Annotated in this window: 56 protein-coding genes (2 of these 56 only partly in view); 28 read left to right on the forward strand and 28 right to left on the reverse strand. The window is 70.7% G+C overall.

The window, feature by feature from the left end; genetic code table 11:
* Nucleotides 1-153 carry the beginning of a L,D-transpeptidase gene (locus tag ACZ4UU_RS19535; RefSeq protein WP_468041299.1) on the reverse strand. 1,098 nt of this gene lie to the left of the window's left edge, so the window shows 153 of its 1,251 coding nt (coding positions 1-153); the start codon lies at nt 151-153; the stop codon falls past the left edge of the window.
* A 221-nt stretch (nt 154-374) separates the two neighbouring features.
* Entirely contained in the window at nt 375-728 is a 354-nt protein-coding gene (locus ACZ4UU_RS19540; protein WP_468041300.1) for a hypothetical protein, read from the reverse strand.
* Between the two features lie 151 nt (nt 729-879).
* Here ACZ4UU_RS19540 and ACZ4UU_RS19545 point away from each other — a divergent pair, with 151 nt between their 5' ends.
* On the forward strand, nt 880-1,173 hold the full coding sequence (locus tag ACZ4UU_RS19545) for a hypothetical protein (RefSeq protein WP_471905076.1): 294 nt from the start codon (nt 880-882) through the stop codon (nt 1,171-1,173).
* A gap of 42 nt (nt 1,174-1,215) precedes the next feature.
* Nucleotides 1,216-1,974 (forward strand): hypothetical protein, encoded by a 759-nt coding sequence (locus tag ACZ4UU_RS19550; RefSeq protein WP_468041302.1) that lies wholly within the window; start codon nt 1,216-1,218, stop codon nt 1,972-1,974.
* A gap of 54 nt (nt 1,975-2,028) precedes the next feature.
* Here ACZ4UU_RS19550 and hutH read toward each other — a convergent pair whose 3' ends face one another.
* The 3 genes from hutH to ACZ4UU_RS19565 all read right to left on the reverse strand — a co-directional run bounded on the left by hutH (nt 2,029) and on the right by ACZ4UU_RS19565 (nt 5,792).
* Nucleotides 2,029-3,567 carry a histidine ammonia-lyase gene (gene hutH, locus ACZ4UU_RS19555; protein WP_471905077.1) on the reverse strand — a complete coding sequence of 513 codons (1,539 nt, stop codon included), beginning with the start codon at nt 3,565-3,567 and terminating at the stop codon, nt 2,029-2,031.
* 175 nt (nt 3,568-3,742) lie between these two features.
* The gene (locus ACZ4UU_RS19560) at nt 3,743-4,888 is read right to left on the reverse strand and encodes a GGDEF domain-containing protein (protein ID WP_468041304.1); all 1,146 of its coding nucleotides are present in this window, start codon (nt 4,886-4,888) and stop codon (nt 3,743-3,745) included.
* A 103-nt stretch (nt 4,889-4,991) separates the two neighbouring features.
* Nucleotides 4,992-5,792, reverse strand: coding sequence for an enoyl-CoA hydratase/isomerase family protein (locus ACZ4UU_RS19565; RefSeq protein WP_468041305.1), 801 nt, complete (start codon nt 5,790-5,792; stop codon nt 4,992-4,994).
* Between the two features lie 215 nt (nt 5,793-6,007).
* On the opposite strand from ACZ4UU_RS19565, the gene ACZ4UU_RS19570 reads away from it, so the two are divergent.
* Nucleotides 6,008-6,622 carry a hypothetical protein gene (locus ACZ4UU_RS19570; protein ID WP_468041307.1) on the forward strand — a complete coding sequence of 205 codons (615 nt, stop codon included), beginning with the start codon at nt 6,008-6,010 and terminating at the stop codon, nt 6,620-6,622.
* A gap of 123 nt (nt 6,623-6,745) precedes the next feature.
* On the opposite strand, the gene ACZ4UU_RS19575 is transcribed toward ACZ4UU_RS19570, so the two are convergent.
* Entirely contained in the window at nt 6,746-7,876 is a 1,131-nt protein-coding gene (locus ACZ4UU_RS19575) for an adenylate/guanylate cyclase domain-containing protein (RefSeq protein ID WP_468041309.1), read from the reverse strand.
* A gap of 113 nt (nt 7,877-7,989) precedes the next feature.
* Entirely contained in the window at nt 7,990-8,850 is an 861-nt protein-coding gene (locus tag ACZ4UU_RS19580) for a biotin--[acetyl-CoA-carboxylase] ligase (protein WP_468041310.1), read from the reverse strand.
* A 110-nt stretch (nt 8,851-8,960) separates the two neighbouring features.
* On the opposite strand from ACZ4UU_RS19580, the gene ACZ4UU_RS19585 reads away from it, so the two are divergent.
* Nucleotides 8,961-10,574, forward strand: a complete 1,614-nt coding sequence (locus ACZ4UU_RS19585; RefSeq protein ID WP_468041312.1) for an acyl-CoA carboxylase subunit beta — start codon at nt 8,961-8,963, stop codon at nt 10,572-10,574.
* Nucleotides 10,575-10,590: 16 nt separating this feature from the next.
* Nucleotides 10,591-10,800, forward strand: coding sequence for an acyl-CoA carboxylase epsilon subunit (locus ACZ4UU_RS19590; protein ID WP_468041314.1), 210 nt, complete (start codon nt 10,591-10,593; stop codon nt 10,798-10,800).
* Here the strand turns inward: ACZ4UU_RS19590 and ACZ4UU_RS19595 are convergent.
* Nucleotides 10,797-11,942 (reverse strand): SGNH/GDSL hydrolase family protein, encoded by a 1,146-nt coding sequence (locus tag ACZ4UU_RS19595; protein ID WP_468041316.1) that lies wholly within the window; start codon nt 11,940-11,942, stop codon nt 10,797-10,799. The genes ACZ4UU_RS19590 and ACZ4UU_RS19595 overlap by 4 nt on opposite strands.
* Before the next feature lie 119 nt (nt 11,943-12,061).
* Here ACZ4UU_RS19595 and mmpB point away from each other — a divergent pair, with 119 nt between their 5' ends.
* Nucleotides 12,062-12,190: a morphogenic membrane protein MmpB gene (mmpB, locus tag ACZ4UU_RS19600; protein ID WP_093747104.1), complete on the forward strand. Its 129-nt coding sequence runs from the start codon at nt 12,062-12,064 to the stop codon at nt 12,188-12,190.
* 31 nt (nt 12,191-12,221) lie between these two features.
* The gene (locus ACZ4UU_RS19605; RefSeq protein WP_468041318.1) at nt 12,222-12,842 is read left to right on the forward strand and encodes a Maf family protein; all 621 of its coding nucleotides are present in this window, start codon (nt 12,222-12,224) and stop codon (nt 12,840-12,842) included.
* Here ACZ4UU_RS19605 and ACZ4UU_RS19610 read toward each other — a convergent pair.
* Nucleotides 12,811-13,332, reverse strand: a complete 522-nt coding sequence (locus ACZ4UU_RS19610) for a hypothetical protein (protein WP_468041320.1) — start codon at nt 13,330-13,332, stop codon at nt 12,811-12,813. The genes ACZ4UU_RS19605 and ACZ4UU_RS19610 overlap by 32 nt on opposite strands.
* Nucleotides 13,333-13,692: 360 nt before the next feature.
* Between ACZ4UU_RS19610 and ACZ4UU_RS19615 the strand changes: the two genes are divergently transcribed.
* The gene (locus ACZ4UU_RS19615; RefSeq protein WP_468041321.1) at nt 13,693-15,465 is read left to right on the forward strand and encodes an acetyl/propionyl/methylcrotonyl-CoA carboxylase subunit alpha; all 1,773 of its coding nucleotides are present in this window, start codon (nt 13,693-13,695) and stop codon (nt 15,463-15,465) included.
* A 105-nt stretch (nt 15,466-15,570) separates the two neighbouring features.
* Nucleotides 15,571-16,119 (forward strand): TetR/AcrR family transcriptional regulator, encoded by a 549-nt coding sequence (locus ACZ4UU_RS19620; protein ID WP_471905078.1) that lies wholly within the window; start codon nt 15,571-15,573, stop codon nt 16,117-16,119.
* Nucleotides 16,120-16,198: 79 nt separating this feature from the next.
* Here the strand turns inward: ACZ4UU_RS19620 and ACZ4UU_RS19625 are convergent, their stop codons facing one another.
* Both ACZ4UU_RS19625 and ACZ4UU_RS19630 read right to left on the reverse strand, forming a co-directional pair.
* On the reverse strand, nt 16,199-17,140 hold the full coding sequence (locus ACZ4UU_RS19625; RefSeq protein ID WP_468041322.1) for a DeoR/GlpR family DNA-binding transcription regulator: 942 nt from the start codon (nt 17,138-17,140) through the stop codon (nt 16,199-16,201).
* 166 nt (nt 17,141-17,306) lie between these two features.
* Complete coding sequence (locus tag ACZ4UU_RS19630) at nt 17,307-18,770, reverse strand: NAD(P)H-quinone dehydrogenase (RefSeq protein WP_468041323.1); 1,464 nt, start codon at nt 18,768-18,770, stop codon at nt 17,307-17,309.
* An 81-nt stretch (nt 18,771-18,851) separates the two neighbouring features.
* Here ACZ4UU_RS19630 and ACZ4UU_RS19635 point away from each other — a divergent pair, with 81 nt between their 5' ends.
* The 4 genes from ACZ4UU_RS19635 to ACZ4UU_RS19650 all read left to right on the forward strand — a co-directional run bounded on the left by ACZ4UU_RS19635 (nt 18,852) and on the right by ACZ4UU_RS19650 (nt 23,802).
* Entirely contained in the window at nt 18,852-19,289 is a 438-nt protein-coding gene (locus tag ACZ4UU_RS19635; protein WP_468041325.1) for a gamma-glutamylcyclotransferase family protein, read from the forward strand.
* 343 nt (nt 19,290-19,632) lie between these two features.
* Nucleotides 19,633-20,457 carry a purine-nucleoside phosphorylase gene (locus tag ACZ4UU_RS19640; protein WP_468041326.1) on the forward strand — a complete coding sequence of 275 codons (825 nt, stop codon included), beginning with the start codon at nt 19,633-19,635 and terminating at the stop codon, nt 20,455-20,457.
* Nucleotides 20,458-20,795: 338 nt separating this feature from the next.
* Nucleotides 20,796-22,427: a phospho-sugar mutase gene (locus tag ACZ4UU_RS19645; RefSeq protein WP_468041327.1), complete on the forward strand. Its 1,632-nt coding sequence runs from the start codon at nt 20,796-20,798 to the stop codon at nt 22,425-22,427.
* Nucleotides 22,428-22,617: 190 nt separating this feature from the next.
* The gene (locus ACZ4UU_RS19650; RefSeq protein WP_468041329.1) at nt 22,618-23,802 is read left to right on the forward strand and encodes a hypothetical protein; all 1,185 of its coding nucleotides are present in this window, start codon (nt 22,618-22,620) and stop codon (nt 23,800-23,802) included.
* 41 nt (nt 23,803-23,843) lie between these two features.
* On the opposite strand, the gene ACZ4UU_RS19655 is transcribed toward ACZ4UU_RS19650, so the two are convergent.
* Nucleotides 23,844-24,524 carry a PH domain-containing protein gene (locus tag ACZ4UU_RS19655; RefSeq protein WP_468041330.1) on the reverse strand — a complete coding sequence of 227 codons (681 nt, stop codon included), beginning with the start codon at nt 24,522-24,524 and terminating at the stop codon, nt 23,844-23,846.
* Between the two features lie 303 nt (nt 24,525-24,827).
* Here ACZ4UU_RS19655 and deoC point away from each other — a divergent pair, with 303 nt between their 5' ends.
* From deoC to ACZ4UU_RS19675, 4 genes are all read left to right on the forward strand, one after another.
* A complete protein-coding gene (gene deoC / locus ACZ4UU_RS19660; protein ID WP_471905079.1) occupies nt 24,828-25,790 on the forward strand; it encodes a deoxyribose-phosphate aldolase in 963 nt (320 codons plus the stop codon).
* 5 nt (nt 25,791-25,795) lie between these two features.
* Nucleotides 25,796-27,232: an aldehyde dehydrogenase family protein gene (locus ACZ4UU_RS19665; RefSeq protein WP_468041332.1), complete on the forward strand. Its 1,437-nt coding sequence runs from the start codon at nt 25,796-25,798 to the stop codon at nt 27,230-27,232.
* The gene (locus ACZ4UU_RS19670) at nt 27,225-28,139 is read left to right on the forward strand and encodes an aldehyde dehydrogenase family protein (RefSeq protein ID WP_468041333.1); all 915 of its coding nucleotides are present in this window, start codon (nt 27,225-27,227) and stop codon (nt 28,137-28,139) included. The genes ACZ4UU_RS19665 and ACZ4UU_RS19670 overlap by 8 nt, the downstream gene beginning before the upstream one ends.
* Nucleotides 28,140-28,290: 151 nt before the next feature.
* Complete coding sequence (locus ACZ4UU_RS19675; protein WP_468041335.1) at nt 28,291-28,926, forward strand: uridine kinase family protein; 636 nt, start codon at nt 28,291-28,293, stop codon at nt 28,924-28,926.
* A 331-nt stretch (nt 28,927-29,257) separates the two neighbouring features.
* Here ACZ4UU_RS19675 and ACZ4UU_RS19680 read toward each other — a convergent pair whose 3' ends face one another.
* Nucleotides 29,258-30,028 carry a SigE family RNA polymerase sigma factor gene (locus ACZ4UU_RS19680; RefSeq protein ID WP_468041336.1) on the reverse strand — a complete coding sequence of 257 codons (771 nt, stop codon included), beginning with the start codon at nt 30,026-30,028 and terminating at the stop codon, nt 29,258-29,260.
* A 276-nt stretch (nt 30,029-30,304) separates the two neighbouring features.
* On the opposite strand from ACZ4UU_RS19680, the gene afsQ1 reads away from it, so the two are divergent.
* The 5 genes from afsQ1 (at nt 30,305) to ACZ4UU_RS19705 (ending at nt 34,173) form a co-directional block, all read left to right on the forward strand.
* A complete protein-coding gene (afsQ1, locus tag ACZ4UU_RS19685; RefSeq protein ID WP_062722075.1) occupies nt 30,305-30,982 on the forward strand; it encodes a two-component system response regulator AfsQ1 in 678 nt (225 codons plus the stop codon).
* Complete coding sequence (locus ACZ4UU_RS19690; protein WP_468041338.1) at nt 30,979-32,541, forward strand: ATP-binding protein; 1,563 nt, start codon at nt 30,979-30,981, stop codon at nt 32,539-32,541. Before afsQ1 ends, ACZ4UU_RS19690 begins: the two co-directional genes overlap by 4 nt.
* Nucleotides 32,541-33,146, forward strand: coding sequence for a hypothetical protein (locus tag ACZ4UU_RS19695; RefSeq protein ID WP_468041340.1), 606 nt, complete (start codon nt 32,541-32,543; stop codon nt 33,144-33,146). The genes ACZ4UU_RS19690 and ACZ4UU_RS19695 overlap by 1 nt, the downstream gene beginning before the upstream one ends.
* Nucleotides 33,147-33,307: 161 nt before the next feature.
* Nucleotides 33,308-33,859 (forward strand): VanZ family protein, encoded by a 552-nt coding sequence (locus ACZ4UU_RS19700; RefSeq protein ID WP_468041341.1) that lies wholly within the window; start codon nt 33,308-33,310, stop codon nt 33,857-33,859.
* 107 nt (nt 33,860-33,966) lie between these two features.
* Nucleotides 33,967-34,173, forward strand: a complete 207-nt coding sequence (locus tag ACZ4UU_RS19705; RefSeq protein WP_468041342.1) for a PspC domain-containing protein — start codon at nt 33,967-33,969, stop codon at nt 34,171-34,173.
* A 57-nt stretch (nt 34,174-34,230) separates the two neighbouring features.
* On the opposite strand, the gene ACZ4UU_RS19710 is transcribed toward ACZ4UU_RS19705, so the two are convergent.
* Nucleotides 34,231-35,505 (reverse strand): MFS transporter, encoded by a 1,275-nt coding sequence (locus ACZ4UU_RS19710; protein ID WP_468041344.1) that lies wholly within the window; start codon nt 35,503-35,505, stop codon nt 34,231-34,233.
* A 63-nt stretch (nt 35,506-35,568) separates the two neighbouring features.
* On the opposite strand from ACZ4UU_RS19710, the gene ACZ4UU_RS19715 reads away from it, so the two are divergent.
* A complete protein-coding gene (locus ACZ4UU_RS19715) occupies nt 35,569-36,519 on the forward strand; it encodes a LysR family transcriptional regulator (RefSeq protein WP_468041346.1) in 951 nt (316 codons plus the stop codon).
* 97 nt (nt 36,520-36,616) lie between these two features.
* Here ACZ4UU_RS19715 and ACZ4UU_RS19720 read toward each other — a convergent pair whose 3' ends face one another.
* Nucleotides 36,617-37,378, reverse strand: a complete 762-nt coding sequence (locus ACZ4UU_RS19720; protein ID WP_468041347.1) for an alpha/beta hydrolase — start codon at nt 37,376-37,378, stop codon at nt 36,617-36,619.
* Between the two features lie 197 nt (nt 37,379-37,575).
* On the opposite strand from ACZ4UU_RS19720, the gene ACZ4UU_RS19725 reads away from it, so the two are divergent.
* The 3 genes from ACZ4UU_RS19725 (at nt 37,576) to ACZ4UU_RS19735 (ending at nt 40,491) form a co-directional block, all read left to right on the forward strand.
* Nucleotides 37,576-38,739: an adenosine deaminase gene (locus tag ACZ4UU_RS19725; RefSeq protein WP_468041348.1), complete on the forward strand. Its 1,164-nt coding sequence runs from the start codon at nt 37,576-37,578 to the stop codon at nt 38,737-38,739.
* 138 nt (nt 38,740-38,877) lie between these two features.
* Nucleotides 38,878-39,276, forward strand: coding sequence for an ATP-binding protein (locus ACZ4UU_RS19730; RefSeq protein ID WP_468041349.1), 399 nt, complete (start codon nt 38,878-38,880; stop codon nt 39,274-39,276).
* A gap of 198 nt (nt 39,277-39,474) precedes the next feature.
* Entirely contained in the window at nt 39,475-40,491 is a 1,017-nt protein-coding gene (locus ACZ4UU_RS19735) for a sigma-70 family RNA polymerase sigma factor (RefSeq protein WP_468041350.1), read from the forward strand.
* Here the strand turns inward: ACZ4UU_RS19735 and ACZ4UU_RS19740 are convergent.
* On the reverse strand, nt 40,375-40,761 hold the full coding sequence (locus ACZ4UU_RS19740) for an STAS domain-containing protein (protein WP_468041352.1): 387 nt from the start codon (nt 40,759-40,761) through the stop codon (nt 40,375-40,377). The genes ACZ4UU_RS19735 and ACZ4UU_RS19740 overlap by 117 nt on opposite strands.
* Between ACZ4UU_RS19740 and ACZ4UU_RS19745 the strand changes: the two genes are divergently transcribed.
* On the forward strand, nt 40,718-40,873 hold the full coding sequence (locus ACZ4UU_RS19745) for a hypothetical protein (RefSeq protein WP_471905102.1): 156 nt from the start codon (nt 40,718-40,720) through the stop codon (nt 40,871-40,873). The genes ACZ4UU_RS19740 and ACZ4UU_RS19745 overlap by 44 nt on opposite strands.
* 6 nt (nt 40,874-40,879) lie before the next feature.
* Here the strand turns inward: ACZ4UU_RS19745 and ACZ4UU_RS19750 are convergent, their stop codons facing one another.
* The 9 genes from ACZ4UU_RS19750 to ACZ4UU_RS19790 form a co-directional block, all read right to left on the reverse strand.
* A complete protein-coding gene (locus ACZ4UU_RS19750; RefSeq protein WP_468041353.1) occupies nt 40,880-41,467 on the reverse strand; it encodes a Uma2 family endonuclease in 588 nt (195 codons plus the stop codon).
* Nucleotides 41,468-41,561: 94 nt separating this feature from the next.
* Nucleotides 41,562-42,839 (reverse strand): thymidine phosphorylase, encoded by a 1,278-nt coding sequence (locus tag ACZ4UU_RS19755; RefSeq protein ID WP_471905080.1) that lies wholly within the window; start codon nt 42,837-42,839, stop codon nt 41,562-41,564.
* A gap of 92 nt (nt 42,840-42,931) precedes the next feature.
* Complete coding sequence (locus tag ACZ4UU_RS19760) at nt 42,932-43,339, reverse strand: cytidine deaminase (protein WP_468041354.1); 408 nt, start codon at nt 43,337-43,339, stop codon at nt 42,932-42,934.
* Nucleotides 43,336-44,610, reverse strand: a complete 1,275-nt coding sequence (locus ACZ4UU_RS19765; RefSeq protein WP_468041356.1) for an ABC transporter permease — start codon at nt 44,608-44,610, stop codon at nt 43,336-43,338. Before ACZ4UU_RS19765 ends, ACZ4UU_RS19760 begins: the two co-directional genes overlap by 4 nt.
* Nucleotides 44,607-45,731 (reverse strand): ABC transporter permease, encoded by a 1,125-nt coding sequence (locus ACZ4UU_RS19770; protein WP_468041357.1) that lies wholly within the window; start codon nt 45,729-45,731, stop codon nt 44,607-44,609. Before ACZ4UU_RS19770 ends, ACZ4UU_RS19765 begins: the two co-directional genes overlap by 4 nt.
* A complete protein-coding gene (locus ACZ4UU_RS19775) occupies nt 45,731-47,317 on the reverse strand; it encodes an ABC transporter ATP-binding protein (RefSeq protein WP_468041358.1) in 1,587 nt (528 codons plus the stop codon). Before ACZ4UU_RS19775 ends, ACZ4UU_RS19770 begins: the two co-directional genes overlap by 1 nt.
* 222 nt (nt 47,318-47,539) lie before the next feature.
* Complete coding sequence (locus tag ACZ4UU_RS19780) at nt 47,540-48,592, reverse strand: BMP family lipoprotein (RefSeq protein ID WP_468041360.1); 1,053 nt, start codon at nt 48,590-48,592, stop codon at nt 47,540-47,542.
* Nucleotides 48,593-48,986: 394 nt separating this feature from the next.
* Entirely contained in the window at nt 48,987-50,042 is a 1,056-nt protein-coding gene (locus ACZ4UU_RS19785; protein WP_468041361.1) for a BMP family lipoprotein, read from the reverse strand.
* 404 nt (nt 50,043-50,446) lie between these two features.
* The gene (locus ACZ4UU_RS19790) at nt 50,447-51,682 is read right to left on the reverse strand and encodes a M20 family metallopeptidase (RefSeq protein ID WP_468041362.1); all 1,236 of its coding nucleotides are present in this window, start codon (nt 51,680-51,682) and stop codon (nt 50,447-50,449) included.
* A 240-nt stretch (nt 51,683-51,922) separates the two neighbouring features.
* Between ACZ4UU_RS19790 and ACZ4UU_RS19795 the strand changes: the two genes are divergently transcribed.
* Nucleotides 51,923-52,588, forward strand: a complete 666-nt coding sequence (locus ACZ4UU_RS19795) for a class I SAM-dependent DNA methyltransferase (RefSeq protein ID WP_468041364.1) — start codon at nt 51,923-51,925, stop codon at nt 52,586-52,588.
* On the opposite strand, the gene ACZ4UU_RS19800 is transcribed toward ACZ4UU_RS19795, so the two are convergent.
* From ACZ4UU_RS19800 to ACZ4UU_RS19810, 3 genes are all read right to left on the reverse strand, one after another.
* A complete protein-coding gene (locus tag ACZ4UU_RS19800) occupies nt 52,585-53,655 on the reverse strand; it encodes a hypothetical protein (RefSeq protein WP_471905081.1) in 1,071 nt (356 codons plus the stop codon). The genes ACZ4UU_RS19795 and ACZ4UU_RS19800 overlap by 4 nt on opposite strands.
* Nucleotides 53,656-53,779: 124 nt before the next feature.
* A complete protein-coding gene (locus ACZ4UU_RS19805; RefSeq protein ID WP_468041365.1) occupies nt 53,780-54,718 on the reverse strand; it encodes an N-acetylneuraminate synthase family protein in 939 nt (312 codons plus the stop codon).
* 13 nt (nt 54,719-54,731) lie between these two features.
* A protein-coding gene (locus ACZ4UU_RS19810; RefSeq protein WP_468041367.1) for a cytidylyltransferase domain-containing protein crosses the window boundary here: on the reverse strand, nt 54,732-55,166 show its 3' portion. It continues 870 nt past the right edge of the window; 435 of the gene's 1,305 nt are visible here — the last part of the coding sequence; its start codon lies off the right edge, out of view; it ends in the stop codon at nt 54,732-54,734.

Here is a 55,166-nt window from a genome sequence, read left to right on the forward strand (position 1 = left end):
GGCCGCCGCCTCGTCGACCTTGGACTGCGAGCTGTCGCCGCCGTCGCCGCCGGAGGCGTTGTCGTCGCCGCCGGAGCAGGCCGAGAGCACCAGGACACCGCCGAGCAGTGCGGACGCGACCGTGAGGCCCTTGCGCCGCTTACTGTTCGTCATCACACGCTTCTCCATTGTTCCCGAATCCCCAAAACGCCCGAGAGTCCCCGTCAAGAATCTTCAACGCTACGACCGGTTCGTCCCGTTCCACATCCCATGTACGTGTGGGGCACACCACGCCTGTCGAGGCCGGTGGTGCGGGTGTCGGTCAGTGCTCCCCATGAGACGACGGAACCCCGGGCGGCGGTTGCCGCCCGGGGTCACGATTTCCCCAAGAAGCCTCAGCCGGCCCGCCCGGCCCCTTCGCCGTCGAAGTCCTCGTCCACATCATCCTCGTCGAGGTCCCACTCGGGCGAATCCGGGTCGTACTCGACGTGCTCGCTGGACCAGGAGGCCTGTGCGAGGTCGACCCCGGGCACCTCGCTGACCAGGTCGAACGGATCGACCAGATAGGCGAGGGCCTCCGCAGTGTCTTCCGTCACAGCGGCTTCGGCGTGGGTCCGCTCGTCGGCCGGCACGGTCGTGTCGTCGGCGATCCGCCGCAGCGCGGCCTTGGTGACGGCGTCCCGGTCGTCCACTTCGAGGACGAGTTCCACGCGAAGCCGTACAAAACGTGAGGTTTCTGGAGTACTCATGCCCGGAGCGTACGGCGCTTTTCTCCCGTGACTTTCCCGTGACCCGCGACTTTCACTAACATCGCCCCACACGGCCAATTCGCCAGCACCACAAGGGGATCGATATTCCGTGTCCGCCGCTCACCGATCGTCGTCCACCGCACGCCGATCGCTGCTGACCGCCACCGCCGCGGGAGCCCTGCTGGGCGCCCTGTGGTTCGTGCCCTCCGCGAACGCGACGGGCGACGATCCGGGCAGAGCGGAGCCTTCGACGGCCCCCACGTCCCAGGTCACCCAGCAGGCGCGGGCCACGTCCGAGAGCGCGGACACCACGGCGAACGGCACCCGGCTCGCCGACACCGGCAGCTTCGACACCACGCCGTACATCGTCGGCGGGACCGTCTCCCTCGCGCTGGGCGCGGGCTTCGTCGCGTATTCGGTTCGCCGGGAACGTCTCGGTTTTTAAATCAACTTGACGCTCCCTTCACCCGGGCTTCATAGTCCGCCCATGAAGAGATCATCGGGCGTGCGTGTAGCCGCCACGGTTGCCGTGAGCGTGCTGTCGCTCGCCCTTGTCACGGGTTGCGGGGGTGACTCCGGCGGTTCCGACGCGAAGGCGCTCTCGGCCGCGGAGCTGAAGAAGTCGATCATCGCGCAGGGCGATGTCGACGGTTACAAGGTGGACGCCTCCGGCAAGCGGCTGCCGAAGTCCAAGGACCAGGTCAAGAGCAGCGAGGCGAAGTGCCAACCGCTCGCCTACGCGATGGGCGGTCTGGCGCCGGGTGACGCGGCCTCGAGCACGGCCGTGGTGACCACGGAGGAGAAGAAGCCCACCGACAGTGCCTCCAAGTCGCTGGAGGACCTGAGCGAGGGCGAGTTCGAGGACTCGCTCACCGACGCGATGAGCATCGACGTGACGGTCGTGGGCCTGTCGTCGTACGACGGGTCCGGCGCCGAGGAGACCTTCAAGTCCGTGGCGGACGCGGTGGAGAGCTGCCCCGGCGGCTTCCCCGTCGTCATGCAGGGCACCGACCAGAAGCTCACCAAGATCACTTCGGAGAAGGGATCCGGCACCGGTGACGAGTCGGTGGCGTTCGCCGCGGTGAGCGACGACGACGGCGATGTGAGCACCACGCACGTCGAGGTGGTGCGACACGGCAGCACCATCGCCACGTACTACACGATCAACCTCGGTCTGATGATGACCGACAAGGCGTACGACGTCCCGGCCGCTCTCATCGACGCGCAGGCCGCCAAGCTGAAGTAACCCGTTCCGACCGCACCGGGGCCCTGTCGACCGTACGACAGGGCCCCTCTCGCGTCACTGGAGCGGCCCGGTGACCTTCTCCGCCGCGGCGACCAACTCTCCGCCGCGCACGAACGCGTCGGCCGCCGCGAGGTCGGGCGCCAGGAACCGGTCCGGACCGGCGCCCTGGACCCCGGCGGCCCGTACGGCGTCGAGGACGGCCTGCGAGGCCGGCGCGGGGGCGAGCCCTTCCCGCAGTTCGATGGCCCGGGTGGCGGCGTACAGCTCCACGGCGAGCACACGGGTGAGGTTGTCCACGGCGGTACGGAGCTTGCGCGCGGCCGACCAGCCCATGGAGACGTGGTCCTCCTGCATGGCGGAGGACGGAATGGAGTCGGCGGAGGCGGGCACGGCCAGCCGCTTCAACTCGCTGACCAGGGCGGCCTGCGTGTACTGGGCGATCATCAGCCCCGAGTCGACGCCCGCGTCGTCGGCGAGGAACGGCGGCAGCCCGTGGCTGCGGTTCTTGTCCAGCAGCCGGTCGGTGCGCCGCTCGGCGATGGAGGCGAGGTCGGCGACGGCGATGGCGAGGAAGTCGAGGACGTAGGCGACGGGCGCCCCGTGGAAGTTCCCGTTGGACTCGACGCGCCCGTCGGGCAGAACGACGGGATTGTCGACGGCCGACGCCAGCTCCCGCTCGGCGACCAGCCGAGCGTGCGCCAAGGTGTCCCGCCCGGCCCCGGCGACCTGTGGGGCACACCGCACCGAGTACGCGTCCTGCACGCGCGGCGCGTCGTCCTGATGGTGCCCGGTCAGTCCCGAACCCTTCAGCACGGCCAGCATGTTGGCGGCGGAGGCGCCCTGCCCCGGGTGCGGCCGGATGGCGTGCAGCTCGGGCGCGAGCACCTTGTCGGTACCGAGGAGCGCTTCAAGGCTCAGCGCGGCGGTGACGTCGGCGGACTTGTAGAGAAGGTCAAGATCGGCGAGGGCCATGACGAGCATCCCGAGCATGCCGTCGGTGCCGTTGAGAAGGGCGAGCCCTTCCTTCTCACGCAGCTCGACGGGCGCGATTCCGTGCGCGGCGAGCAGCTCCCCGGCGGGCCGTACGGTGCCGTCCGGCCCCTCGGCGTCCCCCTCCCCCATCAGCGTGAGGGCGCAGTGCGACAGGGGGGCGAGGTCACCGGAGCAGCCCAGCGAGCCGTACTCGTGGACGACGGGAGTGATACCGGCGTTGAGGATGTCGGCCATGGTCTGCGCGACCTCGGGCCGCACGCCGGTGTGCCCCGAGCAGACGGTCTTGAGCCGCAGGAACATCAGCGCCCGCACGACCTCCCGCTCCACGCGCGGCCCCATCCCGGCGGCGTGCGAACGAACGATGTTGCGCTGCAGCTGGGCCCGCAGCTCCTGGCTGATGTGCCGGGTCGCCAGGGCCCCGAAACCGGTGGAGACGCCGTAGACGGGGTCCGGCTTGGCCGCCAGCGCCTCCACGATCTCGCGGGCCGCGGTGAGCGCCGCGACGGCCTCCGGCGAGAGCTCGATCCTTGCGCCGCCGCGCGCCACGGCGAGAACGTCGGACGCGGTGACCCCGGACGTCCCCACCACCACAGAGTGCATATCCATATTCAGGAGCGTACGCAGTGAAGACGAAGATGTCACTAGTGGGTGGGCGGTACGACCCTTACCGTTTCGGCTGCGGCGCCGTCGTGGCCTGGTAGCGCAGTTCCCCGCGCCCCTTTCCGGGGGCTTCGCCCCAGGGACGGGACGGGTAGGGGCGGCGGGGGCGAGGAACTCACGGCAGCCGGCCCCGGAAGCGGCGCCGTTCCGCGCTCCCCTCCCCGAAGGGCTCGTCGGCAAGGCGCACGACAGGGTCGTCCGGCCCCTCCCGCCCCGCCACCACAGGCCGCCCGGCCCGTACCGCCTTGGCCCGGTACTGCGCGGCATCAGCCAACCGGAACAACCGCCGCGCGGACCGCACGACCCCGATCGCGTCCTCGGTGGAAGCGACCCCACAGGCCACCCCCTCCCCCAACTCCAACTCCCCCGCCCGCCGGCACAGTTGATCCGCGGCCTTCACCACCTCATCCGCGGCCGGCCCGACAGCCAGCAGGCAGAACTCGTCACCCCCGAGCCGCGCGGCCAGCGCCCCCGGCAACATGGCCCCGCACACCGAAAGCACCGACCCGAACCGCTCCAACAGCCGGTCCCCGACCGCATGCCCCTGGGTGTCGTTGACCCGCTTGAGCCCATTGAGGTCACAGACGACAAGGCTGACCACGACCCCCTCACCGCGATGCCGCTCGATCGCCTCCTCCAACCGCACATCGACGGCCCGCCGATTCGCCAGCCCGGTCAGCGCATCGGTGAAGGCCAACCGCCGGGCCTCCTCCAGCCGCTCACTCTGCGCGAGCCCCGCCGCCACCACGGAGGCGAGCACGGTGGCGAAATCGGCGTCCCCCCGATCGAAGACGGGCGCACCGGCCGGACGGGCGACATACAGCTCCCCCCAGGCCCGCCCGTTCAGCACGAGCGGGGCGACCACACAGCACCCCCGCCCACGCCGCCGAAGAGCGGCGACCCGCTGATGGCAGTACCCGGGATGCCCGCTCGCGGGCCCCTCGGCCGTCTCCACCCAGGCGTTGGGCTCACCCCCGGCGGCCCACCGCTCGTGCAGGAACTCGGCGATCTCCGGGAACTGATGCACCGGATAGGCCTCGTCCCCCGGGAACTCCTCCTCGCCCTCCGCGCGGTCCCCCACGTTCACGAGCACCCGCAACCGCCCGAGCTCCCGCTCCCACACCGACAGCGCGGCGAAACTCCCGCCCAACGCCCGACACGCCCCGAGCGCCGCCGCCCGCCAGGACTCACGCGGGGTGTGCGCCGCCGCCATCCCCTGCGCCAACGCCACCACGGCCGCGAGCCGTCTGTCCTCACCCATCACTCCAGGTTAGGGAGTTTTACCCCGATTTGGGACGTTGGTGTGGCGAACGGGGAGGTCACCGGCGCACAGACACGGCATCCGGCGCCGCGACAGCGCGCACTCACTCACCCGGCCACTGCGGCTTCCGCTTCTCGTTGAACGCCGCGACCCCCTCCGCCCGGTCCCCGGAGAACGCCGTGGCCCGCCAGGCCGAGTCCTCGACCTCCAGGCCGGCCCGCAGATCCAGCCCGTGCCCGAGCCGCAGCGCCCGCTTGGCGTTGCGCAACCCCACGGGCGAGTTCGCGGCGATCCGCGCCCCCAGCGCCAACGCCTCCTCCCGGTCGCGCCCCGCCTCGACCAGCTCGTCGACCAGCCCCAGCTCCCGCGCCTCCACGGCCTCGACCCGCCGCGCCGTGAAGATCAGCTCGGCCGCCCGGGCCGCCCCCACCCGCCGCGGCAGCAGCTGCGTCCCCCCACCGCCCGGAATCACCCCGACCGACACCTCGGGCAGCCCCACCACGGCCGTACGGTCCGCCACGATCACATCGCACGACAGCGCCAGCTCGAAGCCACCCCCCAACGCGAATCCGTGCACCGCCGCGATCGTCGGCACCGGCAGCTCCAGCACCCCCGTGTAGGCCCCTCGCGCCACGGGCCGCTGCCGCACCAGATCGGCGTCACTGAAAGAGTTCCGCTCCTTCAGATCCGCCCCGACACAGAACGCCCGCTCATGGGTCGAGGTCAGCACCACCACCCGTACGTCACGGTCCGCGCCCAGCGCCGCACACGCCCCCGCGATCGAACGGGCCATGTCCGTCGACACGGCGTTCATGGCCTTGGGCCGGTCGAGGGCGAGTTCCGCGACATGCCCCTCCCCGTGCCGCCGCACCAGCACGAACTCCCCGTACCGCTCCTCGCTCATGACACCCTCCGATTAACGCGGGTTAACAACACTCGCCCCGATCATCGCAGCCGGGCCCCTCCGGGGAAAGAGCCGCCATGCGCGATCCCCGAGTCGAGCTCCGACACCCCGTTCGAGTGACATCCCGCCCAACTCCCGCCCTACCGCCGACGCCAGCGCATAACGTGCGCGAGCCACGGCGCATCGGGGGCGCGAGCGGGCGGGGAGGGGCTGGGATGAGCGGGACGACGGAAACAGCGACGCGAACGACGGAAGCGGGGACGGCCGGTGAGGACGGCCAGACCGGTGCCCGCCTCTTCGGCCCCCGCGGTCGTCACCGCCGCCCCCGCCCCCGCAAGGTCCTCCTGGCAGCCGGCGGCCTCGCCCTGGCGGCCGGCGCCCTGAGCCTCGTACGCCTGACGCCCGAGGCGGAGGTGGCGGGCCTGGGCGCAACGGAGACCGAGCCGACCTCGGACTCCGTCACCAGCGCAGACACGGTTACGCCCACGGACACGGACACGGACCGCTCGGCAAACGCCGCCGCCACAGTCCCGACGTCGAGCCCGTCCGCAACCTCCGCCATGGGCGGCCTGAACACGACACCGACATCGACGACGATCGTCGTACCGACGACCAACCCCCCGCCACGCCCCGTCACGACGCCGACCGCCACCCCGACCGCGCCCCGCCCACCAGCACCGACCGACCAGGCACCCCGGCCGACCCCCACCCCACCCCCCAGCCGACCGACGACAAACCCCCCGACCCCCCAGCCGGATCACCCCGCCGAGGACTCAGTCTGCGTACCGATCATCGGCCTGTGCGTGGACCGCGTAACGAACGACGACTGAAAAACCCGAGCACAGCAACGCCCTGAAGGGGCGCGGGGCTGTATCAATGTGCGGCTCCGCCGCGCGGGCGCGACAAGCCACAACGCACCCGCACCCGAAAGAACAGCGCAACCCCAACGGCGCTCACTCGCCCCCGGCGGCAGCCCTCCGCGTCAACAGCCAAGGCTCCACCACACCAAGCCCTCGCACCGGCCGCTGCCACATCGGCTGCAACGCGAACCGATAGACCGGCGCCTCCTCCCCCTCCTTCTCGGCGGCAGCCGCGGCCTCCGCCGCCTCGGCCTCCGACGCCGGCGCCTCACCCGTTCGGATGAGTTCCGCGGCGAACGCGCTGTCGACGAGCACGGCGTCCCGCGGAGCTATCGACGTCAACCGGGAGGCGAGATTCACCGTCGTACCGAACACGTCGCCCATTCGAGTGGTCACCGTGCCGAACGCGATGCCGACCCGCAGCTCGGGCATCGTCTCGTCGCCCGCCATCGTCTCGATGAGCCGTAGGGCGATCTCCGCGGCGACGCCCGCGTCGTCGGCCGCGTACAGGACCTCGTCGCCGAGCGTCTTGATCAGCCGACCGCCGCGCGCGGCCACCAGATCCGCCGCCGTGGTCTCGAAGGCCTCGACGAGTTCGCCGAGTTCCTCCTCCTCCATGCGGCGGGTCAGCCGGGTGAAGCCGACGAGGTCGGCGAAGCCGACGGCCAGGCGCCGGTCGACCATCTCCTCGTCGTCGGCGGCCTGGATGACCCGGCCGGCCGAGGCGGCGAGCTGGCGGCGCCAGACGTAGACGAGGAACTCCTCCAGCTCGGGCAGGAGCAGCTCGATGATCGGATACGTCACCTCGGTCCGGGTCATCCCCGGCTCCGGGGGCTCGGTCAGGCCTTCCAGGAAGGAGTCGATCTGCCACTCGGCCAGCCGGGCGGTGGTCTGCCCGGTGGACCGCGCCACCTGCACGGCCATGGCCTCGCTGAGCAGCCCCGCCTCGACGAGACCGGCGAGGCGCCGCAGCGCCAGTACGTCGGCCTCGGTCAGCGCCTTGGCCTGACCGATGTCGGCGAAGCCCATGGCCCGCCAGAAGCGGGACGCCAGCTCCATGGAGACACCGGCGCTGCGGGCCGCCTGAAACGGGGTGTAGCGCCGCTCGGCGCCGAGGATGAGGCCTTCGAGGCGCAGGGCGAGCGGATCCTCGCCGGGGTCGGCGGCGTGGGGGTCCACCCGGCCGTCCGCGCCCGTGCCGGAGCCCGAATCGTCGACGGTCACGCCTGCTGCCCTTCCGATCTGCCGCGGTCAGTAATCGACCGGCCTTCACTTTACGGCAGGTGTGGGCCAGCTCACTCCGGAAGGCCGGGGAGCCGAGCTCGCACCAACCGAACTCACGCCAACCGCAAGTGCACGATGTCCCCCGCACCCACGGGCTCCTGCACGCCCTCCCCGGTGGCCAGCACCAGCCGTCCGTCGCCGTCGATCGCGACGGCCTCGCCGGTGATCGACCGGTTTCCCGGCAGCTCGGCCCGCACCTCCCTCCCCAGCGTCGCGCAGCCCGCCGCGTACGTCTCCTGGAGCTCGCTCACCACCGGGTCGCCGGCGGCGGCCCGCCAGCGTCCGTACCACTCCTCCAGCGAGCGCAGGATGCCCCGCAGCAGGGGATCGCGGTCGGTGCTGACGGCGCCGGCGAGGGCCAGCGAGCCCGCCTGGGGCACCGGCAACTCGTCCTCACGCAGGGTGACGTTGATGCCGACGCCGACGACCACGCCCGCGTTGCCGGCGCGCTCCGCCAGGATGCCGCCGGCCTTGCGTTCCTGGCCGCCGACGGTCACCAGCAGGTCGTTCGGCCACTTGAGTGCCGTGTCGACGCCCGCGGCCCGGGACAGCCCCGTCGCCACGGCGACGCCCGTGAGCAGCGGTACCCAGCCCCAGCGGGCCGCCGGGACCTCGGCCGGGTTCAGCAGCACGGAGAAGAACAGCCCGGAGCGGGCCGGCGCCGTCCACTGGCGGTCCAGGCGGCCCTTGCCTGCCGTCTGCTCCTCGGCGACGAGGACGGCACCCTCGGCCGCCTTGCCCTCGGTCGCCAGGGCCACCAGGTCGGTGTTGGTGGAGCCGGTGCGCTGCACGACCTCCACCTCGCGCCACAGCCCGCCCTCGCGCACGAGCCCGCGCCGCAGCGCGGCGGCGTTCAGCGGCGGACGGTCCAGGTCGGACCAACGGCTGTCGTCTGATGCATCTCGCGGCGTCATGCAAGCCACCCTAGGTGTGTGAAACGCCGCACTGCTGATTCGTGGGCCCCCCACTACTCTACGGATGAGTAACCGTCCCCCCTTTTGAGCAGGCAGGGAGCGCCATCCCGATGTCCGAGCCGGAAGAGCGTCACGAGATCCAAGGGATCGACATCCACACCACCGCGGGCAAGCTCGCGGATCTCCAGCGCCGTATCGAGGAAGCGACGCACGCCGGCTCCGCTCGCGCCGTCGAAAAGCAGCACGCCAAGGGCAAGTTGACGGCCCGTGAGCGCATCGAGCTCCTCCTCGACGAGGACTCCTTCGTCGAGCTCGACGAGTTCGCCCGGCACCGCTCCACCAACTTCGGCCTGGAGAAGAACCGGCCGTACGGCGACGGCGTCGTCACCGGGTACGGCACGGTGGACGGCCGGCCCGTGGCCGTGTTCTCGCAGGACTTCACCGTGTTCGGCGGTGCGCTGGGCGAGGTCTACGGACAGAAGATCGTCAAGGTGATGGACTTCGCGCTGAAGACCGGCTGCCCGGTCATCGGGATCAACGACTCCGGCGGCGCCCGTATCCAGGAGGGTGTGGCCTCGCTGGGCGCGTACGGCGAGATCTTCCGCCGCAACACCCACGCGTCCGGTGTCATCCCGCAGATCAGCCTGGTCGTCGGCCCCTGTGCGGGCGGTGCGGTGTACTCGCCCGCCATCACCGACTTCACGGTCATGGTCGACCAGACCTCGCACATGTTCATCACCGGCCCGGACGTCATCAAGACGGTCACCGGCGAGGACGTCGGCTTCGAGGAGCTGGGCGGCGCCCGCACCCACAACTCGGCCTCCGGCGTGGCCCACCACATGGCGGGCGACGAGAAGGACGCCATCGAGTACGTCAAGCAGCTGCTTTCGTACCTGCCGTCCAACAACCTCTCCGAAGCTCCGGCGTTCCCGGAGGAGGCGGACCTGTCCATCACGGACGAGGACCGCGAGCTGGACCGAATCGTGCCGGACAGCGCGAACCAGCCGTACGACATGCACACGGTGATCGAACACGTCCTGGACGACGCCGAGTTCTTCGAGACGCAGCCGCTGTTCGCGCCGAACATCCTCACCGGCTTCGGTCGGGTCGAGGGCCGCCCGGTCGGGATCGTCGCCAACCAGCCGATGCAGTTCGCCGGCTGCCTCGACATCCAGGCCAGCGAGAAGGCCGCCCGCTTCGTGCGCACCTGCGACGCCTTCAACGTCCCGGTCATCACCTTCGTCGACGTCCCCGGCTTCCTCCCGGGCGTCGACCAGGAGCACGACGGCATCATCCGCCGCGGCGCCAAGCTGATCTACGCCTACGCCGAGGCGACGGTCCCGCTCATCACGATCATCACCCGCAAGGCGTTCGGCGGTGCCTACGACGTCATGGGCTCCAAGCACCTGGGCGCCGACCTCAACCTCGCCTGGCCCACCGCCCAGATCGCCGTCATGGGCGCCCAGGGCGCGGTCAACATCCTGCACCGCCGCACCATCGCCGAGGCGGAGGCGAACGGGGAGGACCTGGAGGCGGTGCGCGCCCGGCTGATCCAGGAGTACGAGGACACGCTCCTCAACCCCTACATCGCGGCCGAGCGCGGCTACATCGACTCGGTGATCATGCCGTCCGACACCCGCCGCCATGTCGTGCGCGGTCTGCGTCAGCTGGGTACGAAGCGGGAATCCCTGCCTCCGAAGAAGCACGGCAACATCCCCCTCTAGGCCTGCTGGAGCCGTCATGAACATCAAGGTCCTACGGGGCAACCCGACACCGGAGGAGCTGGCCGCCGCACTGGCGGTGGTCCGCGCACGCGCCGCGGCGGCAGCAGCCACGCCGCCCGGCGCGCCCAAGCCGCGGGACGGGTGGTCGGACCCGTCCCGCATCGCAACACACCGGCTGCCGCAGCCTGGGCCGACGACATGGGCCCGCACTTACTGGCCGAGCTAGCGGGCCCGCAGCCACAAACGGCGAGCCACGACCTCGGCCATCACTCCGTACCCCACATCATTGGGGTGCAGGTGATCGCCGAGGTCGTATGCCATCCGCAGCCGATCCGGGTCCCCCGGATCGGCCAGCGCCCGCCCGAGATCCACCACCGCGTCGTACTCCCCCGAGCAGCGAATCCACTCGTTCAGCTCGTGACTCACCTTGGCCGCCCGCTCACCCCAGTGGTCCGACCCCCCGAACGGCAGCAGAGTCGCTCCGACGACCCTCAGCCCCGCCGCCCTGCCCTGCCGTATCAACTCCCGGTGCCCGGCGATGAGTTCCCCCGCCTCCACCACCGGCGCCGGCTTGTACGTCGGCTGCTCGTCCGTCTCGCTGAAGCCGATGTCGTTCAGCCCGAGGAGCACGACGAGCGTGTCCACGCCGGGCCGGTCGAGGACGTCCCGGCGCAGTCGGCGGACGCCGCCGTCCCCGTACCAGGCGGAGTCGTTGAGCAGCAGGTTCCCCCCGATCCCCGCGTTCAGCACGGGCCGCCCCGTGCGCTCGGCGAGCGCGTCCGACCAGCGCCGGTTCGCGCCCACCGTGGACCCGAACCGGTCCGTGATCGAGTCACCGAAGAGCGCGACGGCGTCCGTGCGCCCGGCGTCGACCTCGACCGCCGACAGGAAGTACCAGGACTCCGTCGCCGCGTCGAAGCCCTCACCGCCCGTGTCCGCCGACAGATCGCCCTCGCCCCGATAGCTGGTCGAGAAGGCCTGGGCGTGGAAGGTGGCGGGCCCGGTGGCGGCGTCGAAGTACAGGGTGACGGTCACCGAATCCCCCGCGGCGACGGCGAGGGGGACGTCATCGCTGACCAGCTCCCCGCGCGCAGGTATGGCGGCGCTGCCCGCGCCCCCGAAGGTGAGCCGCACGAGCGACCCCGGCGCCACCCCGGCCCCCGCGGCCGTACGCCCCACGCTCGCGGCCGCGACCCGGACGGGCGAGGCTCCGTAGGCGTGGGTCAGCCGCACCCGCAGCCGGTCACCTCCCGCCGACAGCCGTACGACCTGCCGCAGTGACTGGCGCCAGAAGCCCTCGCGGGACCAGTTGGGCGTGAAGCCCTCGCTGGGCAGCTGAGGTGACGCGATCCAGGAAGCGGTGAACACGGCACATCCTCCAAACGAAACCAGGGACCCTTTAACTAATGGAACAGTAGCACCGTTTAGAGGAAGTTGAGTATGCGTACTCAGGCGCCGCCACGGCCCCCCGACCGACGATGGAAGGCATGCTGTGGTCCGACCCCGAGAACGAGCCGCCCAAGGAACTGCGCGACATGCAGGAGATGTTGCGGCGGCTGGGCGTTCTCATGGCGCTGGCCATGGTGCTCACGATGATCGTGCTCGGGCTGAGATGAACCCGGGCGGGCACGCCGATACGCTGACCGCATGACTGATCAGCCCCGCCGCCGCCTCGTCCTGGCCTCCCAGTCCCCCGCCCGGCTCAATCTGCTGCGCCAGGCCGGACTGGATCCCGAGGTCATCGTGAGCGGCGTCGACGAGGACGCCGTCACCGCACCCACCCCCGCCGAGCTGGCGCTGGCCCTGGCCGAGGCGAAGGCCTCCGTGGTGGCGGCGAAGCCGGAGGTCAAGGGCGCGATCGTGATCGGCTGCGACTCGGTCCTCGAACTGGACGGCCAGGCCCTGGGCAAGCCGGCCGACGCCGAGGAGGCCACGGCGCGCTGGAAGTCGATGCGCGGCCGGGCGGGCACGCTCCAGACCGGTCACTGCGTCTACGACACCGTGACCGGCCGGTACACCTCCGCCACCGCCTCCACGGTCGTCCGCTTCGGCGAGCCGACCGACGAGGAGATCGCCGCGTACGTCGCCTCAGGCGAGCCTCTCTACGTCGCCGGGGCGTTCACCCTGGACGGCCGCTCGGCCCCGTTCATCGACGGCATCGACGGCGACCACGGCAATGTGATCGGCATCAGCCTGCCACTGGTGCGACGACTGCTGGGGCAACTGGGCATCGGCATCACGGAGTTGTGGGCGCCGGCGGAGGACTGACCGGGGGCCCGCCCGCCGGGGAATCGCCCGCCGGGGCCCCGCTCCCGCCCGCGCCCCCGTCGGGGGCGGTGTCGGTGGGCTCGGCGGAGCCGGGCGCGGCCTGGGCGTCGTACGTCATGAGCAGCAGCACGATCAGACCGAGCACGACGACCATGAACAGGAACGCCGTCCAGCCCACCAGCCCCCAGGCGAACGCGCCCAGCAGCGCGTGCACCACGGCCGCGCTGATCAGCAGGATGCGGCCGAAGCCGGCCGGGGCGCGGTCGCGCACGGCCACGAGCAGGGCGACCAGGCCGCACAGCGCGAAGTAGGCGCCGAAGACGACCCCGCCGATCTTCGAGGACAGCGACATCACGTCCGGGTCGAGGCCCGCCAGGGACATGTCCTGACGGTCGACGACGACACCGAGGAACCACTGAAGCGCCGCGACACCGAGCCCCTCGACGAAGAGCACGACCGCCACCACCCACGCCACCGGCCTGCGCACCACCGGTCCCCACCTGCTTCCGAGCGCTCTGTTACTCCAAGTACGGACGAGACATCGCGAACGCTACTAACGGGTAAACCCCGGGACAAGGGTTCGGGCGCCGGCAAAGAATCATTGGGCCATTCGTAGGGATTCCACAAAGAAACCGAGTGGCCCGCAGCACGTGATGACAGAGACCTTGACCACAGCGGAGGGCTAGGGTTTTCCGGGAGAGACCTGCGTGCCGGGGCGCGACATGGGATTTCGCAGGTCGAACGGACCTGGAATCACGCTCCGTGTGGGCAAGCTCACCACTGGGGACGGGTCGATGTGGCGTGTCGGCAGTCCCTAAACTCGGCTTGTTTCAAGGAGGGAGCCTCAATCGTGCGCAAGGTGCTCATCGCCAACCGTGGCGAAATCGCTGTCCGCGTGGCCCGGGCCTGCCGGGATGCCGGCATCGCGAGCGTGGCCGTATACGCCGACCCGGACCGGGACGCTCTGCATGTCCGCGCCGCGGATGAGGCGTTCGCCCTGGGTGGTGACACTCCGGCGACCAGCTACCTGGACATGGGCAAGGTGCTGAACGCGGCGCGCGAGTCGGGCGCGGACGCCATCCACCCCGGCTACGGCTTCCTGTCGGAGAACGCCGACTTCGCCCAGGCCGTCCTCGACGCCGGCCTGATCTGGATCGGCCCGCCGCCGCAGGCCATCCGCGATCTCGGTGACAAGGTCGCCGCCCGGCACATCGCCCAGCGGGCCGGCGCCCCACTCGTCGCCGGCACGCCTGACCCGGTGTCCGGTGCGGACGAGGTCGTGGCGTTCGCCGAGGAGCACGGCCTGCCGATCGCCATCAAGGCGGCGTTCGGCGGTGGCGGCCGTGGTCTGAAGGTGGCGCGGACCCTGGAAGAGGTCCCCGAGCTGTACGACTCGGCCGTCCGAGAGGCCGTCGCCGCGTTCGGCCGGGGCGAGTGCTTCGTCGAGCGCTACCTGGACAAGCCGCGCCACGTCGAGACCCAGTGCCTCGCCGACACCCACGGCAACGTGGTCGTCGTCTCCACCCGAGACTGCTCCCTGCAGCGCCGCCACCAGAAGCTGGTCGAGGAGGCCCCCGCGCCCTTCCTCTCCGAGGCCCAGGTCGCCGAGCTGTACTCCGCCTCCAAGGCGATCCTGAAGGAGGCCGGCTACGTCGGCGCCGGCACGGTCGAGTTCCTGGTCGGCCTGGACGGCACGATCTCCTTCCTGGAGGTCAACACCCGCCTCCAGGTCGAGCACCCGGTCACCGAGGAGGTAACCGGCATCGACCTGGTGCGCGAGATGTTCCGCATCGCCGACGGCGAGGAACTCGGCTACGACGACCCCGCCCTGCGCGGCCACTCCTTCGAGTTCCGCATCAACGGCGAGGACCCGGGCCGTAACTTCCTGCCCGCCCCCGGCACGGTGACCACCTTCACCCCGCCGACCGGCCCCGGCGTCCGCCTGGACGCGGGCGTCGAGTCCGGCAGCGTGATCGGCCCGGCCTGGGACTCCCTGCTCGCCAAGCTGATCGTCACCGGCGCCACCCGCGCTCAGGCGCTCCAGCGAGCCGCCCGCGCCCTGGCCGAGTTCCAGGTCGAGGGCATGGCCACCGCCATCCCCTTCCACCGAGCGGTCGTCACCGACCCGGCCTTCGCCCCGGAACTGACCGGCTCCGCCGACCCGTTCACGGTCCACACCCGCTGGATCGAGACCGAGTTCGTCAACGAGATCAAGCCCTTCGCGGCCCCCGCCGACACCGAGACGGACGAGGACCCGGACCGCGAGACGATCGTCGTCGAGGTCGGCGGCAAGCGCCTGGAGGTCTCCCTCCCGTCCTCGCTCGGCATGTCGCTGGCCCGCACCGGCCTCGCCGCCGGAGCCAAGCCCAAGCGGCGCGCGGCCAAGAAGTCCGGCCCCGCGGCCTCCGGCGACACCCTCGCCTCCCCGATGCAGGGCACCATCGTCAAGGTCGCCGTCGAGGAAGGCCAGGAGGTCAAGGAAGGCGACCTGATCGTCGTCCTTGAGGCGATGAAGATGGAACAGCCCCTGAACGCCCACAAGTCGGGCACCGTCAAGGGCCTGTCCGCCGAGGTCGGCGCCTCCCTCACCTCGGGCGCCGCGATCTGCGAGATCAAGGACTGAGTCGTACGACATCCCGAGGCGCCCGGCGGACTGAGCGATCAGTCCATCGGGCGCTTCTCAGTGAGGGAAGGGCAGGTGAACCCGATGGTCCGGCCGCCGGCAGGCATGCGCGCGGACGCCCGCCGCAATCACGAACGCCTGGTCACCGAGGCCCGCTCCGCCTTCGCCGAACACGGCACGGCCGCATCTCTGGAGGACGTGGCCCGCCGCGCGGGCGTCGGCATCGGCACGCTGTACCGCCACTTCCCCAATCGCGACGCCCTGCTGAGCGCGGTCTTCGAGGACGCGGTCGGCGACCTCCTGACCCGCTCCCGCGAACTCCTGGCCGCCCCCGAGCCCTGTGCGGCCCTGGTGACCTGGCTGCGCGAGATGGTCACGCACGCCGGGGAGTACCGCGGGCTGGCCAGATCCCTGATGTCCGTCTCGACCGACGGCACCTCGGCGCTGGCCCGTTGCAGCGGCCCGATCCGCGAGGCGGGCGGCGCGCTGCTGGCCCGGGCACAGGAGGCGGGCACGGTCCGGGAGGACGTAGCGATCACCGACCTCCTCCAACTCACCCATGCCATCGCACTGGCGGCGGAGGAAACCCCGGGAGACCCGGACCTGGCGGACAGACTGCTGCACTTGACACTCCGGGGCCTGAAACCCACCTAGGGGCGCGGGGAACTGCGCGACCAGCCACACACAACCGGCACGCGCGCACCCCCACGAACCCCTACGGCGAACAGGAGCCCTAACGCCGCCGCAAATCCGCAACCCTGGCCCGCTCCCGCTCCCTCTCCGCCCCCTGCTCACCGAGCACCGCCGCGGCGGACCGCAGCCCCTGCCCCCGCCTAGGCCCCGGCAGGGGACCCCTCCGCCGCGCCGGGACCTCGTCACCCCCCGGGCTCCCACTCGCCCCGGCCACGGCGATCTGCACCCCCTGATCGGCGAGGGCCTGGAGCTCGGTGTGGGCACGGTCGTCGTGGACCGGCGGCTCGTCGGTGACCAGCCGCGTGATGACATCGGTGGGCACCGTCTGGAACATCGTGTCCGTACCGAGCTTCGTGTGGTCGGCGAGGACGACGACCTCCGCGGCCGCCTGCACCAACGCCCGGTCGACGGACGCGGAGAGCATGTTGGACGTGGACAGCCCGCGCTCGGCGGTGAGCCCGCTCCCGGAGATGAAGGCCCGCGACACCCGCAGTCCCTGGAGGGACTGTTCGGCGCCGCTGCCGACCAGCGCGTAGTTCGACCCACGGAGCGTGCCGCCGGTCATCACGACCTCGACCCGGTTGGCGTGGGCCAACGCCTGTGCCACCAGGAGGGAGTTGGTGACGACGGTCAGTCCGGGGACGCGCGCGAGCCGGCGGGCCAGCTCCTGCGTGGTGGTCCCCGCCCCGACGACGATCGCCTCGCCCTCTTCCACGAAATTCGCGGCGAGGTCGGCGATGGCCGTCTTCTCGGCGGTCGCGAGATGTGATTTCTGCGGAAAGCCGGACTCCCGCGTGAACCCGCCCGGCAATACCGCACCGCCATGCCGGCGGTCGAGGAGTCCTTCTGCCTCCAGTGCGCGCACGTCCCGCCGTACGGTCACTTCGGAGGTCTGGACGACGCGGGCGAGCTCACGGAGCGACACGGCTCCGTTCGCTCGCACCATTTCGAGGATCAATTGGCGACGTTCTGCAGCGAACACGAAACTGACAGTAACCCCAACGACCGTCTGCTTTCAGCAGTTTGCGCCGAATAACAGAAGTTGTTCGCACGCAAGGGCGAGAAGTGGTATAGGGCCTAGTCCCGCCGCCTATGCCGCACGCACGCTCGACAACTCCCCGTGACCAGCGGGGAGTTGGTTTCGGCCGTCAGAGTTCGCCACCGGACTTCCGGGTGTGCAGCTGTCGTGCCACTTCGGCGATCGAGCCCGAAAGGGAGGGGTACACGGTGAAGGCGTTCGCGATCTGTTCGACCGTCAGATTGTTGTCGACCGCGATCGAGATCGGATGGATCAGTTCCGAGGCGCGGGGCGAGACGACCACACCGCCGACCACGATGCCCGTGCCCGGCCGGCAGAAGATCTTGACGAAGCCGTCCCGGATGCCCTGCATCTTGGCGCGCGGGTTGCGCAGCAGCGGCAGTTTGACGACCCGGGCGTCGATCTTGCCCGCGTCCACATCGGCCTGGGAGTAGCCGACGGTGGCGATCTCGGGGTCGGTGAAGACATTCGACGACACGGTCTTCAGGTTCAGCGGGGCCACCGCGTCGCCCAGGAAGTGGTACATGGCGATACGTCCCTGCATCGCCGCGACCGAGGCGAGGGCGAACACACCGGTGACGTCACCGGCCGCGTACACGCCCGGCGCGGTCGTCCTGGACACCTTGTCGGTCCAGATGTGCCCGGACTCGCGCAGCTTGACCCCGGCCTCCTCCAGGCCCATGCCCTGGGAGTTCGGGATGGCGCCGACGGCCATCAGGCAGTGGCTGCCGCTGATGACACGCCCGTCGGCGAGGGTGACCTCGACGCGGTCGCCGACCCGCTTGGCGGCGGCGGCGCGCGAGCGGGCCATGACGTTCATACCGCGGCGCCGGAAGACGTCCTCAAGGACCGCGGCGGCGTCGGGGTCCTCACCCGGCAGCACCCGGTCCCGCGACGAGACGAGGGTGACCCGCGACCCGAGCGCCTGGTAGGCGCCGGCGAACTCGGCACCCGTCACACCCGACCCGACCACGATGAGCTCCTCGGGCAGCTCGGTGAGGTCGTAGACCTGGGTCCAGTTGAGGATGCGCTCACCGTCGGGCTGGGCGTCCGGCAGCTCACGCGGATGCCCGCCGGTGGCGATCAGCACGGCGTCGGCGGTCAGGGTCTCCTCGGTGCCGTCGGCGGCGCGGACGACGACCTTGCGCGATCCGTCGAGGCCCTGCATGCCCTCCAGCCGGCCCCGGCCGCGCAGGACCCGGGCGCCGGCCCGGGTGACGGAGGCGGTGATGTCGTGGGACTGGGCCAGCGCGAGCCGCTTGACACGCCGGTTGACCTTGCCCAGATCGACGCCCACCACCCGGGCGGGCGTGTCGATGTGCGGCGTGTCGTCGGCGACGATGATGCCCAGCTCCTCGTAGGAGGAGTCGAAGGTGGTCATCACCTCGGCCGTGGCGATGAGAGTCTTCGACGGCACGCAGTCGGTCAGCACCGACGCCCCGCCCAGACCGTCGCAGTCGACGACGGTCACCTCCGCGCCGAGCTGGGCGGCCACCAGGGCCGCCTCGTATCCGCCGGGTCCGCCACCGATGATCACGATCCGAGTCACGTACTCCATTGTCCCGCACGCCACACGGTGCCACTGCCTGGGGGCCCGCCCGAGACACCACCGTTACGGGAGGGGCGGACGATTCGCCTGCCGTACCCTCTCTCCATGTCGCTCTACGCCGCGTACGCCGGCAATCTCGACGCGCGGCTGATGACCCGCCGCGCCCCCCACTCGCCGCTGCGCGCCACCGGCTGGCTGAACGGCTGGCGGCTGACCTTCGGCGGCGAGCAGCTGGGCTGGGACGGCGCGCTGGCGACGCTCGTCGAGGAGCCGAAGGAGCAGGTCTTCGTCGCGCTCTACGACATCGCCCCGATGGACGAGGAGTCCCTGGACCGCTGGGAGGGCGTCAGCCTCGGCATCTACCGGCGGCTTCGGGTACGGGTGCACACGCTGGAGGGCGAGGAGCCGGCGTGGGTGTACGTGCTGAACGCCTACGAGGGCGGGCTGCCGGCGGCACGCTACCTGGGCGAGATCGCGGATGCGGCGGAGTCGGCGGGGGCGCCACACGATTACGTGATGGAGCTGCGCAAGCGGCCTTGTTGAGGGAAGGCACGCGGAGAATCACGTACATGATCGCTCCGCCCGCCCTCGAACCCCTGTACACCGAGCAGGCCGCGTCGGCCCGCGGCCTGCTCGACGGCCTGCGACGCGCCGCGTTCGACAGAGGAATCTCCGCCCTGGCCAAAGGATGCCCTGGTCGAATACACGGTCAGCCTGCGGCGCCTGGTCGTCATCGGGGTGACGGTCTTCGACGACGCCGACATCCTCGTTCCGGACGCCTGAGGCCCGGAGGGCACCCTTTCGTCGGAAACGACAAGACAACGATCGCCATCCCGTGAGCTCTGTCATCTACGCGCGTAGGCCCAAACCGGCTACCCTCAGTCGCGTGAACGCATCTCTTCTTCCGGACGACATCCAGGGCGACCCCCACGCGGCCGCCGACGCCGCCGCCGCGCGCCTGCGCGAACTCACCGGCGCCGAGACCCACGACGTCGCCCTCGTGATGGGCTCCGGCTGGGCGCCGGCCGTGGACGCCCTGGGCGCGCCCGAGGCCGAGTTCCAGGTCACCGAGCTGCCCGGATTCCCGCCGCCGGCGGTGGAAGGGCACGGCGGCAAGATCCGCTCGTACCGGATCGGCAACAGGCGTGCCCTCGTCTTCCTGGGCCGCACCCACTACTACGAGGGTCGCGGCGTCGCGGCGGTGGCCCACGGTGTGCGCACCGCGGTGGCGGCCGGCTGCAAGACGATCGTCCTCACCAACGGCTGTGGCGGCCTGCGTGAGGGCATGCGGCCCGGGCAGCCGGTCCTGATCAGCGACCACATCAACCTCACGGCGACGTCCCCGATCGTCGGCGCGAACTTCGTCGACCTGACGGATCTGTACTCGCCGCGGCTGCGTGCCCTGTGCAAGGAGATCGACCCCACGCTGGAGGAGGGTGTCTACGCCCAGTTCCCCGGCCCGCACTACGAGACGCCGGCGGAGATCCGGATGGCTCGGGTCATCGGGGCGGACCTCGTGGGTATGTCGACGGTGCTCGAGGCCATCGCGGCGCGTGAGGCGGGTGCGGAGGTGCTGGGCATCTCCCTGGTGACCAACCTCGCGGCCGGGATGACGGGCGAGCCCCTCAACCACGAGGAGGTCCTTCAGGCCGGGCGCGACTCGGCGACTCGGATGGGGTCGCTGCTGGCGCAGGTGCTCGGGCGCCTGTAAACCGTTCCTCGCCCCCGCCGCCCCTACCCGTCCCATCCTTCTGGGGCTCCGCCCCAGACCCCGCTCCTCAAACGCCGGAGGGGCTGAGTACTTCAGCCCCTCCGGCATTCGAGAACGAGACCATCGCCGTCCCGAACCCCCACCCACCCGCAGGGAGCTACGCCGGGACGGCTGGGCTTTTCAGCCCGTCCGGCGTTTGAGGACGAGGCCCGCAGGGCCGATGGCGGGGGTCTGGGGGCGCAGCCCCCAGGGACGGGACGGGTAGGGGCGGCGGGGGCGAGGAAAATCCGCCCGCATCCGACCCGCTCCCGAACGACACGAACGAGAGGTTGACCGACGTGCATGCCGATCTCATCGCCCGGGCCCAGACCTGGCTCGCCGAGGACCCGGACCCGGAGACCCGCGACGAGCTCGCCAAGCTCATCGAAGCAGCCGACACCGAAGAGCTCACCGCACGCTTCAGCGGCACCCTCCAGTTCGGCACGGCGGGCCTGCGCGGCGAACTCGGCGCCGGCCCGATGCGCATGAACCGCACGGTCGTCATCCGCGCCGCCGCCGGCCTCGCCGCGTACCTCAAGAAGCAGGGCCACGACAACGGCCTCGTCGTCATCGGCTACGACGCCCGCCACAAGTCGGAGGACTTCGCCCGCGACACGGCGGCCGTGATGACCGGCGCCGGCCTGCGCGCCGCCGTACTGCCGCGCCCCCTGCCCACCCCGGTCCTGGCGTACGCCATAAGGCACCTCGGCGCGGTCGCCGGTGTCGAGGTCACCGCCAGCCACAACCCGCCCCGCGACAACGGCTACAAGGTCTACCTCGGCGACGGCTCCCAGATCGTGCCTCCCGCGGACATCGAGATCGCGGAGGAGATCGCCGCCGTACCGTCCCTGACCGTCGTCCCCCGCCCCACGGAGGGCTGGGAAACCCTCGACGACAGCGTCCTGGACGCCTACCTCGCCCGTACGGACGCGGTCCTCGCCCCCGACTCCCCGCGTACCGCCCGCACCGTCTACACGGCGATGCACGGCGTCGGCAAGGACGTCCTCCTGGCCGCCTTCGCCCGCGCCGGCTTCCCGGCTCCCGCCCTCGTCGCCGAGCAGGCCGAGCCGGACCCGGACTTCCCCACGGTCGCCTTCCCCAACCCGGAAGAGCCCGGCGCGATGGACCTGGCCTTCGCCAAGGCCCGCGAGACCGACCCCGACCTGGTCATCGCCAACGACCCCGACGCCGACCGCTGCGCCGCGGCCGTCAAGGACGGGGACGCCTGGCGGATGCTGCGCGGCGACGAGGTGGGCGCGCTGCTCGCCGCGCACCTCGTCCGCCGCGGCGCGCGGGGCACGTTCGCCGAGTCGATCGTCTCCTCCTCCCTCCTCGGCCGTATCGCCGAGAAGGCGGGCCTGCCCTACGAGGAGACCCTCACCGGCTTCAAGTGGATCGCCCGCGTCGACGGCCTGCGCTACGGCTACGAGGAGGCCCTCGGCTACTGCGTCGACCCCGAGGGCGTACGCGACAAGGACGGCATCACCGCGGCCCTGCTGATCACCGAGCTGGCCTCCGTCCTCAAGGCCGAGGGCCGCACGCTCCTCGACCTGCTCGACGACCTCGCCGTGGAGCACGGCCTGCATGCCACCGACCAGCTCTCGGTCCGCGTCCAGGACCTGTCCGTCATCGCGAACGCCATGCGCCGCCTGCGCGAGCGGCCGCCGACCGAGCTCGCCGGTCTGGCCGTCACCCGCGCCGAGGACCTCACCCAGGGCACCGACACCCTGCCGCCCACCGACGGACTGCGGTACACCCTCGAAGGCGCCCGCGTCATCGTCCGCCCCAGCGGCACGGAGCCCAAGCTGAAGTGCTACCTGGAGGTCGTCGTCCCGGTCGCCGCGCACGCCGCCCTGCCGGCCGCCCGCGTCAAGGCGGCCGAGCTGCTCGCGACGATCAAGCGGGACCTTTCGGCGGCGGCGGGCATCTGAGGCGTGCGGCGTACGCGGCCCGCTCGGAGCCCTGCGGCGACTCACTGATCGTTCCCGAGAGGGTGCCCCCATCCGGAGGCACCCTTTCGGGCGATTCACGCAGGGCGGTTGACCCGCGCTCCACGCCCCGCAGTGCCCCTCGGGCAACGGTGGACGGGAAACGCACCACCGATCAGCCTGGAGCCGCGCCGTGTCCACGACCGCATCCCGGCCGACCCCCCGCACCACGACCGCCCCGGGCTCCCGCCCTCCACCGCGGGCCCGCCCCGCCGTCCTCCCCGCCCTGCGCCACGCCGCCCCCGCCCTCCTCGCCTACCTCGCCGTGCGTGGCACGGGCCTGCTGGTCCTCACCGTCTGGGCGCACCGGCAAGGGCACGGCGTCTGGCCGATCCTGGCGACGCAGTGGGACGCCGACTGGTACCTCGGCATCGCCGAGCACGGCTACGCACATGAGCTCGGCACCGCGCACAACGCCAACAACCTGGCGTTCTTCCCGCTCTACCCCACCCTTCTGAAGGCCTTCGCCGCGCTCACCCCGGGCACCCGCGCCAGCACCGGCCTCGGCCTCGCCGTCATCGCGTCCCTCGTCGCCGCGTGGGGAGTCTTCGCGGTGGGCGACCGGCTGTACGGGCGCCGGGCCGGTGTTCTGCTGGCCACCCTCTGGGCCGCGCTCCCGGTCGGTCTGGTGCAGTGGATGGGCTACACCGAGTCCCTGTTCACGGCGCTCGCCGCCTGGTCCCTGTACGCCGTGCTCTCCGGCCGGTTCCTCACCGCGGCCTGGCTGGCCGCGCTCGCGGGCCTGACCCGCCCGACCGGGGTCGCGGTGGCGGCGGCGGTCACGACCGCGGCCCTTCTCGCGCTGCGCCGCCGCTTCACCCCCCGTACCCTCGCGGCCGCCGTGATCGCGCCACTCGGCTGGTGCGGGTACGTCGGCTGGGTGGGTCTGCGGGTGGGCCGCTGGGACGGCTACTTCGCCGTACAGCGGTTGTGGCACAACGAGCTGGACGGGGGGCTCGAAACACTGCGCCAGATGCGGCGGCTGCTGGTGTACGCCCCGAAGCCCGAGCTGTTCCTGGTGATGGTGACGCTGACGCTGATCGTGTCGGTCGTGCTGTTCGGCCTGGCTGTGGCCGACCGGCAGCCGGTCGCGCTGCTGGTCTTCACGGCCGTACTGCTGGCGATCGTGCTGGGCAGCGGCGGCGTCTACTTCCCGCGCGCCCGCTTCCTGCTCCCCGCCTTCCCGCTCCTGCTGCCCGTCGCCCGGCACCTGTCCCGCGCGAGCCGTCGCCACCGCGCGCTGGTCCTCGCGGGGGCGGTCGTCGGCTCGGCGTACTGCGGCGCGTACATGGCGCTGGTGTATCCGGGCGCGCCCTGACGGCCGATCCCGCGGACGCGCTCAGCCGGTCCCGTCGGGCCTCAGCCCACGGCCAGCAGGATCAGCAGCAGCACAGCCCCCGCGATCGCCGGGCCCATCACCTCGTAGGCCCATCGCACGGTCACCTCGCCCTGGGCGGACTCGGCCTCGCCGTGGCTCTCCAGCAGTTCCCGCAGGTCGTCCATGATCTTGTCGGTCTCGGCCCGCGTCGGACCGTTCGCCCCGGCCGCCCGGCGCGACCCGCCGAACCCGCGCCCTGCGCCGCCGCTCCCCCGGCCCGCGGCGCCCGTCTCCGCCGCCGTGCGGTCCGCGTGCTGCGCCGCCTTCTTGCGGGCCCGCAGCGAGACGGGGATCGCCCAGAGCTGGTACTTGGCGCCGGACTTCGCGACGACCTCGTTCGAGTAGCCGGACCGCAGCGAGACGACCTGTCCCCAGGGGACCACGATGACGCGCAGCGGGTTGCGGATGCGCAGGCGCTCCTCGTTGGCGTACACGGCGGGGCGGAGCGTGAACGCGGACGACAGCGGCACGATCAGGATCATCGCGGCGAGCGCGAGCCACTGCGTGCGGCTCTCGCCGCGTACCAGCGCGTCGATACCGAGCCAGAACACGATGGCGAGCAGCGCGACGCCGCCCAGGATGCCCATGGGCGAGCGGTAGACCCGGTCCCTCGATACGGGGTCCGGGGTGGAGGGCTGGTGCTCGTGGTCGGGGGTCGTCATGGGGCCGATTGTGCCGCATGCCCGCCGGCGGCTTGGTGGGGCGCCCGGTCGCCGTGGGGGGAGTGCGGTGTGCGTGGGCGGGTGCGGGTCGGAGGGGGCTGGTCGCGCAGTTCCCCGCGCCCCTGGGGGCGTGCGGGTGCCCGACGTCTTGGCAGCTCCGGCGCCCTGCGCGCCTGGGGCAGGCGAGCGCCCGGCGTCTGGCAGGCCCCGCGCCCCGGGGCATCCGACATCCCCCCGTGATTCACGGATCCGACCCTCGGGGTGTACAGCCGCTACGCGCGTAGATATGCTCGTCTGGTGACCATGCCCACCAATGCATCTGCCGCAGCTCACGCACTCACGGACGTCACCGCGTCCGACAGCACGCTGCGCCGCTTCCTTCACGGGCTGCCCGGCGTCGACGCGGTCGGCCTGGAGGGGCGGGCCGCGTCCCTGGGTACCCGTTCCATCAAGACGACCGCCAAGGCGTACGCCATCGACCTCGCCATCTCGATGGTCGACCTGACGACGCTGGAAGGCGCGGACACCCCGGGCAAGGTCCGGGCGCTCGGCGCCAAGGCGGTGCGCCCCGACCCCACCGACCGGACGGCCCCGGCGACCGCGGCCGTCTGCGTCTATCCCGACATGGTGGCCACCGCCAAGGAGGCCGTCGCTGGGTCGACCGTGAAGGTCGCCTCGGTCGCCACCTCGTTCCCGGCGGGCCGTGCCCCGCTCACCGTCAAGCTGGCGGACGTGCGCGAGGCCGTGGCGGCGGGCGCCGACGAGATCGACATGGTCATCGACCGCGGGGCGTTCCTCGCGGGCCACTACATGAAGGTGTACGACGAGATCGTCGCCGTGAAGTCGGCCTGCGGGACGAGCGCCCGCCTCAAGGTCATCTTCGAGACCGGCGAGCTGTCGACGTACGACAACATCCGGCGGGCCAGCTGGCTCGGCATGCTCGCCGGCGCCGACTTCATCAAGACGTCCACCGGCAAGGTCGCCGTGAACGCCACCCCGGCGAACACCCTGCTCATGCTGGAAGCGGTGCGCGACTTCCGCGCCCAGACCGGCATCCAGGTCGGGGTGAAGCCGGCCGGCGGGATCCGCACCTCCAAGGACGCCATCAAGTTCCTCGTCCTGGTCAACGAGACCGCCGGCGAGGACTGGCTGGACAACCACTGGTTCCGCTTCGGCGCCTCCTCGCTCCTGAACGACCTGCTGATGCAGCGTCAGAAGCTGGCCACCGGCCGCTACTCCGGCCCCGACTACGTGACGGTGGACTGATCACCATGGCATCGGTATTCGAATACGCACCGGCTCCCGAGTCCCGCTCGATCGTCGACATCGCGCCGTCGTACGGCCTGTTCATCGACGGCGAGTTCGTGGAGGCGGCGGACGGCAAGGTCTTCAAGACCGTCTCCCCGTCCACCGAGGAGGTCCTCGCCGAGATCGCCCAGGCCGGCGAGGCGGACGTGGACCGCGCCGTGAAGGCCGCGCGCAAGGCCTTCGTGAAGTGGTCGGCGCTGCCCGGCGCCGAGCGCGCCAAGTACCTGTTCCGCATCGCGCGGATCATCCAGGAGCGCTCGCGCGAGCTGGCCGTCCTCGAAACCCTGGACAACGGCAAGCCGATCAAGGAGACCCGCGACGCCGACCTCCCCCTGGTCGCCGCGCACTTCTTCTACTACGCGGGCTGGGCCGACAAGCTCGACCACGCGGGCTTCGGCACCGACCCCCGCCCGCTCGGCGTCGCCGGCCAGGTCATCCCCTGGAACTTCCCGCTGCTGATGCTGGCCTGGAAGATCGCCCCGGCGCTCGCCACCGGCAACACGGTGGTGCTCAAGCCCGCCGAGACGACCCCCCTGTCCGCCCTGTTCTTCGCGGACATCTGCCGTCAGGCGGGCCTGCCCAAGGGCGTCGTCAACATCCTCCCCGGCTACGGCGACGCGGGCGCCGCGGTCGTCGCGCACCCCGACGTGAACAAGGTCGCGTTCACCGGCTCCACGGCCGTCGGCAAGGAGATCGCGCGGACCGTCGCGGGCACCCGCAAGAAGGTCACTCTGGAGCTGGGCGGCAAGGGCGCCAACATCGTCTTCGACGACGCCCCGATCGACCAGGCCGTCGAGGGCATCGTCAACGGGATCTTCTTCAACCAGGGCCAGGTCTGCTGCGCCGGCAGCCGCCTTCTCGTCCAGGAGTCGATCCAGGACGAGCTGCTGGACTCCCTGAAGCGCCGCCTGTCGACCCTCCGTCTCGGCGACCCGCTGGACAAGAACACCGACATCGGCGCGATCAACTCCGAGGAGCAGCTCACCCGTATCACCTCGCTCGTCGAGCAGGGCGAGGCGGAGGGCGCCGAGCGCTGGTCGCCGGCCTGCGAACTGCCCGAGAGCGGCTACTGGTTCGCGCCGACGCTCTTCACGAACGTCACCCAGGCGCACACCGTCGCCCGCGACGAGATCTTCGGCCCGGTGCTGTCGGTCCTGACCTTCCGTACGCCGGACGAGGCGGTCGCCAAGGCCAACAACACGCCGTACGGCCTGTCGGCCGGCATCTGGACCGAGAAGGGCTCCCGGATCCTGGCCGTCGCGAACAAGCTCCGCGCCGGTGTCGTCTGGTCCAACACGTTCAACAAGTTCGACCCGACCTCGCCGTTCGGCGGCTACAAGGAGTCGGGCTTCGGCCGCGAGGGCGGCCGCCACGGCCTGGAGGCGTACCTCGATGTCTGACAAGAACGACAAGACCGAGCGCGCCGAGCGGCTCTCCGTCTTCAAGACCTACAAGCTGTACGTCGGCGGGAAGTTCCCGCGTTCCGAGAGCGGCCGGGTGTACGAGGTGACGGACTCGAAGGGCGACTGGCTGGCGAACGTACCCCTGTCGTCCCGCAAGGACGCCCGTGACGCGGTGGTCGCCGCGCGCAAGGCGTTCGGCGCCTGGTCCGGGGCGACCGCCTACAACCGCGGCCAGATCCTCTACCGCATCGCCGAGATGCTGGAAGGCCGCCGCGACCAGTACGTCCGTGAAGTGGCCGACGCGGAGGGCCTGTCGAAGTCGAAGGCGGCCGCGCAGGTCGACGCGGCGATCGACCGCTGGGTCTGGTACGCGGGCTGGACCGACAAGATCGCCCAGGTGGTCGGCGGCGGAAACCCGGTCGCGGGCCCGTTCTTCAACCTGTCCTCCCCCGAGCCGACGGGGGTGGTCGCGGTCGTCGCGCCGCAGGAGTCGTCCTTCCTGGGCCTGGTCTCGGTGGTCGCGCCGGTGATCGCCACGGGCAACACGGCGATCGTCATCGCCTCCGAGAAGTCCCCTCTCCCCGCACTCTCCCTCGGCGAGGTCCTGGCCACCTCCGACCTGCCCGGCGGCGTGGTCAACGTCCTCTCCGGCCGTACGGCGGAGATCGCGACGCCACTGGCCGCGCACCAGGACGTCAACGCGATCGACCTCGCGGGCGCCGACGACATCCTGGCCAAGGAGCTGGAGATCGCCGCGGCGGACAACCTCAAGCGAGTCCTGCGTCCACAGCCTGTGGACGACTGGGCGGCCACCCCCGGCCTCGACCGCATGACGGCCTTCCTGGAGACCAAGACGGTCTGGCACCCGACGGGTTCCCTGGGCGCCTCGGGCTCGTCCTACTGACCCCACCCCAAACCAGAGGGCCGTGCCTCCTCTCCGTCCGGAGGAGCCACGGCCCTCTTCCTCTGCACTCGTTCGGCAGAGTGTGACGCGCGCTTCAATCTCCGTCCGCCGGGTCGTTCCCGGGCCGGACCATGCCTCAGACTGGTGTCCCGTGAGTTCCCATCCGTCCATACCGACGCGAGTCGTGCTGCTCTGCGGCCCTTCCGGCTCCGGCAAGTCCCTTCTCGCCGCCCGTTCCGGGCTTCCGGTGCTGCGGCTCGACGACTTCTACAAAGAGGCCGGCGACCCGACCCTGCCGCAGGTCCCCGGGAGCGCCGACATCGACTGGGACCACCCGGACTCGTGGGACGCCGACACGGCCGTGGCGGCCATCGCGGAGCTGTGCCGCACGGGCCGTACGAACGTGCCGCTGTACGACATCTCGCTCAGCGCCCGTACCGGCGAGGAGACCGTCGAGATCGGGCGTACGCCGGTGTTCATCGCGGAGGGCATCTTCGCCGCCGAGATCGTGACGCGCTGCCGGGAGCTCGGTGTGCTGGCCGACGCGCTGTGTCTGAGCCGGGGCCCGGTGACGACCTTCCGCCGCCGGTTCCTGCGCGATCTGAAGGAGGGCCGCAAGTCGGTGCCCTTCCTGCTGCGCCGCGGCTGGCGCCTGATGCGCCTGGAGCAGTCGATCATCGCCCACCAGACCTCCCTGGGCGCCTACGCCTGCGACCGCGACGAGGCCCTCGGCCGCCTCACCGCGGCCGCGGCGGGCCGCCGCCCGGCGGCGACGCCGGCCGGCTGAACGAAGAAGGCGCCTGCCGCGTCGTGGTCGGTGCCGCCGGGGCATCGTGTGCGTACCTGGTGACCTACGACAGCCGCGGCTACCTGGACGTCGCGGGCGACACGCCCGCCGGAGCGACCCTCATGAGGTCCGCTGAGCACACAGCGAAGCGGGACTGGACGGACCCCCCGGCCCTCCAGCCCCGCTGTCGTTGTGCTCCACCGCTTCCCCCGTGGTGGAGCACCCCCCGTTTTCCCCCGTTGGTCCCCCGTGAGCCCCCCAGCCCCCGTGGGTCCCCCCACTTCTCACCGCTCCCCCGCTGCATCCCCCCGGATGCGGTCCCCCCGTACCTTCAGGCGACGAGCTCCCCGAAGGCGTCCTCCTCGTCACGGCCGAAGCTGAGGACCTCGTCCTCGCGCAGCCGGCGGAGCGAGCGCCAGATGCTGGACTTCACCGTGCCGACACTGATGTCGAGGATCTCCGCGATCTCCGGGTCGGTGCGGCCCTCGTAGTACCTCAGGACCAGCATCGTGCGCTGGAGTTCGGGGAGCCGGGCGAGCGCCTGCCACAGGACCGCGCGCAGCTCGGTGCCGCGCATCGCGTCCGTGTCGCCGGGCGTCTCCGGCAGCTCCTCGGTCGGGTATTCGTTCAGCTTGCGGCGGCGCCAGGCGCTGATGTGCAGGTTCGTCATCGTCCGCCGCAGGTAGCCCCCGACCGCGGCCTTGTCGCTGATCCGGTCCCAGGCCCGGTACGTCGAGAACAGCGCGCTCTGCAGCAGGTCCTCGGCCTCGAAACGGTCACCGGTCAGGTGGTAGGCGGTTGCGTACAGGGAGGCGCGGCGCTCCTGGACGTAGGCGGTGAACTCCGCCTCCGACAGCGAGCGACGCCGCTCCCCCGAGTCCTCCCTGTACGCGGCTCCTCCGACCGTACCCATAGCGGCTACCGTCGCGGGCTCCCCCGTGAAACCGTCAACCACCGTCATGTACGCGGTGTGCTGACGCCCGGCGCCGCGAGCGCACCCCCGCCCGCTCACGGCACCGGACTTCTCCGAACCCCGGCCCCCGTTCACGTCGTGCAGACGCGTGATCACTGCGCTGTTGCTGGTGCCGTGCAGCGTGTTCATCTCGCGCCCCCCGTCGTGGACTTCCGGTGTTCTGCTCGTTCGTCTTGCTGTGGTGATGCTGTGGTGCGACTTGCTGTCTTGCCTGTGCCGAAAAGCTTGCCCGGGCACCTTCATGGCCGTGTCCGCCGACTGTCACAGACCTGTCACAGGGGCCGGCGTCAGAGCCGGCCCCCAGGCGCACGACAGCCCGGGCACAGTCATGAGCGCTACGTGCGCGTAGCCGTACAGCTCGTACAGGTGTCGAAAGACCGCCCCGCATGGGCCAGAATGACCCCCGTGCCTTCCCTGTTGCTGATCGAGGACGACGACGCCATCCGTACGGCCCTGGAGCTCTCACTGACGCGCCAGGGACACCGGGTGGCCACCGCTGCCACCGGCGAGGACGGTCTGAAACTGCTGCGCGAGCAGCGGCCGGACCTGATCGTGCTGGACGTGATGCTGCCCGGCATCGACGGCTTCGAGGTGTGCCGGCGCATCCGGCGCACGGACCAGCTGCCGATCATCCTGCTGACCGCGCGCAGCGACGACATCGACGTCGTGGTCGGACTGGAGTCCGGCGCGGACGACTACGTCGTCAAACCCGTGCAGGGGCGGGTCCTCGACGCCCGGATCCGGGCCGTGCTGCGACGCGGGGAACGCGAGTCGAACGACGCGGCGAGCTTCGGCAGCCTGGTCATCGACCGCGCGGCGATGACCGTGACGAAGAACGGCGAGGACCTCCAGCTCACCCCGACCGAGCTGCGTCTGCTGCTGGAACTGAGCCGCCGGCCGGGCCAGGCCCTGTCCCGCCAGCAGCTCCTGCGTCTGGTCTGGGAGCACGACTACCTGGGAGACTCACGCCTGGTCGACGCCTGTGTGCAGCGCCTGCGCGCCAAGGTCGAGGACGTCCCGTCCTCCCCCACTCTGATCCGTACGGTCCGTGGTGTCGGCTACCGCCTGGACGCGCCTCAGTGACCAAGGCGCAAGGGGGTTTCCGCGGCTGGGGCGCGGCTCGCAAGGGAGTGTGGTCGAGGCTGCGTTTCACCAGCCTGCGACTGCGGCTGGTAGTGGTTTTCGGTCTGGTCGCGCTGACGGCTGCCGTGTCCGCGTCGGGCATCGCGTACTGGCTCAACCGCGAGGCGGTCCTCACCCGTACCCAGGACGCGGTGCTGCGCGACTTCGAGCAGGAGATGCAGAACCGTGCGGGCCTGCTGCCCACGGAGCCGACGCAGGACGAGCTCCAGCACACGGCCGGTCAGATGGCCAACAGCAGCCAGCGCTTCAGCGTCCTGCTCGTCGCCCAGGACGCCGAGGGCAAGCCCGCCTACGGCAGTTCCGGCGGCCTGGACGGCTTCACCCTCGCGGACGTGCCCGAGTCCCTGCGCGCGGCCGTGAACGAGAAACAGGAGCTCAACTCCTCCAACAAGGCCGAGTACCACCTGTACTGGCAGCGGATCGTGGAGGACGACACGCCGTATCTGATCGCCGGTACGAAGGTGATCGGCGGCGGTCCGACCGGCTACATGATGAAGTCCCTGGAGCAGGAGGCCAAGGACCTCAACTCGCTGGCCTGGTCCCTCGGTATCGCCACGGGCCTCGCCCTGATCGGCTCCGCACTACTGGCTCAGGCGGCCGCCACGACCGTACTGAAGCCGGTGCAGCGGCTCGGCGTCGCCGCCCGCCGCCTGGGCGAGGGCAAGCTGGACACCCGCCTGAGAGTCTCCGGCACGGACGAACTCGCCGACCTCTCCCGGACCTTCAACAACGCCGCCGAGGCGCTGGAGAAGCGGGTCGCGGACATGGCCTCGCGTGACGAGGCGTCACGGCGCTTCGTGGCCGACATGTCCCACGAACTGCGCACGCCCCTGACCGCGATCACGGCCGTCACCGAGGTCCTGGAGGAGGAGCTGGAGGCGGACTCCGGATCCATGGACCCCATGATCGAACCCGCCGTACGCCTCGTCGTCAGCGAGACCCGCCGCCTCAACGACCTGGTCGAGAACCTGATGGAGGTCACCCGTTTCGACGCGGGCACCGCACGCCTGGTCCTCGACCACGTCGACATCGCCGACCAGATCACGGCCTGCATCGACGCCCGAGCCTGGCTGGACGCGGTGGACCTCGACGCCGAGCGCGGCATCATGGCCCGCCTGGACCCCCGCCGCCTCGACGTCATCCTGGCCAACCTCATCGGCAACGCCCTCAAGCACGGCGGCTCCCCGGTCCGCGTCTCGGTCCGGGAAGCGGAGGACGCACTGGTGATCCAGGTCCAGGACCACGGCCCGGGCATCCCCGAGGACGTCCTCCCGCACGTCTTCGACCGCTTCTACAAGGCCAGCGCCTCCCGCCCCCGCTCCGAGGGCAGCGGCCTCGGCCTGTCCATCGCCCTGGAGAACGCCCACATCCACGGCGGCGAGATCACGGCCGCCAACTCCCCCGAGGGCGGCGCGGTGTTCACCCTGCGCCTGCCCCGGGACGCCTCGGAACTGGCGGAACAGACCAACGGCCAGGGCGAGAAGAAGGGGGACGCCTGATGAACGTACGCCACCTGCTGGCGCTCTCCGTGACAGGCGCCGCCCTGCTGACCGGATGCGGCATACGGTCCACGGAGGTCCCCACCAACTTCGGCCCCGCCCCCTCACGCGTGCACTGCTCGCTCTCCGAACCGAACGTGTCGACGCAGGCGGCGCGCGGCCTCCCGGTCCAGGTGTTCCTCCTGTGCGGCTCCCAACTGGTGGCGGTCGACCGCACCGTACGCGTCCCCGACGGCACCGCGGACTCGGCCCGCCGCGTCCTGCTGGCCCAGGGCCTCCTCGACGAGCTGGAGGCAACCCCCTCGACAGCCGAGAAGGAGGCCGGCTACACCACGGACGTCCGAGGCGCCATGGGCGTGACCGGCCCCCGCCCGGGCGACCCCGACGAGACCCTCCACCTGAGCACAGCCCCCGACAACCTCACCTCATACGCTTTGGCCCAGATCGTCTGCACCTTCTCCGACTCCACAGCCGCGGAGGGCGACGGCTCGGTCATCCTGGGCGGCCCCACCACCACTCCCCCACGCCGCTACGAGTGCACGGACGAGGTCCGCACCAGACCAGGCACCAACGAGCCCCCGTCCACAGACGTATCGGACACCTGACACCCCCGCACCCCCACGGCCCCGACCCACAACGCACGCCCAGGCGCTACGCGAACCCCCACCCACCACAAGGGGCCGCCGCAGCCACCCCCGCCCGACCGCCGGAGGCACCCGCGGGCATCCCCGGAACCGATCCCCCCGCCCCACGCGTCTAGGGAGGCGTGCAGCGTCAAGGCTCCATCGGCGGCAGCGCCGTGATCCGCATCCGTGCGACTGGGGGTGTCCTCCTGGCCGCGCACCTCGCGTTCGTCGCCTGGCTCACGCTGCGCCCCCTGGACGTCCCCTGGGTGATGCCCGCCAACCTGCAACCCTTCGCCGGCATCAGAGCCGACCTGGCCCTCGGCTGGCAGGAGGCGGCCCGCCGCATCATCGAGGGCCTGGCGCTTCTCGCACCGCTGGGCGTGCTGATCCCGATGGCCCACGGCAGGGCTGACGCCTCCCCTCTCGGCTCCCTGGTCCGCACGGTCGCCGCCGGTGCCCTGATCTCCCTGGCCATCGAACTGCTCCAGACGGGCGTACCCGGCCAGATGGTCGACGTCGACTCACTGCTGCTGAACACGGTCGGCGTGGGCCTCGCCCACGCCACGATCGTCCCGGCCGCCCGGGCCTGGCTCCGCCGCAGGTCCGATCGCGCCCACCGGGCGACCGTCCCGCAGGAGGAGCCCTCTCAGGGTCGGACCCCGACGATTCCCAGGGTCGGGATAGCTCCGTAGAGTGACGCTTTGCCCGGTTCGTCGCCGTAGCGTTGATGTCAGTTGAGGAACCTCCTCACGAGGCCCCGCAAGGAGCCTCAGACCGACGCTCGCGAAGGAGCCGCACCATGACCGCGCTCACCCGACCCACCCAGGGCCGCATGATCGGCGGAGTGTGCGCCGCGCTGGCACGGCGCTTCGGCACCTCCGCGACGACGATGCGCGTGATCTTCCTGATCTCCTGCCTGCTCCCGGGCCCGCAGTTTCTCCTCTACATAGCCCTCTGGATCCTGCTGCCCTCGGAGGACAAGGCGAAGACACGCGCAGCCTGGTAACCCACCAGAAAACCAGTGCGCCCCGCCTCCCCCCGGCGGGGCGCACGCACGACCGGCTCAGGCAGCCGCAGCCAGCTCCCGACGCGCCACCCGAGCGGCCCGCGTCCCGAACACCGTGATCGTCACGACACCGAGCACCGCCAGCAGTCCCACCCCGACGGTCCCGGCCCAGCCGCCCGCGTGGAAGGCGACGGCACCGACCGTGCTGCCCGCGCTGGAGCCGATGTAGTAGGCGGACTGGTACAGCGCCGAGGCCTGGGCGCGCCCCCGCGTGGCCGTCTTGCTGACCGCCGAGGACGCCACCGCGTGCCCGGCGAAGAAGCCGCCGGTGATGAGGACCAGACCGAGCAGGACCAGCGGCAGGGACCCCGCCAGGGAGAGCAGCAGCCCCGCGGCCGTCGTGGCGCCCGCCGCGTACAGCGCGCCCCGCCGGCCCAGGCGGCCCACCAGCCGCCCGGCCGTCGACGCCGACACCGTACCGACCAGGTACACCAGGAAGATCGAGCCGACGATGCCCTGCGGCAGCGAGAACGGCGCCTGCGTCAGGCGGTAGCCGATCACGGTGTACACGCCGCCGAAGACCGTCATGAACAGGGCGCCGATGGCGTACAGCCGGCACAGCAGCGGGTCGCCGAGGTGGTCACGGACCGTACGTGCGAGCACCCGCGGCCGCAGCGAGCCCGGCTTGAAGTGGCGTGGCGCGGGGAGCAGCAGCCGGAAGGCGACGGCGCAGGCGACCGCGATCACGCCGATGACACCGAGGGCGACCCGCCAGCCCCATTCCTGCGCGACCCAGCCGGTGATGACCCGGCCGCTCATACCGCCGACGCTGTTGCCGGCGACGAACAGGCCGATCGCCGTGACCAGCGCCTTCGGCCGGACCTCCTCGGCGAGGTACGCCGTCGCCGACGCCGGCAGACCGGCCAGCGCGGCACCTTGTACGGCCCGTAGCACGACCAGGGCGGTCAGGTTGGGGGCGAGGGGGACCAGCAGGCCGACGATCACCGCGACGGCCAGCGAGGCCGTCATGACCGTACGGCGTCCGAACCGCTCCGACAGCGCGCTCATGGGCAGGACGAACAGCGCCAGTCCGCCCGTCGCGGCCGCCACCGTCCAGCTCGCCTCGCTCGCCGCCACCCCGAGGTCGTTGGAGATCAGCGGCAGAAGGGCCTGTGTGGAGTAGAGAAGCGCGAAGGTCGCGACACCGGCGAGGAAGAGGGCGAAGCTCATCCGGCGGTAGCCGGGGCCGCCCGGGGCCATACGGGAGTCGACGACGGGGACTACGGGTGCGGCGCCCACGGTGGTGGACGCCCCGGTACTGGCGGGAGACATGCTTCGAAGCTACGTACGCCCCCACTGATCCGTCCAATGCATGGATTGGCCATAATCGTTCCCATGGCGCATCAGTACAGCTCACAGCCTCGACTGTCACCGTCCAGTGACACAGAAGACATGACGATGTTGCTCGCCCCGCGCCTCGCCCACTTCGCCGGCGTGGCCCGCACCGAGCACGTCACCCGGGCCGCCCAGGAGCTGCAGGTCCCGCAGTCCACGCTGTCGCGGGCCATGGCCCGTCTGGAACAGGACCTGGGCGTCGACCTGTTCGCCCGCCACGGCCGTACGGTCTCCCTGACCCCCGCCGGCCGCACCTTCCTCACCTCGGTCGAACGCGCCCTCGCCGAGATCGCGCGCGCCGCCGACGAGGTCCGCGCCGACGCCGACCCGGCCACCGGCAAGGTCGCCTTCGGCTTCCTGCACACCATGGGCGCCGAAACGGTCCCGGGCCTCCTGCACGCCTTCCGCGCCGACCACCCCCGCGTCCGCTTCAGCCTGGTCCAGAACTACGGCGAGGCCATGCTCGAACGCCTGCGCGCGGGCGAGCTCGACCTCTGCCTGACGTCCCCCGTCCCGGACGCCCCCGACCTGGTCGCCCGCCGCCTCGACGAACAGAAACTCCGTCTGGTCGTTCCCGCCGACCACCGCCTGGCCGCCCGTAAACGCGTCCGTCTGGCGGAGGCCTCCGACGAGATCTTCGTAACCCTGGAACCCGGCTACGGCCTTCGCCGGATCACCGACGACCTCTGCCAGGAAGCAGGCTTCAAGCCCCGCATCGCCTTCGAGGGCGAGGAGGCGGAGACGCTGAGGGGGCTGGTGGCGGCAGGCCTGGGAGTGGCCCTCCTGCCTCCACCCGCGGTGCCCCGCCCGGGGGTCATGGAACTGACGGTCACGGCACCACGGGCGGCACGCGAGATCGGCGTCGCCTGGATGGCCGACCGCCCGGACACACCCCCCGTGGCCGCCTTCAAGAAGTTCTTGCTCTCAAGAAGGGGAAGTCTTCTGCCCTGAAGGGGCGCGGGGCTGCATCGATATGCGGCTCCGCCGCGTGGGCGCGACCAGCCACGAAGCACCCGCACCCGCCGACGAACCCCACACCTCAACGACGCTACCGTCGCAACGACTTACCGAACCCCGCGGCCAACGGCATCCGCAGCCCCAGCGGCGGCGGAGCCGCAAACGCGTCGACGACAGGCCGCGAGAACACCCTCCCGAACAACACCCCCATCACGAAGTCCTCGGCCAGGGCCAGGACTTCGTCCCGGTGCTGCTGCAACCCGTGCCGATCGGAGTGCACTTCGAACCGGCACACGTCCCGGTTCGCCTTCTTCGCCCGCGCAGCCAGCCGGAACGACAGTTCGGGATCGGTCCGCTCGTCGTTCGTGCCGTGCACGATCATCACCCGCCGCCCCCCGAGCTGCTTCACCGGTTCGGGCGACGCGGCCACGTCCTCCTCCGGCAGCCAAGGCGCGATCGCCAGCACGGAGTTGACGGCCTCGTGCCCCCCGGCCCGCAGGGCCGCCCGGCCGCCCATGTCGACCCCGGCCAGGCACACGGGAACGTCCCCATAGCGCCGTACGACCTCGTCGGCGGCCCACAACGCGTCGCTCACCTGGTTCGCGTCGCTGCCGTTCCACCCACGGAACCGGTAGTGGACGACATGCGTGGCGAGCCCCTCCCCGCGCCCGGCGCGCGTCAGCCGGCGCCCCAGGGTCCGCAGGTAGGAGGGCGCCAACAACGCCGTCGGCTTGCGATGTGACACTTCGTCACCTGCGGGGAGCAGGAGGACCACCCCGCTCACCGCCGTCGGCTCCGGCCCGATCGCCTTGCCCAGCCGGACCCTGCGCACCGGCGTCGCTTGCTGTGCCATGACAGAACAGTGTCAGAAGCGAGGGTGTACGCCACCCGTCCGTGGGGTCACCGTTACGTATCGACGGATGTGTAAAGCGGAAAAACGAGGCGAGCGGCGAAAGAGCCGACGGACCGGGGGGACGGACGGGCGACGGGCCCCGAGCGGCGGACGAGCGATGAAGCGCTCTCTACGCGCGTAGGCGTTAGAGTGCGGAAATGACGAGCCAGACTGCCCAGAAGGCGAACATCCCGAGCTCGGACCAGATCCGCCGGGCGCCGAAGGTTCTGCTGCACGACCATCTCGACGGCGGGCTCCGCCCCGGCACGATCGTCGATCTCGCCCGCGCGTCGGGCTACTCCCAACTCCCCGAGACCGACCCGGACAAGCTCGGCGTCTGGTTCCACGAGGCGGCCGACTCCGGCTCCCTGGAGCGGTACCTGGAGACCTTCTCGCACACCGTCGGCGTGATGCAGACCCGCGACGCCCTGGTCCGGGTCGCGCGCGAGTGCGCCGAGGACCTCGCCGAGGACGGCGTCGTCTACGCCGAGGTGCGGTACGCGCCCGAGCAGCACCTCGAGGGCGGGCTCAGCCTCGAAGAGGTCGTCGAGGCCGTCAACGAGGGCTTCCGCGAGGGCGAGCGGATCGCGCGGGAGAACGGCCACCGCATCCGCGTCGGCGCGCTGCTCACCGCGATGCGGCACGCGGCCCGCGCGCTGGAGATCGCCGAACTCGCCAACCGCTATCGCGACCTGGGCGTCGTCGGCTTCGACATCGCGGGCGCCGAGGCCGGTCACCCGCCGACCCGGCATCTGGACGCCTTCGAGTACCTCAAGCGGGAGAACAACCACTTCACCATCCACGCGGGCGAGGCATTCGGCCTGCCGTCGATCTGGCAGGCCCTCCAGTGGTGCGGCGCCGACCGGCTCGGACACGGGGTGCGCATCATCGACGACATCCAGGTGCACGCCGACGGATCGGTGAAGCTCGGCCGGCTCGCCTCGTACGTACGGGACAAGCGCATCCCGCTGGAGCTGTGCCCCAGCTCCAACCTCCAGACGGGCGCCGCCGAGTCCTACGCGGACCACCCCATCGGGCTGCTGCGCCGGCTGCACTTCCGGGCCACCGTGAACACCGACAACCGCCTCATGTCCCACACCAGCATGAGCCGGGAATTCGAGCATCTTGTCGACGCATTCGGTTACACGCTCGACGACATGCAGTGGTTCTCCGTCAATGCGATGAAATCATCGTTCATTCCTTTCGATGAACGACTGGCGATGATCAATGACGTGATCAAGCCCGGATATGCCGAACTCAAGTCCGAATGGCTGTTCCGGCAGACCACCTCTACCAGCGGTTCTGAGGCCGAGGAGGAGTGACCGGGGATCCCTCGCGCACACGGAATGCGGACGCCATTCACAATCCGTCCGCATTTCGATGTTTGCGGCGGCGGGCAGGGCGTGTTTACGGTCGAGAACCGCTCACAACCCCGTAACGAATTTCGAGGACTTACTTTCATGAAGCAGTCTGCTGCCAAGACCCTCGGTGTCGCCGCCCTCGGTGCCGCCTTCGCCGCCGCGGGCGCGGGTGCCGCGAACGCCGCGCCGGTCTCCCCGGACGCCGCGGGCGCGGCGCTGGGCACCGTCACCAGCGCGCTCCCGGCCGAGCAGCTCTCCCAGGCGGGCCCCACCGCCGGGGCGGGCCTTGCCCAGGGTGGTGCGGGCCTGGCCCAGGGTCAGGAGGCGCTCGGCGCCGGACTGTCCGCCGCGCAGCCGGCCGCGGAGCAGGCGCTGGCCGGTGGCCCGGCCCTGCTCGCCGGTGGCCCGGCCGCCGGGGCCGAGGGCCTGCTGGGTGGTCTGCCGGTGCAGGGTCTGCCCACCCAGGGCCTGCCGGTGAACGGCGTTCCGCTGGCCTGATCCGCCCCGCTCCCCCGTGCCGCTGGGGCGCGCCCTTTCGCAGGGTTGCGCCCCAGCGGCGCGTGCGTGCCGTACCGGGCCCTGTTGACCTGCTGCTTCGTCCACTCCGGGGGCCATTGTCAGTGGGCTGCGGTAGCTTCCGAAGTGTTGGGCGCGACGAGGCGTCCGACGGGATACGGCCACAGGGGTGGGTGGACGATGAGCAACGGCACGGCGACGACGACGGACCTCGACGTCAGGCTGGAGAAACACCGCGTCGAACTGACCGGGTACTGCTACCGCATGCTGGGTTCCTCCTTCGAGGCCGAGGACGCGGTGCAGGACACGATGGTGCGCGCATGGCGGAGCTACGACAAGTTCGAGGGGCGCTCCAGTCTCCGGTCGTGGCTCTACCGCATCGCGACGAACGTGTGCCTGGACATGCTGACCGCGGGCAACAAGCGGGCGCGGCCGATGGACCTCACGGAGTCGACGCCGCTCGCGCAGGCGGCGCTGTCTCCCCGGCCGGACAACACGTGGCTGGAGCCGATGCCGGACAGCCGGGTGCTGCCCACGACGGACGACCCGGCGGAGGCGGCGGTCGCCAAGGAGTCGGTGCGGCTCGCCTTCATGGCGGCCCTCCAGCAGTTGCCGGCCAAGCAGCGGGCGGTGCTGATCCTGCGCGAGGTGCTGGCCTGGAAGGCGAGCGAGGTCGCCGAGCTGCTCGGTACGACGGTCGCGTCGGTCAACAGCGCGCTTCAGCGGGCGCGTGCGACGCTCGCCGAGCAGCGGCAGCCGGGCAGCGACGCCGTGGCGTCCGACCCGCTGGACGAGGAGCAGCAGAAGCTGCTGGAGCGGTATGTCGCCGCCTTCGAGGGCTATGACATGACGGCGCTCACGGCGCTGCTGCACGAGGACGCCATCATGACGATGCCGCCGTTCGACCTGTGGCTGACCGGTGTCCGGGACATCACCGGCTTCATGACGACGCTGGGCGCCCCCTGCGCGGGTTCACGTCTGGTGCCGGTCCAGGTCAACGGGCTGCCGGGCTTCGCCCAGTACAAGCCGGACCCGGAGGCGGGCGGCTTCAGCCCGTGGGCGGTGCAGGTGCTGGAGATCTCAGACGGCCGGATCACCGGGTTCCACTGCTTCCTCGACACCAAGCGCTGGTTCCCGCTGTTCGACCTCCCCCTCCACCTCGAAGCGGAGTCCGACCAGGTCGAGGAGGGCGTGTAGCGCGGGGTCCGGGTCGCGCAGCCGTATCCGGCCGCCGGCTCGCCGGGCGGTCAGCTGCAGCCGGGCCAACAGGTCCACGACGCCCAGTCCCGGTGGCCCGAGCCCTCCGACGTCGCACACCACGACTCTGGCCCCGGTGGCTTCCAGCCGGGCCCGTACGGCGTCGCAGAGCCCTGGCACCTCGTCCCGGGTGACGGGGCCGGCCAGCACGAGTACAGCGGGTGTCATGGCATCCACGACCGGTAGACCGGGCGGGCGGGCGGAACTCATCGGGGTGGGCCAAGTGATCGGCCTGCGCGGCTACGTCGGCGTGCGCGGACGTGAGGTCCTCACCAAGCCGGCCTTCCGTGTGGCGAGGGTGGTGGCGGCCTTGCCGGGGTGAAACGGGTCAGCTCAGCGGGAAGATGCCCGTATCGAGGTCCAGCTTGAACGGTGCGGGCAGCGTGAGTTGTTCGCCGTACTCCACCGAAGCGAGGACTCGGTAGGTGCCGCTTCGCGGTTCTCCGTAGAGCGTCGCCGTGGGACGCCCCGACTGCCAGGCGTCCAGGAGGAGGTAGAACGGCACGCCCGCCACGGCGTAGCCGTGGGCCTTCTTGATGCGATCGTGGTTCGCGTTGTTCTTGGACGTGACCTCCACGACGAGTTCGGCTTCGCCGGCATGCACGCGCGTGCCGCGGCGCAGGGCGGCCTGCGGCACCACGCACCGGTCGGGGATGAAGAGCCCGCCCGTCTCGGGGCACGTGAGGCCGAGTGTCTGGTAGATGCCCCAGTCGTCTGGAATCGCCGTGTACAGGCGACGCTGAACCAGCTCAGCAATGTCGTTGTGCTCTTCGGACGGCGGAGGCGACACGGTGACGATCCCTTCGATGATCTCCACCTTGCTGCCCTCGGGGGCGTCCGTCTCCTCCCAGACACGGACGAGCTCGTCCCAGTCCGTGCTCCCAGGGGAGCCGGACTCGGCGGCGAGTGCGCTCATGGCGGTCTCCAATCGGTCGTCACCGATCCCAGCATGCCGAACGGGACCGGCGGCGGTCCACCGATCCCGTTCACCCGTACGAGGAAACCCCTGGTCAGGCGATACGTTCCAGCACCACCGGCGACGCCGTGAAGTCCGTCCCCGGTGCCGCGATGTCGTACGAGCCCGCCACGGACTGGAGCGCGTACTCGAAGCGCTCCGGGGTGTCGGTGTGCAGGGTCAGCAGGGGCTGGCCCTCGGTCACCGTGTCGCCCGGCTTGGCGTGGAGTTCGATGCCCGCGCCTGCCTGGACCGGGTCCTCCTTGCGGGCGCGGCCGGCACCGAGGCGCCAGGCGGCGACGCCGATGTCGTAGGCGTCGAGGCGGGTCAGGACGCCGGAGGACGGGGCCTTGATCACGTGCTGTTCGCGGGCGACCGGCAGTTCCGCGTCCGGGTCGCCGCCCTGGGCCGCGATCATGCGCCGCCAGACGTCCATCGCGGAACCATCGGCCAGGGCCTTGGCCGGGTCGGCGTCACGTACACCGGCCGCGTCCAGCATCTCCCTGGCCAGGGCGATCGTCAGCTCCACGACGTCGGAGGGGCCGCCGCCCGCCAGGACCTCGACCGACTCGCGGACCTCCAGCGCGTTGCCCGCCGTGAGGCCGAGCGGCGTGGACATGTCCGTGAGGAGGGCGACCGTCTTCACGCCGTGGTCCGTGCCCAGGCCCACCATCGTGGAGGCCAGCTCCCGCGCGTCCTCGATGGTCTTCATGAAGGCGCCCGTGCCGACCTTCACGTCCAGGACCAGCGAGCCGGTGCCCTCCGCGATCTTCTTGGACATGATCGACGAGGCGATCAGCGGGATCGCCTCGACCGTGCCGGTGACGTCCCGCAGCGCGTACAGCTTCTTGTCCGCCGGGGCCAGGCCGTCGCCCGCCGCACAGATCACCGCGCCGGTGGTGTCCAGGACGTTCAGCATCTCCTCGTTGGAGAGGAGGGCGCGCCAGCCCGGGATCGACTCCAGCTTGTCCAGCGTGCCGCCCGTGTGGCCGAGGCCGCGGCCCGACAGCTGGGGGACGGCGGCACCGCAGGCCGCCACGAGGGGGGCCAGCGGGAGGGTGATCTTGTCGCCGACTCCGCCCGTGGAGTGCTTGTCGGCGGTCGGGCGTGACAGGGACGAGAAGTCCATGCGCTCGCCGCTCGCGATCATCGCCGCCGTCCAGCGGGCGATCTCGCCGCGGTTCATGCCGTTGAGCAGGATCGCCATGGCGAGCGCGGACATCTGCTCGTCGGCGACCTCCCCGCGGGTGTACGCGTCGATGACCCAGTCGATCTGTGCGTCGCTGAGCTCACCGCGGTCCCGCTTGGTGCGGATGACGGAGATGGCGTCCATGGCCATGGCTTGGCTTCCTTCCGAGGGTTCCAGAAGCCGTACGGCCCCTCCGAGCCGGTCGCGTGGAGCGACTCGGAGGGGCCGCACGGGAGTTACTTGCTGAGGTGGCCCGGCCCGAAGGCCTGGGGCAGCATCTCCGAGAGCGGCAGGATGCCCGCCGGGGTCTCCAGCAGCAGATCCGGGCCGCCGAACTCGTACAGCAGCTGGCGGCAGCGGCCGCACGGGACGAGGATGTCGCCCTTGCCGTCCACACAGGTGAAGTGCGTCAGCCGGCCGCCCCCCGAGTTCTGCAACTCGGAGACCAGCCCGCACTCGGCGCACAGGGCGAGGCCGTACGAGGCGTTCTCCACGTTGCAGCCGGTGATCGTACGGCCGTCGTCGACGAGGGCCGCGACGCCGACCGGGTAGCCGGAGTACGGGGCGTACGCCCGGGACATGGCGTCCCGGGCCGCCGCGCGCAGCTCGTCCCAGTCGACGTCGGGGGAGGCGGGCGAGGTCACTTGCCCTGGCCCTTCTTGTACGGCAGACCGTCCGCCTTCGGCATCCGCAGGCGTTGCGCGGACAAGGTGAGGACGACGAGGGTGATGACGTACGGCGTGGCGGAGACGACCTGGTTCGGGACCTCGTTGGTGGTGGCGTACCAGGCGAAGACCAGGGCGCCGACGACCGCGGTGATCATCGAGGAGGCGTACTTCTTGGTGATGACCAGCCAGATCGCGCCGATGATCAGCAGCAGCGCGCCGAGCAGCAGCAGGGCGTGGACGTTGGTCGAGCCGCCGCGCAGGTTGAGGCTGTCGGTGTAGCCGAACAGGCCGGCGCCCAGGGCGAGGCCGCCCGGCATCCAGTTGCCGAAGATCATCGCCGCGAGGCCGATGTAGCCGCGGCCGCTGACCTGGCCCTCCAGGTAGAAGGGGTTGGCGACGATGGACAGGAAGACGCCACCGAGGCCGGCCAGGCCGCCGGAGATGATCACGGCGATGTACTTGTACTTGTAGACGTTGACGCCGAGGGACTCGGCCGCGACCGGGTTCTCACCGCAGGAGCGCAGCCGCAGACCGAAGGCGGTGCGCCACAGGATCCACCAGGTGGCGGGGATCAGCGCGATGGCGATCAGGGTCAGCCAGGAGACGTTGGTGACCAGGCCGCCGAGCAGACCGGCGATGTCCGAGATGAAGAACCAGCCCTGGTTGTTCAGGTCCCGCAGCCCGTCGGACAGGCCCGGCACGGTGAAGTGGCCGAGGGTATCGACCGCCGGGGACTGCTTGGCGGAGCCGCCCGCGTGGCCCTCGAAGGCGAGAGGCGCGAGGTAGCGGGTGATGCCGAGGGCGAGGATGTTGATCGCCACACCGGAGACGATGTGGTTCACCCGGAAGGTGACGGTGGCGATGGCGTGCAGGATGCCGCCGATGCAGCCGCCGATGATGCCGACGACGACACCGGTCCACGGGCCCCACTGGAAGCCGGCCCACGCGCCGAACCAGGTGCCGAGGATCATCATGCCCTCTAGGCCGATGTTGACGACGCCGGCCCGCTCGGCCCACAGACCGCCGAGACCGGCGAGGCCGATCGGCACGGCGAGCTGGAGCGCGGTGGACATCTGGCTGACGTTGGTGATGCCGTCGGCGCCGGTGATGATGCGGACGATCGAGGTCAGCGCCAGGGCTCCGGCGATGACCAGCAGCAGCACGGGCCACGAGAGGCGGCGGCCGGTGGGAGCCGCGGGCTGCAGCGTGGGCTGGTTGACATCAACCGCTGAGGTCGGGGCAGTCATCGGCCAGCCACCTCCTTCGTGGTGTTGTTGTCGGCGCCGAGGACGTGACCGGCGGCCAGTTCCGCGCCGACCCGGCGCTGCTGGCGGCGCAGGCTCCATTCCCGGACGGACTCGTAGGAGACGACGACCGCGAGCACGATGATGCCCTGCATGATCACCGCGATCTCCTTGTCGTAGCCGTGGAAGTCCAGCTCCGGCGAGGCCTTGTCGAGCCAGGCCCACAGCAGGGAGGCGAAGGCGATGCCGACCGGGCTGTTGCGGCCCAGCAGTGCGATGCCGATGCCGAGGAAGCCGATGCCGGTGGGGAAGCTGCGGCTGAAGGTGTGGGTGTCGCCCATCAGGATCGGCAGACCCGCCAGACCGGCGACGGCACCGGAGATCAGCATGGCGCTGAGCACCATGCGCTTGGGGTTGACTCCGCTGGCCGCGGCGGCGGTCTGCGAGGCGCCGGAGGCGCGCAGGTCGAAGCCGAAGCGGGTGCGGTGGAGGACGACCCAGTAGGCGATGCCGAGCAGCGCGGCAAGGACGATCAGTCCGTAGATCTCGCCTGCGTCGCCCAGGTCGATGCCGGGGATCCAGCCGGACTCGTACATCTCGCCCGTGGTGCTGTTGTTGCCGACCTTCACGCCGAAGACGTTGGGCAGCCACATGTAGGAGATGAGCGAGACGGCGACCGCGTTGAGCATGATCGTCGCGACGACCTCGCTGACCCCGCGGGTGACCTTCAGGACACCGGCGATACCGGCCCACAGCGAGCCGGTGAGAGCGGCGGCCAGGAGCAGCAGGGGCACCTGGATGAACGCGGGCAGGTCCATGTGCGCGCCGACGACCGCGGCGATCATGGCGGCGAGCTGGTACTGGCCGTCGACGCCGATGTTGAACAGGTTCATCCGGAAGCCGATGGCCACCGCGAGCGCCGCGATGTAGTACATCGAGGCCTGGTTGAGGATCAGGACCTGGATGTCGGAGTAGGTGGCCTGCTCGAACATGATCGAGAACGGCTCGACGGGGTTCTTGCCCGAGGCGAGCAGCACGATCGCGCTGAGCACGAAGGCCACGGCGAGCGCGATGACCGGGCCGGCCACCGCGAGGAGCACGCGCTCCTTGTCGAACTTCTTCATCAGCGGGCCTCGTCTTCCGGAGCCTCGGGAGACTTGCGGATCTCGGGGGTGTCTGCGCCGGGCTCGGCGTTCTCGTCGTGTTCCAGGTGGCCGGTCGCGGCACCGGTCATGGCCGAGCCCAGTTCCTCCGGGGTGATGGTGGCGGGGTCGGCGTCCGCGACCAGCTTGCCGTTGTAGATCACGCGGAGGGTGTCGGACAGACCGATCAGCTCGTCCAGGTCGGCGGAGATCAGCAGCACGGCCAGGCCCTCGCGGCGGGCCTCGCGGATGTGGTCCCAGATCGCGGCCTGCGCGCCGACGTCCACACCACGGGTGGGGTGCGCGGCGATCAGGAAGCGCGGCTTGTGGCTCATCTCGCGGCCGACGATCAGCTTCTGCTGGTTGCCGCCGGACAGTGAGGCGGCGGTGACGTCGATGCCGGGGGTGCGGACGTCGTACGCCTCGACGATGCGGCGGGTGTCGGCCTGCGCGGCCTTGGGGTCCAGCCAGACGCCCTTGGCGTTGGGCTTCTCGGTGACGTGGCCGAGGATGCGGTTCTCCCAGAGGGGGGCCTCCAGGAGCAGGCCGTGGCGGTGGCGGTCCTCGGGGATGTAGCCGATGCCCTGCTCGCGGCGCTTGCGGGTGACCCAGCCGGTGATCTCCTCGTCGGCCAGCTTGATCGTGCCGGAGTCGGCGTGCTTGAGGCCGATGAGCGCGTCGACCAGCTCGGTCTGGCCGTTGCCCTCGACGCCGGCGATGCCCAGGACCTCGCCCGCGTGGATGGTGAAGGTGATGTCGTCCAGCAGGGCCTTGCCGCCGGCCGCTTCCAGGCGCAGCTTGTCGACGGAGATGACCGGGCGGTCGGTGACCGTGGACTCGGCGGTCTCCGGCGTGGGCAGCTCGCTGCCGACCATCATCTCGGCCAGCTGCTTCGGAGTGGTCTCGGCGGGGACGGCCGTACCGACGGTCGTACCGCGGCGGATGACGGTGATCTCGTCGGCGACGGAGAGCACCTCGCCCAGCTTGTGGGAGATGAAGATGACCGACAGGCCCTCGGCCTTGAGCTCGCGCAGGTTGTCGAAGAGCGCGTCCACCTCCTGCGGCACGAGCACGGCCGTGGGCTCGTCGAGGATCAGCGTGGTGGCGCCGCGGTAGAGGACCTTGAGGATCTCCACGCGCTGGCGGGCGGCGACACCCAGCTCCTCGACCAGGCGGTCGGGCCGTACGCCGAGGCCGTAGCGGTCGGAGATCTCCTTGATCTTCCGGCGGGCCTTGGCGCCGATGCCGTACAGCTTCTCGCTGCCGAGGACGACGTTCTCGAGGACCGTGAGATTGTCGGCGAGCATAAAGTGCTGGTGGACCATGCCGATGCCGCGGACGATGGCGTCGGCCGGGGAAGAGAAGGTGACCTTCTCGCCGTCGACGGCGATGGTGCCCTCGTCCGGCTTCTGCATGCCGTAGAGGATCTTCATCAGCGTCGACTTGCCGGCGCCGTTCTCGCCGACGAGGGCGTGGACGGTGCCCTTGCGGACGGTGAGGTGGATGTCGTGGTTGGCGACGACACCGGGGAATCGCTTGGTGATCCCGGCGAGTTCGACGGCGGTCACCTGACCGTTGACCGCCGCGCCGGCCGGAGGGCTGCTGGACGCGTTGATGGCGCACTCTCCTGGGGACGGGGGTCGTCTACGCGCGTAGCGCCCCTATGGCCTGACAGGGGGCCGACGCACCGCGACGACGGGGTACGGGGAAGCCTCCCTCGGGAGCTCCTCCCCGTACCCCGTCGAGCGGACGTAACCCCCGGGGTTACCGCTGCTCAGGGTGTTGCTTGATCAGCTGGACTTGACCTTGATCTCGCCGCTGATGATCTTCTCCTTGGCCGTCTTGATGGCGTCCTGGAGTTCGGTGTCGTCCGCGAACTTCGGGTTGGAGTTCGACAGGCTCACCTCACCCGTCTTCAGATCGCCACGAACGATACCGGTCTCGGGCTTGCCGTCCTCGACCGACTTCGCCAGGTTGTACACCGCCTTGGCGACGTCCTTCATCGCCGAGGTCAGGATGGAGTCCTTGTACTTGGCAAGGGCTTCCTGCTTGTACTGGTCGGAGTCGACGCCGATGGCCCACACCTTGTTGGCGGCGGCGGCCTCGATGACACCCTGGCCGGACAGACCGGCGGCCGCGTAGACGACGTCGGCCTTCTTCTCGATCTGGCCCTCGGCGGCCGACTTGCCCTTGTCGGGGCTGGAGAAGCCGCCCTCCTCCGCGGTCTGCGTGAGGTACTGGGAGATGACCTTGACCTTGCCGCCACTGGTGTCCTGGACACCCTGCTCGAAGCCGGCCTGGAACTTGTGGATCAGCGGGATGTCCACGCCGCCCACGAAGCCCACGGTGTTCGTCTTGGTGCTCTTGGCGGCGGCGACACCGGCCAGGTACGAGGCCTGCTCCTCGGAGAAGACCAGGTCGGCCACGTTCTTCGACTCGACGGTGGAGTCGTCCACGATGCCGAAGGTGGTCTCGGGGAACTTCTCCGCGGCACCCTTCACGGCGGCGGCGTACGCGTAGCCGACGCCGATCACCGGGTTGTAGCCCTGCTTGGCCAGCGACACCAGTCGCTGCTCCTTGTCCGCGTCCGTCTCGCCCTCGGTGGGCTCGACGTCGTCGGTGTCGTACTGGAACTCCTTCTTCGCCTGCTCCAGACCGGCGTACGCGGCGTCGTTGAAGGACTGGTCGCCCTTGCCGCCGACGTCGTACGCGATGGCGAGACCCTTGTCGCCCTTCGAGTCCGACGACGAGGCGGACGTCGAGGTGCCGCCACAGGCGGACAGCGCGAGGGCCAGGGAGGCGGTCGCTGCGCCTGCGACCGTGATCCGGGAAATCCGGCGCATGTGTAGAGCTCCTGTCGTACTGGCGGGGCCGGAGAGGTGTGGGTGCGTTCCTGCGTCGTTCGGTGCGTGCTCTCGGTGTGCCGGACGAAGGTCCTCGTAGCGGAGCTACCAGGGCCTTTGGCCGGTGCAGCGAGAGTGCGTGCCCACACTTCTCCGGGGTCGCCCAGCGCCGGACGGTACTGCTTCACAGGTACTGCTGCACAGAACAGGTTCACAGCTACGGCGCTGGCTTTCGTCGCAGATTAACGCGCGTAGACAAGCCTGAAAACCCCTTCTGTCCACCTTGTTATCCGCCCGTGGCCAACAGCACTTCAAGCCTTGACCAAGGGCAAGAACGCAACAGCGGGCGGGCACCCCCCGGATGCCCGCCCGCCGTACAGGTGTACGACCGTGACTACTCGGTCTTGACCTTGATGGAGCCGTCGATGATGCCTTCCTTGGCCTTCGCCACGGCCTCGGAGAGGCCGGCGATCTTCGCGAACTCCGGGTTGGACTCGGACAGGCCGACGCCGTTGACCTTCAGGTCGAAGGTCTGGGTGCCGGTCAGCGGCTTGCCGTCCTCGACGGACTTGGCGAGCGCGTAGACGGCGCCGCCGACGTCCTTCAGGGCGGAGGTCAGGATGTACTGCTTGTAGTTGGCGAGCGCGGCCTGCTTGTACTGGTCGGAGTCGACGCCGATCGCCCAGACCTTGGCCTTCGCGGCGGCCTCGATGACGCCCTGGCCGGACAGGCCGGCCGCCTGGTAGATGACGTCGGCCTTCTTCTCGATCTGGCCCTCTGCGGCGGCCTTGCCCTTGTCGGGGCTGGAGAAGCCGCCCTCCTCCGCGGTCTGCGTGAGGTACTGGGAGATGACCTTGACCTTGCCGCCGCTGGTGTCCTGGACACCCTGCTTGTAGCCGGCCTCGAACTTGTGGATCAGCGGGATGTCCACGCCGCCCACGAAGCCCACGGTGTTCGTCTTGGTGGCCTTGGCGGCCGCGACACCGGCCAGGTACGAGGCCTGCTCCTCGGCGAAGACGAGGGAGGCGACGTTCTCGCCCTCGACGACCGAGTCGACGATGCCGAAGGTGGTCTTCGGGTACTTCGTGGCCACGGCCTCCATCGCGGGGCCGTAGGCGAAGCCGACGCCGATCACCGGGTTGTAGCCCTGCTTGGCGAGGGACGCCAGGCGCTGCTCCTTGTCGGCGTCCGTCTCGCCCTCGGTGGGCTCGATGTCGGCGGTCTTGTAGCCGAACTCCTTCTGGGCCTTCTGCAGACCGGCGTACGCGGCGTCGTTGAAGGACTGGTCGCCCTTGCCGCCGATGTCGTACGCGATGGCGAGGCCCTTGGTGTCAGCGCTGCCGTCGCTGCTGCCGCCGCTGTCACTGCTGGTACCACCGCACGCCGTGGCGGCGAGCGCGATCGACGCGACCCCCACCGCGACACGGGTCAGTTTGGATATCCGACGCATCGTGAAGTCCCCATTCTCCAAGCCCCGCAGTGGGTGCTGAGTTCGGCGCACATTAACGCGCGTAGACACTCCTGGGAACGGGGTTTCGTCTTGCCGTTATCCATTCGTGCCGATGGCCGGTTACGCCCTTGTGAACCATCGGATCGAAAGGCACGCATGGGGCAACCGCACCGAGGGTGCCGTCACCGTGATGGCACTCAAGACCGTCAGCCATGGGGCCAGACTCCCCCCGCGCCAGGGGGGACGCAAGCGGAACGCAGCGGAGGGTTCTGGTTCACGCCGGGCAGGGCGCCGCCCCGGAAGGGGCGCGGGGCTGTATCGACATGCGGCTCCGTCGCGTGGGCGCGATCAGCTGCAAAGAACCCACAGCCGCCGCACAGCCCCGGCCCCCTACGGCGAGGGCGTTACGACTGACTCGCGGCGTCCAGAAGCGCCGCCGCGGTGAACAGCTCCACGCCCACCGTGATGGCGGACTCGTCCACGTCGAAGTCGCCCTGGTGCAGGTCCCGGCCGATGCGGTCGCCCGGGTGGCGGGTGCCGAGGCGGGCCATGGCGCCGTTGACGTGCTCCAGGTACCAGGAGAAGTCCTCGCCGCCGAGGCTCTGCTCGGTGCCCTCGACGGAGTCGGCGCCGAGCCGGGCGGTCATGGCGGCGCGCAGCAGTTCGGTGGCGTCCGGGTCGTTGACGACGGGCGGGACGCCACGGACGTAGTTGATCTCCGACTTGGCGCGGTGCAGGTTGGCGATCTCGTCGATGGCGGCGACGACGAGGTCGGGCGCCTGCCGCCAGGTGTCGAGGTTCAGGCAGCGCACGGTCCCGGAGAGCTCGGCACGCTGCGGGATGACGTTGGGCGCGTGGCCGGACTCGATGCGGCCCCAGGTCACGGAGAGGCCGCTGCGGGCGTCGGCGCGCCGGGCGACGATCGCGGGCACGTCGGTGACGACGCGGGCGGCGGCGGTGACCAGGTCGGTGGTCAGGTGGGGGCGGGCGGTGTGCCCGCCGGGGCCGTCCAGGGCGATTTCGAGCCGGTCGCAGGCGGATGTGATCGGGCCCTGGCGCAGGCCGATCTTCCCGGCGTCCACCTTGGGGTCGCAGTGCACGGCGAGGATCCGGCCGACGCCTTCGAGTCCCCCGCACTTGATCACGTCCAGGGCGCCGCCGGGGAGCACCTCCTCGGCGGGCTGGAAGAGCAGCCGGACGGGGCGGGGCAGCCGGCCCTGCTTGTGCAGCTCGGCGAGGACGAGGCCCGCGCCCAGCACGACGGTCGTGTGGACGTCGTGTCCGCAGGCGTGCGCGCGGTCCGGCACGGTGGAGCGGTACGGGCACTCACTCTTCGTGTCCGGGATGGGCAGGCCGTCGATGTCGGCGCGCAGGGCGAGCACGGGCCGCTCGCCGTCCTGCTTCCCGATCACCCCGATGTCGCAGACGAGGCCGGTTCCGGAGTCGAGCACGCGGGGCTGGAGGCCGGCCTTCTCCAGGCGGCCCTTGATCGCGGCGGTCGTACGGAACTCCTGGTTGCCGAGCTCCGGGTGCATGTGCAAGTCGCGCCGGAACGCGACGAGTTCCGCACGGAGCGCCTCCGGCAAGGTGCCGGGAAGCGCGGCTTCCCCGGTGTGATCGACCTCGGACTCTTGGGACATCAGTTGGTTCACCCTCTACAGGGTAGGACGCCGGGGCGGCCAACTCCCCCTCGATCAACAAAAGTTCAACCCCTCAGGGGAAGAAAATCCGGCCGCTCGACGCATGGGTGCGGATGGAGATGGGTAGGTAGTTCTTTTCTCTACGCATACCACGTCCCGCGCTTCCCCGGCGGTTCTGTCCACCGGACGGGATCGCGGTCGGGCAGAAGTCGGTCACACAGCGCAGTTATGCTGCACTCCGTGAGTGCCGAGAACCCGGATTTCATACGGGCCACCCGAAACTCGTACGACACGATCGCGGACGTCTACGCGGAGCGGTTCTCGGACTGGCTGGGCGTTCATCCGCTGGACAGAGCCCTGGTCGGCGGGTTCGCGGAGCTGGTGGCGACGCGGGGTGGCGGGCCGGTGGCCGACATCGGGTGCGGGCCTGGGCAGGTGAGCGCCGCGCTGGACGCGTTGGGGGTGCCCGTGTTCGGGGTGGATCTGTCACCCCGCATGGTGGAGCTGGCCCGGCGGGCCCATCCGGGGCTGCGGTTCCATGTGGGGTCGATGACGTCCCTGGGGCTGCCGAACGAGACGCTGGGCGGGATCGTCGCCCTCTACTCGGTCATCCACGTCCCGGACGATCACCTGCCGACGGTGTTCGCCGAGTTCCGCCGTGTCCTGGTGCCGGGGGGTCATGTCCTGCTGGCCTTCCAGGCCGGTGACGAGGACGGGTCCGGGCATCTGCACCTCGCCGAGCGCTTCGGTCACCCGATCGACCTCGACTACCACTGGCACACCCCGGACACGGTCGCCGGACGGCTGATCAAGGCGGGCCTCCGGCCGGTCACCCGGGTGCTGCGGGAACCCCAGGGCGAGGAGAAACGCGCTCGCGCCTTCCTCCTCGCACGCAAGGACGACTAGACCGCGCTGACCGCCGAAAGCCGGTGCACATCCCGCGCCGTCCCCGTGACCCCCGACAAGAACCCCTGCGCCCGAGGTGACGCGTTCTCCGTCAGCCATGCCGGGTCGATGTCGCAGACGGCGACGCGGACCTCCGTGCCGGACAGGGCCAGCGGCAACGTGTGCACGACGGTGGACGGGAAGCTGAGGATCGTGCGGCCGATGGGGCCGCGCCGGGCGATCAGCTCCAGCGGGAGGTCGGGGCGTACGACTTCCAGGGCCGTCTCCACCGCCAGCCGGTGCAGCTTCTCCGCGCTCTCCCTCCGGTGGGCGAAGTAGCGCGTGGCGCCGTGCGCCCTGGCCAGGGCGCGGACCGCCTCCAGGTAGCGGTCACCGTCCACGACCCCGGTCTCGACCAGCGAGGTGCCGACCATGTCCGCGCCCTTGGTGATGCGGGGCGGGCCGAAGCGGTCGCGGGTCCAGGCGAAGGTGTTGGCGGTGACCGTCACACCGTCCGGCGTCTCGTCCATGGGCATGGACGAGAAGATCTCGACCCTCCGGTGCTCACTGGGCGTCAGCCGCTTGCGGGCCGCGGACGACACCGGCGCGAACACCAGGTCCCGCGGGCCGGGGCGGCCGCCCTTGCGGTGCCAGCGCACCAGGCGTTCGCCGCGGGCGAGTTGGGCGACGAACTCCATCGTCGCCGTGCCGTCGTCGACGACGACCAGGTCGCGGGCCTTGGTGATGGTCAGCAGCAGCTGGACGTAGCGGGAGAAGGGGTCGCCCAGGACCACGCGGTCGGCACGGCGCAGCAGGCCCGCCAGGCCGCCGATCGTCTGGAACGGCGCCCCCGCCCCACCCCGCGCCTCTTCCCAGCGCACCTCGTGGCCGTCCTCGCGCGCCAGTTCCGCCATCCGGCGCAGCTGGCCGCGGGTCATGGGGTCGATCGGGGACAGGACGACGAGGGTGAGTCCCGCGCCGACGGTGTGCTGGTGGGCGTGCGCCCACTCCAGCACGTTCAGGAGCTGTACCGGGCTCTCGACGAAGGCGAGAGTGTGAGGGCCGGTGTTCCCGGCGCTGGGGCTCATCGAGGTACGACCGTCCCGTCGTAAGGCGCTCATGCGGCGCTCGTCTTCAGAAGTCGCTCGAACTGGCTCCGAGTCCGAGCGCTCGTACTGGGAGCACTCGGACCCGGATTCAGCAGGATCTGTCTCAGACCGACACCGGCTCGCCCGCCGCCGCGGCGATCTCCGCCTCGGCGACCACGCCGGCGACGCGGCGCAGCTTCTTCATCGGGCCGAGCTCGGAGTCGTAGACCTTCTTGACGCCGTCGCCGAGGGACGCCTCGATGGTGCGGATGTCGCGGACGAGGCGCGTCAGGCCCTGCGGCTCGACCGAGGCGGCCTGGTCGGAGCCCCACATCGCGCGGTCCAGGGTGATGTGGCGCTCGACGAAGACGGCGCCGAGGGCGACCGCGGCCAGCGTGGTCTGCAGGCCCGTCTCGTGGCCGGAGTAGCCGATCGGGACGTTCGGGAACTCCTTCTCCAGGGTGTTGATCGCGCGGAGGTTGAGCTCCTCGGCCTTCGCGGGGTACGTCGACGTCGCGTGGCACATGAGGATGTTGTCGGAGCCCAGGACCTCGACCGCGTGGCGGATCTGCTTCGGCGTCGACATGCCGGTGGAGAGGATGACGGCGCGGCCCGTGGCGCGCAGGGCGCGCAGCAGCTCGTCGTCGGTGAGGGAGGCCGAGGCCACCTTGTGGGCCGGGACGTCGAACTTCTCCAGGAAGGCGACGGCCTCGGTGTCCCACGGGGAGGCGAACCAGTCGATCCCCTTCTCCTTGCAGTACTCGTCGATCTGGCGGTACTCGTCCTCACCGAACTCCACGCGGTGGCGGTAGTCGATGTAGGTCATCCGGCCCCAGGGGGTGTCGCGCTCGATGTCCCACTGGTCGCGCGGGGTGCAGATCTCCGGGGTGCGCTTCTGGAACTTGACGGCGTCGCAGCCGGCCTCGGCGGCCACGTCGATGAGCTTGAAGGCGTTCTCCAGCTCACCGTTGTGGTTGATGCCGATCTCGCCGCAGATGTAGACGGGCCTGCCCGGGCCGACTTCGCGCGAACCGAAGGAGCGGAGGCGGGAGTTGGTGCTCATGGCGGAGATGTCCTTACTTGGTGAGGGAGTCGAGAGAGGGGCCGAGGATCCAGCTGGCGATCTCTCGGATGGCGCCGTCGCCACCGGGGGTGGCGGTGACCGCGCGTGCGGCGCCGCGCACGACGTCGTGGGCGCTCGCGACCGCCACGGGCCAGCCCACGAGGGCGAAGCACGGGAGGTCGTTGACGTCGTTGCCGACGTAGAGCACGCGCTCGGGCGCGATGCCCTGCTCCTCGCACCACTGCTTGAGTGCGAGGTCCTTCCGGTCGATGCCGTGCAGCACGGGGAGTTTCAGCTTCCGTGCCCGGGCGGCGACGACCGGGTTCTGCTCCGTGGAGAGGATCAGCATCTTCAGGCCGCTCTTGCGCAGGGCGGCGATGCCGAGGCCGTCTCCGCGGTGCACGGAGACGAACTCCTTTCCATCGGCATCGATCAGCACCCGGTCATC

The sequence above is a fragment of the Streptomyces sp. NPDC028907 genome (assembly GCF_055564995.1).

Bases quoted from the DNA above. Each gene is read 5' to 3' on its own strand.
- ACZ4UU_RS19725 (WP_468041348.1), top strand. From the start codon at position 37,576: ATGACGAGCCAGACTGCCCAGAAGGCGAACATCCCGAGCTCGGACCAG.
- ACZ4UU_RS19765 (WP_468041356.1), bottom strand. From the start codon at position 44,610: ATGACTGCCCCGACCTCAGCGGTTGATGTCAACCAGCCCACGCTGCAG.
- ACZ4UU_RS19570 (WP_468041307.1), top strand. From the start codon at position 6,008: ATGAGCGGGACGACGGAAACAGCGACGCGAACGACGGAAGCGGGGACG.
- ACZ4UU_RS19635 (WP_468041325.1), top strand. From the start codon at position 18,852: ATGTCGCTCTACGCCGCGTACGCCGGCAATCTCGACGCGCGGCTGATG.
- ACZ4UU_RS19770 (WP_468041357.1), bottom strand. From the start codon at position 45,731: ATGAAGAAGTTCGACAAGGAGCGCGTGCTCCTCGCGGTGGCCGGCCCG.
- ACZ4UU_RS19655 (WP_468041330.1), bottom strand. From the start codon at position 24,524: ATGACGACCCCCGACCACGAGCACCAGCCCTCCACCCCGGACCCCGTA.
- ACZ4UU_RS19780 (WP_468041360.1), bottom strand. From the start codon at position 48,592: ATGCGCCGGATTTCCCGGATCACGGTCGCAGGCGCAGCGACCGCCTCC.
- ACZ4UU_RS19665 (WP_468041332.1), top strand. From the start codon at position 25,796: ATGGCATCGGTATTCGAATACGCACCGGCTCCCGAGTCCCGCTCGATC.
- ACZ4UU_RS19785 (WP_468041361.1), bottom strand. From the start codon at position 50,042: ATGCGTCGGATATCCAAACTGACCCGTGTCGCGGTGGGGGTCGCGTCG.
- mmpB (WP_093747104.1), top strand. From the start codon at position 12,062: ATGCTGTGGTCCGACCCCGAGAACGAGCCGCCCAAGGAACTGCGCGAC.
- ACZ4UU_RS19735 (WP_468041350.1), top strand. From the start codon at position 39,475: ATGAGCAACGGCACGGCGACGACGACGGACCTCGACGTCAGGCTGGAG.
- ACZ4UU_RS19590 (WP_468041314.1), top strand. From the start codon at position 10,591: ATGAACATCAAGGTCCTACGGGGCAACCCGACACCGGAGGAGCTGGCC.
- ACZ4UU_RS19705 (WP_468041342.1), top strand. From the start codon at position 33,967: ATGACCGCGCTCACCCGACCCACCCAGGGCCGCATGATCGGCGGAGTG.
- ACZ4UU_RS19715 (WP_468041346.1), top strand. From the start codon at position 35,569: ATGGCGCATCAGTACAGCTCACAGCCTCGACTGTCACCGTCCAGTGAC.
- hutH (WP_471905077.1), bottom strand. From the start codon at position 3,567: ATGCACTCTGTGGTGGTGGGGACGTCCGGGGTCACCGCGTCCGACGTT.
- ACZ4UU_RS19620 (WP_471905078.1), top strand. From the start codon at position 15,571: ATGCGCGCGGACGCCCGCCGCAATCACGAACGCCTGGTCACCGAGGCC.
- ACZ4UU_RS19805 (WP_468041365.1), bottom strand. From the start codon at position 54,718: ATGAGCACCAACTCCCGCCTCCGCTCCTTCGGTTCGCGCGAAGTCGGC.
- ACZ4UU_RS19710 (WP_468041344.1), bottom strand. From the start codon at position 35,505: ATGTCTCCCGCCAGTACCGGGGCGTCCACCACCGTGGGCGCCGCACCC.
- ACZ4UU_RS19740 (WP_468041352.1), bottom strand. From the start codon at position 40,761: ATGAGTTCCGCCCGCCCGCCCGGTCTACCGGTCGTGGATGCCATGACA.
- ACZ4UU_RS19550 (WP_468041302.1), top strand. From the start codon at position 1,216: ATGAAGAGATCATCGGGCGTGCGTGTAGCCGCCACGGTTGCCGTGAGC.
- ACZ4UU_RS19670 (WP_468041333.1), top strand. From the start codon at position 27,225: ATGTCTGACAAGAACGACAAGACCGAGCGCGCCGAGCGGCTCTCCGTC.
- ACZ4UU_RS19750 (WP_468041353.1), bottom strand. From the start codon at position 41,467: ATGAGCGCACTCGCCGCCGAGTCCGGCTCCCCTGGGAGCACGGACTGG.
- ACZ4UU_RS19755 (WP_471905080.1), bottom strand. From the start codon at position 42,839: ATGGACGCCATCTCCGTCATCCGCACCAAGCGGGACCGCGGTGAGCTC.
- ACZ4UU_RS19605 (WP_468041318.1), top strand. From the start codon at position 12,222: ATGACTGATCAGCCCCGCCGCCGCCTCGTCCTGGCCTCCCAGTCCCCC.
- ACZ4UU_RS19540 (WP_468041300.1), bottom strand. From the start codon at position 728: ATGAGTACTCCAGAAACCTCACGTTTTGTACGGCTTCGCGTGGAACTC.
- ACZ4UU_RS19745 (WP_471905102.1), top strand. From the start codon at position 40,718: ATGGCATCCACGACCGGTAGACCGGGCGGGCGGGCGGAACTCATCGGG.
- ACZ4UU_RS19565 (WP_468041305.1), bottom strand. From the start codon at position 5,792: ATGAGCGAGGAGCGGTACGGGGAGTTCGTGCTGGTGCGGCGGCACGGG.
- ACZ4UU_RS19720 (WP_468041347.1), bottom strand. From the start codon at position 37,378: ATGGCACAGCAAGCGACGCCGGTGCGCAGGGTCCGGCTGGGCAAGGCG.
- ACZ4UU_RS19680 (WP_468041336.1), bottom strand. From the start codon at position 30,028: ATGAACACGCTGCACGGCACCAGCAACAGCGCAGTGATCACGCGTCTG.
- deoC (WP_471905079.1), top strand. From the start codon at position 24,828: ATGCCCACCAATGCATCTGCCGCAGCTCACGCACTCACGGACGTCACC.
- ACZ4UU_RS19730 (WP_468041349.1), top strand. From the start codon at position 38,878: ATGAAGCAGTCTGCTGCCAAGACCCTCGGTGTCGCCGCCCTCGGTGCC.
- ACZ4UU_RS19695 (WP_468041340.1), top strand. From the start codon at position 32,541: ATGAACGTACGCCACCTGCTGGCGCTCTCCGTGACAGGCGCCGCCCTG.
- ACZ4UU_RS19800 (WP_471905081.1), bottom strand. From the start codon at position 53,655: ATGAGCCCCAGCGCCGGGAACACCGGCCCTCACACTCTCGCCTTCGTC.
- ACZ4UU_RS19560 (WP_468041304.1), bottom strand. From the start codon at position 4,888: ATGGGTGAGGACAGACGGCTCGCGGCCGTGGTGGCGTTGGCGCAGGGG.
- ACZ4UU_RS19580 (WP_468041310.1), bottom strand. From the start codon at position 8,850: ATGACGCCGCGAGATGCATCAGACGACAGCCGTTGGTCCGACCTGGAC.
- ACZ4UU_RS19585 (WP_468041312.1), top strand. From the start codon at position 8,961: ATGTCCGAGCCGGAAGAGCGTCACGAGATCCAAGGGATCGACATCCAC.
- ACZ4UU_RS19790 (WP_468041362.1), bottom strand. From the start codon at position 51,682: ATGTCCCAAGAGTCCGAGGTCGATCACACCGGGGAAGCCGCGCTTCCC.